Source organism: Synechococcus sp. KORDI-52 (assembly GCF_000737595.1).
Lineage (GTDB): Bacteria > Cyanobacteriota > Cyanobacteriia > PCC-6307 > Cyanobiaceae > Parasynechococcus.
Map to the genome: position 1 here is coordinate 393,390 of NZ_CP006271.1, position 56,081 is coordinate 449,470.

Here is a 56,081-nt window from a genome sequence, read left to right on the forward strand (position 1 = left end):
CGAAGGGCCCTACATAGCAGAATTTATTCACCACTACATTTACCAAGGATTTAGAAATCTTTTCATCGGACTGAACAACGACACCTCCGGACAAACAGGACCAATCATTGAATTAATTGCCAAGCAATATCCCCAGGTTCACCTGATCAATACAGACCAAGAGCATCAGCAAGGACAGCAGCGCAGTTCCTACTGCAAGCTCTATGACGAAGCATCCAAGATCAGTCAATCCTCCCATTGCATGGTGGTGGATGTGGATGAGTCCTGGGTCGCCTATCCCTTAACAACCACGATCAAGGAGTTCTTGGCTGCTCAACCAGAAGCTGATGTGATCTCCTCAAATTGGCTGCACTGCCATGGCGGCAATCTGTTCGACAACCCCTTGAATTTGTCGAACACCCGCCTCGAACTCACCAACAAATTCAAAAGCTTGTTCCGCTACGGCACCGCCGTGACTGACATCGGCGCACACGTGCCCTCGGTTCTGGCCGAACCCACAGTCCAACACACCAGCAGCGACGGGCAAAAGATCAACGCACTCACCATCGACAACGAGCCCCTTAACGGGCTGAGACGGTTGAGCAAAAGTGGTATTCAGGCCTGCATCGAGACAACAAACACCAGCTGGGTCATCCATCGCCACACCCGATCAGAACTGGAGTACTCAGCCAAATTGCTCCACCCGGATGTGAACGAGCTGGCAAACCCTTTCAAACCCAACCGCACTGGATATCTCCTGCGGGAGGAGGGCGTGGAGTCACGGCAGTTGGCAACCAACCTTCTCGGCCCCACCCACAGGCCGCCTCAGGCCTACCTGAATTCCCTTGAAGCCTTCATCGATCGCTGCGGTGTCAACGAACTGATTCATGAAGCCAGAGCAGAAAAAGCAAAAAAAGCAAACAAGGTCCTCAACACAAAAATTGCCGCAGCTGTTGCGAAGTCAAGGAGCAATCCAAAACGATCACGCATCATCAGCCAACTTCTGCGGAAGCCAGAGACACGTAAAACCTGCCGTATCTATGCCACAAAATTGCTCAAACTAAATCCGGACTCCAAAGATGCAATAGCCTCACTGATTTACACCTACGCCCATGAAGACTACAGCGGAAAAATCCGCACAGCACTGGACCTCGCACACCAAAACTGCCAAGGCAATGAAGACAATCTCAATAAGATTCTGCATAAAGTATTTAAATATCTAAACGAGAAGGAGGCTGGCAACTTTGAAGGAATTTTGCACCAATACAAGATCGAGAAAGCCGAAATCTCCCGGCGACTGGAGATCAATCTAAACGCCAGAACGCGCCTCTTGAATCGCGCCAGCATTGAAACCAACAGCTGCGATGTGATCACCGTTGCTTCCAACGAAGGGCCCTACATAGCAGAATTTATTCACCACTACATTTACCAAGGATTTAGAAATCTTTTCATCGGACTGAACAACGACACCTCCGGACAAACAGGACCAATCATTGAATTAATTGCCAAGCAATATCCCCAGGTTCACCTGATCAATACAGACCAAGAGCATCAGCAAGGACAGCAGCGCAGTTCCTACTGCAAGCTCTATGACGAAGCATCCAAGATCAGTCAATCCTCCCATTGCATGGTGGTGGATGTGGATGAGTCCTGGGTCGCCTATCCCTTAACAACCACGATCAAGGAGTTCTTGGCTGCTCAACCAGAAGCTGATGTGATCTCCTCAAATTGGCTGCACTGCCATGGCGGCAATCTGTTCGACAACCCCTTGAATTTGTCGAACACCCGCCTCGAACTCACCAACAAATTCAAAAGCTTGTTCCGCTACGGCACCGCCGTGACTGACATCGGCGCACACGTGCCCTCGGTTCTGGCCGAACCCACAGTCCAACACACCAGCAGCGACGGGCAAAAGATCAACGCACTCACCATCGACAACGAGCCCCTTAACGGGCTGAGACGGTTGAGCAAAAGTGGTATTCAGGCCTGCATCGAGACAACAAACACCAGCTGGGTCATCCATCGCCACACCCGATCAGAACTGGAGTACTCAGCCAAATTGCTCCACCCGGATGTGAACGAGCTGGCAAACCCTTTCAAACCCAACCGCACTGGATATCTCCTGCGGGAGGAGGGCGTGGAGTCACGGCAGTTGGCAACCAACCTTCTCGGCCCCACCCACAGGCCGCCTCAGGCCTACCTGAATTCCCTTGAAGCCTTCATCGATCGCTGCGGTGTCAACGAACTGATTCATGAAGCCAGAGCTCAAATTGACGAGGAGCAGATCAAGGAGACAATCAAAGCGATGAATCCCAAGATGATCAAAACTCATCAAACGGTCTGGCAACGCACGTTCAGGGGGACACGATTCCTGAAAATGCTCGAGCACCGCTGCTGTGAATGCGACGTTGAGCCGATTGCCTAGGGCAATGTCTTCATGAGGCTGCCCATCTCCAACGCCTCCAAGCCATAGCTCCAACCCAGGTTGCTCTTGATGCCCGCCCGCTCCAGCGCCTGCTGCATCGTGTCGGTCGTCAACACCCCGAAGATCACCGGCACAGCCGTGTCGCGGGCCACAGCCGCTATGCCCTTGCTGGCCTCCGCCACCACCACATCGAAGTGGGGAGTGTCTCCACGGATCACCGCCCCAAGGGTGATCAGCACCTGATACTGACCGGAACGGGCCATCTGCTGGGCCACGATCGGCAGTTCAAACGAACCCGGTACCCAGGCCACATCAAGCTGTGAACTCGTTTCCGACACATCCACCCCGTGTCGCTTGAGGCAGTCGAGACAACCGCTCAGCAGCTTGGCGGTGACCAGATCATTGAAGCGGGCCACAACGATGCCGACGCGCAGCCCTGCTGCGTCAGAAAAACGTCCTTCGAACGTGGCCATTGTGGAGGTGCCAACTGAATCTCAGCCATCGTGGCACCCCCCGTGTTCCCTCTGAAGGCTTCGCTCAGACGACGAAGAAGCTCACACCCCAGTTGAGGAGCACCAAGACCACCCACACAGCACTGCCCAGCAGGATGAGGCGGTTGGAACGGCCGCTGTCTTCGCTGGAGGCATACAGCACCGGCACCGCAACGATCAGAGCAAAGGACGCCACCACCAGGGCCAGGACGGTCAGCGTGTTGATGAACTGCATGGAACTGGAAGTCAGGGGTCGATTTTCACACGAGAGCTGTTGCTCCCGCGAGCGATCGGAGCACTCTTCACACCATGAAGGGGAAGAGGCCGCCGCTCAGCGCAGATTCTGGTTCAGACGCGGGTCGCGACAGCGCTGCCGATGGCATCACGCAGACCACGCACCACCGCCACCATCGCCAGCTCATCCCGAAGACGGTTCACCGCTGAACCGACGCCCACACCCGCCGCACCGGCGGCAATGGCCATTGGCAGCGTCACTGCCGAAAGACCAGACGCACACAAAACGGGCACATCGACGGCACGGCTGATGCTGTGGGCCGCCGCCAGGGTGGGGGCAGCCTTCTCGATCAAACCCAGGTGACCAGCACTGAAGGGCTTGGCACTGGTGCCGCCCTCGGTCTGGATCAGATCGGCACCGGCTGCCACCAGATCAATGGCCAGCTGCTCCTGTTCATCCATGGGCAGCACGTGGGGCACGGTGACGCTCAACACCACGTTGGGCAGCAATTGGCGGGTTCGGCGGGTGAGCTCCAGCACCTCAGCTGCATCAAAGATCCGGCCCTGGGGATAGAAGGCGTCGTAGTTGCCGATCTCCACCATCAGTGCACCGGCTTCCACCGCCGCGGGGAACTGCTCAGGCTCCACCGACGACACACACACGGGCACGCCACCGGAGGCCTCGATCGCCAGACGCACCAGGGCGGGGTCACAGGCCACGTCGATCAGATCTGCACCGCCACGCCCGGCGGCGCGGGCGACCCGCTCCACGCTGGCGGCATCGAAATTCATCAGGCCAGCGATCACCTTGAGCGCAGAGCGCTGCTCAAGACTGCACTGGAGAGAAATGGGCAGCTGCTGAAGACGGGTCATGGGGGACTGGACAGCGATGCCCTGATTCTCACACCGTGGGGGAAACGCACCCCTCCTTTTTGGGCTGGACGTCCTGGCATGACCGCCTGCACCGGCGCCTGCTGATGCAGCCGCAGCTGCTGCCCCAGGGCAGCTCTCTGCTGCTGGCGGTGTCTGGCGGGCAGGACTCCATGGCCCTGCTCGCGTTGCTGCATGACCTGGCGCCTTTGCATGACTGGAGCCTGAGCCTGTGGCACGGCGATCACAGCTGGCACGACGGCTCCAGCCGGATCGCCGCTGACCTGAGCAACTGGTGCCAGCAGCGGAAGCTCCCCCTGCAGGTGGACCAGGCAGCGCCAGGACAGGTGCCCAGCGAAGCCAAGGCCCGGCAGTGGCGTTACGAACAACTGGCAAAACGAGGCCGCCAAGCGGGCGCCGATGTGGTGACGGGCCACACCGCCAGCGACCGGGCCGAAACGATGCTGCTGCAGCTGGCCCGCGGCAGCGACCTGGCTGGCCTGGCGGCTTTGCCCAGCATCCGCCCGCTGAGCCCGGAAGGCCCTCGGCTGCGCCGGCCGCTGCTGTACCTGCAGCGCCACGACACCCTCCAGATCTGCCGAGAGCTAGCGCTGCCGATCTGGGAGGACCCCAGCAATCAATCCCCCGAGTTCGCCCGCAACCGGATCCGCCAGGAGGTGCTGCCGGTGCTGGAGGCGTTGCATCCAGGCAGCACGCAGCGGATGAGCGATCTGGCCGAACGGGTGTCCCAGGTGCGGGACGTTCAGACAGAACTCAGCCGGATGGCCCTGAAGCTTCTGCAAACCCCAGCTGGCATGGACCGCCGCGGCCTGGGAGCGTTGAGCTCAGCCAGCCGCCGCCTGCTGCTGGCGCAGTGGCTGCAGCAGCAGGGGGTGCCACCCCTGCCGGCCAGCCAGCTCGACGAGCTCAGCGGGCGACTGGACAACGGTGCCCCCGGCGGTGCGGCCGACCTTGCCGGAGGCTGGCAACTCAGCTGGAAAGGGGCGGAGCTTGTGCTGCAGCAACGCGCAACAGAGCATTAACCGCCGCGGCCACCAGACCCGCTCCACCCCTGCTGCCCTCCAAACGGATCTGGGCCAGGCCGCTGGCCGCCAGATGCTTCTTGCTTTCCGCCACCCCCACAAAACCCACCGGCATGCCGATCACCAGGCTGGGGGCTGGAGCGTCGGCGGCCACCTGCTGCAACAGCACCTCGAGGGCGGTCGGCGCACTGCCGATCAGCACCACCGGAGCCGGTGACGCCAGCGCGAGCGCACGCCAGGCCTGCACCATGCCCGCCGCGGTGCGCGTTGAACCCGCCGGCGCCGCCTCAGGTGCCCAGTCCAGCACCGTGTGCACCGTGCTTCCGAGGGTGCGTTGGGCCATCGGGGCCACCGCCGCTGCCGCCATCGCAGTGTCCGTCAGGATCGGCGCCCCCTGCTTCAGCGCTGCCAAACCCTGCTCACAGGCCCCCTCGCTGAACCGCAGCAGTGTTCCCAACGAGAGATCGCCGCTGCTGTGCACCAGCCGTTCCAGCACCTGCTGTTGCAGCGGCGGCAGGCCCGTGTCCCCCAGAGCCGCCCGGATCCGCCGGATGCTTTCGGTGAAGATCGGGTGGTCCTGGGCCATCCACGCCATCATCGACCCATGCCGATCCATCTGCTCTGGGGTGATGACGCCGCTGCGCGGGATCGGGCCATCGATGCCCTGATCGGCAAGGTTGTCGACCCCAGCTGGAGCAGCCTCAACCTCAGCCGCCTGGATGGGGCGGACGCTGGTCAGGCCCTGCAGGCCCTCGAGGAGGCCCGCACCCCTCCCTTCGCCACGGGCGAACGGCTGGTGCTGCTGCAGCGCAGTCCGTTCTGCAATGGCTGCCCCAGTGAACTGGCCGACCGGTTTGAGGCAGCCCTTGAGCTCATCCCCGACAGCAGCCACCTGGTGCTGGTGAACCCAGCCAAACCGGATGGTCGCCTGCGCACCACCAAAGCCCTGCAGAAACGGATCAGAGGTGGGCTCGATCAGGAGCAGAGCTTCCCGCTACCAGCGGCCTGGGATGGCAACGGCCAGCGCCAGCTGGTGCAACGCACGGCCGAAGCCCTGGGCCTCAAGGTGGAGCCGGATGCCATCGATGCCCTGGTGGAGGCCATCGGCACCGACAGCGCCCGGCTGGAATCGGAACTGCGCAAGCTGTCCCTGCAGGACACCAGCATTTCCGCTGCGCGGGTGCAGGAGCTGGTGGGAGGACGCTCCACCAACGCCCTGGCCGTGGGCGATGCCCTGCTGGAGGGCAACCCCGGCGAAGCGATCGCCCGCTGGGATGCCCTGATCGAAGCCGGGGAACCAGCCCTGCGCATCGTGGCCACCCTCACCGGTCAGATCCGCGGCTGGCTCTGGGTGAGCCTGCTGGAACAACAGGGGGAACGGGATGTGGCAGTGATCGCCAAGGCGGCTGGGATCGGCAACCCCAAACGCATCTACGTGATGCGCAAGCAGCTGCAGGGCCGCCCGCCCAAGCGCTTTCTCTCACTCCTGGGCCGTCTCCTCGAGGTGGAGGCCCGGCTGAAACGCGGCGCTCAACCGGGCGATGCCTTCCGCGACGGCCTGCTGGGCTGATCGCTGCCCGCCAGGTGAGAAAATCCAGCGTTGCTGAAGCCCGGTCCATGGCCCTCCTGGTGCAGAAATTCGGGGGCACCTCCGTCGGCAGCGTGGAACGCATCAAGGCGGTGGCTGATCGGATCGGACGTTGCCGTGAAGAGGGGCACGACGTGGTTGTGGTGGCCTCGGCCATGGGCCACACCACCGATGAATTGACGGGTCTGGCCAACGCCATCACCTCCGCCCCCACCCAGCGGGAGATGGACATGCTGCTGGCCAGTGGCGAACAGGTGTCGATCGCCTTGCTGGCGATGGCCTTGAACGCCCAGGGGGTCAGTGCAACGTCGATGACCGGTCCACAGGTGGGCATCGCCACGGAATCCACCCATGGCCGAGCCCGGATCCTCGGCATTCGCACCGACCGAATCCGCAACCGCCTCGCGGCTGGCCAAGTGGTGGTGGTCGCCGGTTTCCAGGGCACCAGCACCAGCAGCGATGGCCTCAACGAAATCACCACCCTCGGGCGCGGGGGCTCCGATACCTCTGCGGTCGCCCTAGCGGCGGCGCTGGGTGCCGATGCCTGCGAGATCTACACCGACGTTCCGGGTGTGCTCAGCACCGATCCGCGCAAGGTGCCGGATGCCCAGCTGATGAACACGATCAGCTGCGATGAAATGCTGGAACTCGCCAGCCTTGGGGCCTCCGTTCTGCATCCCAGGGCCGTTGAGATCGCCCGCAATTACGGCGTGAACCTTGTGGTGCGCTCCAGTTGGAGCGATGCCCCCGGCACCCGGATCACCAGCCGTTCAGCCCGTCCGATCAGCAGCAGCGGCCTGGAGCTCGGCAGTCCCGTGGATGGCATGGAAGAAGTGGATGGACAAGCCGTGCTCGCCCTCTCCCGTGTTCCGGATCAGCCCGGCATCGCTGCACGACTGTTCGAAAGCCTCTCTGAAGCGGAAATCAATGTGGACCTGATCATCCAGGCCACCCATGAAGGCAACAGCAATGACATCACCTTCACCGTGTCCGAAGCGGATCTGGAGCTGGCCCGCGATGTGAGCCAAAAGGTTCTGGACCAACTGGGCGGCGATCTGGCGGCAGACGGAGGGCTGACCAAGCTCAGCATCAGCGGGGCCGGCATCATGGGGCGCCCTGGCATTGCCGCCCGCTTGTTCAACTGCCTCTGTCATCAGGGCATCAACCTCCGCCTGATCGCTACAAGTGAGGTGAAGGTGAGCTGCGTGATCGGCTCCGGCGCCGGCAGCAAAGCGGTTCAAGCCGTGCAAGAGGCCTTCGACCTGGAGGACTCGCAAATCCGCATCAATCCCACCGACAACGGCAGTGGGGAACCGGAAGTACGCGGCGTCGCCCTCGACCGCGACCAGGTGCAACTGAGCGTTCGCCACGTGCCCGATCGACCCGGCACCGCAGCGGCACTGTGTTCAGCCCTGGCCGACAACAGCATCAGCCTCGATGCCATCGTTCAGTCGGAACGGCAACACGGCGACGGATCGCGGGACATCACCTTCATCCTGCGCAAGGACGACCGTGCCCGCGCCGATGTGGCCCTGGCACCCCTGCTGGCCCAGTGGCCCGGTGCCGCTCTGGAAGATGGTGAAGCCATTGCCCGGGTGAGTGCTGTCGGTGCCGGGATGCCGGCGACACCAGGAACAGCCGGTCGCATGTTTCGTGCTCTGGCTGAGGCAGGCATCAACATCGGCCTCATCGCCACCAGTGAAATCAGAACCAGCTGCGTCGTCGCAGAAGAAGACGGTGTTCAAGCTCTTCAGGTAGTGCACGCAGGTTTTGAGCTGGGAGGAGATGAGCAACACCTCGCCCAAGGGAGCCCTTCACCGCACGACAGCGAATAAGGCTCTACAACGGGTGTACAGAAAGCCCCAATGGTGGACAGCGATTTCGAGCAGCACTATCAAGCAGCGGAGAGGGCCTACGGCCTTGGGGACTTCACAGAGGCGCATGCCCTCGCCACTGGGTTGCGGGATCGACTGCTACAGGCACCAGACCAGGAACCCCGGGAGGTCGTCCTCGGATGGAGCGCTGTGGTGTCGTTGCTCCTGGGTCACATCCAGCTGCATGGGCTCCAGCAACCGGAGCAAGCCGCCATCTCCTACAAACGGGTCCTGGAGGGTGACGTGGACGCCACCATCGCAGCTCTGGCGGAACAGGGGCTCCAGCGCTGCCGATCAGAAGACACCGCCCGCGAAGCAACGACGAACGCAACCAACGATGTCGCCATCCCTGACCTGCTGAAGGATCCCTTCCTGGCCACGGATCCCAACCAAGCCAGGCCAGCACCGGCTGACGTGGTCACCGCGATGCCGTGGTTGTCCAGTGATGAAGAACCCCGGGCCATGCCGACTCCGGATCCCGCACCATTGTCAAAAACAACGGTCACTCCAGCAGGCAATTCAGACATCAAGGTGGCCGACCTGAAGATCGACCCCACAACAGAGGAATCACGCAAAGACAACCTCGAGACAATCAGCCCGAGACCAAATCCAACGCTCACTCTGGAAGCCAATACAGACGTCGAGGTCGAGATGGCGAACCAGGAACCGGCACTGAGCGAAGCAGAGCCACCACTCGACGCCGTCGAGCCCGAACCCCAGGAGCCTGCGGCCACCAAGCTTTTGGAGAACTCATGGCTCCGCGTTCAACTCCAGCCCGGCATCAAAAGCCCCACCGACTCCACAGAGCCGATGGGGCTGATCGACAGGATCAAAGGAGCCTTCTCCGGCTCAGCTGGCCGCTGAACGACGACGACGGGTGCGACCTGCAGGCATCTCAGGCTCGACAGACGTTTGCTGAGCTGCAACGTTCTCAGCCACCGCTGGAGGAGCCACTTTCTCCACCACAGCAGTTGCCGCCGCCGCACGCACAGGTGCCGGCGTTGAAGAAGCAGAGCGGCCATGACCATTGCCCTGGTTGGTGCGTACAGGTGCGGGAGTTCCACCACCCCCGCCGTTACGACGACCATAGGGAGAACCACCTCCCCGTCCGCCGCGACCGCGCGGCGCTGGACGGTCGTCAGGCTCAGCATCAGCGCGACCCTTGTACACCGGCGTACCGCCGGGAGCCGGCTGCACAAGGCACAGGATCAACGGTTCCACCTGGAGTTCACGGCGCATCCGGCGACCGAGGCCCACCTCCACTTCACGCTGCACACCCATCCAGTCCACTTCCGGCGCCTTGCCACCGGTGTTGCGGCAGAGCTGCTTCCAGCGGTTTTCGAGCACCCACTTGATTTCGCGCTCCACCCATAAGGACATCTTGCGGGCATCGGCTGTGGTGACAACACCGCGCAGGTTCACCCGCGGCGGAGCCACCATGGCGCCATCGGTGCTGATGGCGGCGAGGATCGTCACCACACCGTCTTCCGCCAACTGCTGGCGTTCCTTCAGCACCCGGGCATCGACGATGCCGTTGCGGGATTGATCCAGCAACTCGATGCCCGCCTTCACCGCACTGCCCTTGCGGATCGAATCCGGGGTGAGCTCCACCACATCACCGTTGTCGATGATCAGGGTGTTGTCGACCGGAACCCCCATGGAATGACCGGTGCGGGAGTGCTGCACCAGCATCCGGTGCTCACCATGCACCGGCACGAAGAACTTGGGCCGGGTGAGGGCCAGCATCAGTTTCTGGTCTTCCTGGAAGCCGTGGCCGGAGACGTGAATGCCTTCGCCTTTGCCGTAAACCACCTTGGCGCCCAGCATCATCAACTTATCGATGGTGTTGACCACGGAAATCGTGTTTCCGGGGATCGGGCTGGCCGAAAAAATGATCGTGTCGGTGGTCTTCACCTTCACCTGGGGATGTTCACCACGGGAGATGCGGCTCAGGGCAGCCAGCGGCTCGCCCTGGCTACCGGTCATCAGCAGCAGAGTTTCGCGATCGGGCACATCGTTGATCTGCTTGATCGGCACAAACAGTTCATCCGGCGCGCGCATATAGCCCAGTTCCCGCGCCTTGGCGATCACGTTGAGCATGGAGCGGCCCAACAGCCCCACCTTGCGGCCGTTCTTCAGGGCGAGCTCCAGAATCATCGACACGCGATGAATCGAGCTGGCGAAGGTGGTGACGATCACCCTCCCTTCGGCATTGGCGATGTGACGGTCGAGGTTGGGGAACACCGAGCGCTCCGGCGGGCAGAAGCCAGGAACCTCGGAGTTGGTGGAATCACTGAACAGGCACAGAACGCCCTTGTCACCATGGTGGGCAAGGCGAGCCATGTCGAAGTTTTCGCCATCGACCGGGGTGTGGTCGAACTTGAAATCTCCCGTGAAGATCACGGTTCCCACTGGTGTGGAAATGGCCAGCGAAAAGCTGTCGGCCATCGAGTGGGTGTTGCGGATGAACTCCACGGAGAAGTGCTGACCCACCTTCACCACATCGCGCGGAGCGACGGTCTGCAGGGTGGTTCGGTCGCGTACACCGGCCTCGTCCATCTTGCCGGTGAGCATCGAGAGGGCCAGCCGCGGCCCATAGATCACCGGAATGTTGAAGTGCTTGAGGTGGTGAGCGATGCCACCGATGTGGTCTTCATGACCGTGGGTGACAATCATGCCGCGGATCCGTTTCTGGTTCTCGCGCAGGAAGCTGGTGTCGGGCAGCACCACGTTCACCCCATGCATGCCATCGCTGGGGAAGGCCAGACCGGCATCCACCAGCATCAAGTCATCGCCGTACTCGAACACACAGGTGTTCTTGCCGATCTCGTGCAGACCACCCAGGGGGATCACCCGAAGGCAGGGCTCCTGCCCCTTGCTGGATCGCGCGTTGTTGACCATGGAAAACGATGTGTAAAAGAACGGGTTGCGTAAGCCGATAAGCCGGACCGGGCTAGGTCTGACGGAGGGCGGCCATGGCGTTGGAAAGCGAACGTTTCATGTCGTCAGATAAAGAGCACAGGGGCGGGCGGGGCGCTCCAACAGACCAGCCGTTGAGTTCCAGAGCAGCCTTGACGGGAATCGGATTGGTGGTGGCGAACAGGGCCTTGAACAGGGGAATCAACGCGTCATGCAGGGCGAGTGCGGAGGCACCATCGCCATTCAGATGGGCCTCGATCATGGCGCGGATCTCGGGGCCCGCCACATGGCTACCCACACTCACCACACCCACAGCACCCACCGCGAGCATCGGCAATGTGAGGCCATCGTCACCGCTGTAAATCGCCAACCGCGGCCCACAGGCCAAGCGCAGCGCCGTGACCTCTTCGGTGGTGCCGCTGGCGGCCTTGAAACTCACTACATTCGGGCAATCCATCAACCGGGCCACCGTGGCCGGAATGATGCTGCAGCCGGTACGGCCAGGAATGTTGTAGAGCATCAAGGGCAGCTCAGGAGCCGCCTCAGCAATGGCCCGGAAATGGGCTTCCAGCCCCTCCTGGGGAGGTTTGTTGTAGTAGGGCACCACCACGAGAGCCCCATCGGCACCGGCCGCCGCCGCTTCCTTGGTGGCCTCCACCGCCTCGGCCGTGGAATTGCTGCCGGTGCCCGCCAACACCTTGGCGTCGCTGCCCACGGCCTCGCGAACCGCCTGCAGCAAATGCAACTGCTCGTCCCAACTGAGGGTGGGGGATTCACCGGTGGTGCCACACACCAGCAGTCCATCGGAGCCCTGCTCCACCAGATGCCTCGCCAGCTTTCCGGCGACGCTGAGATCCACAGCACCGCTGGCGTCAAACGGGGTCACCATCGCGGTGACCACACGGCCGAAGGGGGTTGGGGAGAGGGTGGCGGCCTGGGTCATCACTTCTCGATCAACAATTCAGCGATCTGAACGGCGTTGAGCGCCGCTCCCTTGCGGATCTGATCGCCGCAGAGCCAAAGCTCCAGCGCATTGTCATCACTGATGTCCTGCCGGATCCGTCCGATCGCCACCGGGTCGCGACCGGTGACGTCCGTTGGCATCGGGAAACGGTTCGCCGCTGGATCGTCAATCAACTCAACACCGGGGGCCGCCGCCAACAGCTCGCGCGCTTCCTCCACCGGGAAGGGAGCCTCGAACTCGATGTTCACGGCTTCGGAATGGGCCCGCAGCACGGGCACCCGCACGCAGGTGGCGGTGAAGCGCAGATCCGGCAAACCCATGATCTTGCGGGTCTCGTTCACCATCTTCATCTCCTCTTCGCAGTAGCTGTTGGCCTGCAGGGGAGAGTTGTGCAGGAAGAGGTTGAACGCCAAGGAGTGAGGAAGCACCTCAGCCTTGGGGGTTCCGCCGTCGAGCACCGTCTGCGAAAGGTTTTTCAGCTCTTCCATGGCGCGGGCACCGGCGCCACTGGCGGATTGATACGTGCTCACCACCACCCGGCGCAGCGCCCGCTTCGCTGCCAGAGGCGCCAGGGCCAGGGTGAGCAGGATCGTGGTGCAATTCGGATTGGCAATCACGCCCTTGTGGGCGAAGGCGGCATCGGGATTGACCTCCGGCACCACCAGCGGCACACCCTCCTCCATCCGGAAGGCGCTGGAGTTATCCACCATCACCGCACCGGCAGCGGTGATCGCCTCACGCCACCGCTTGGAAACAGATCCACCGGCCGACGCCAGCACCAGGTCGACCCCTTCAAAGGTTTGGGCTGAGACCTCTTCCACCGTGAGGGTGCTGCCATTCCAGACCTGGGTCTGACCGGCCGAACGGGCCGACGCCAGTAGCTTCAGCTCACCAACGGGGAAACTGCGCTCCTCAAGCAGCAACAGGAGTTCGTGGCCAACAGCACCGCTGGCACCAAGAACAGCAACTTTGAGAGGACGGTCGGGAAGGGTCGAAGACAAGCGGTTGAGTGAACAATCTGAACGAGAACCTGTCGTTTCTCAAACCGGACATCACTACGTAGAGAAGGTGATGCCGAGCTAGCGACGCGCTCAGCTTACCGATTCAGCCTGAATTCACCCGTTGCATAAAGTGCGGGGCTGCCCTTTCCCTTCCCCCATGAGCGCTGCAGCCCTGAAGGTGACCACCGAAGCCCGCCCCAGCAGCCGCCTGGCGGTGACGGTCACCGTTCCTGGCGAGAGCTGCAAAACGAGTTACGACGACGCCATCACCAGCCTCAGCCGCAGCGTCAACCTGCCGGGCTTCCGCAAGGGCAAGGTGCCTCGCACGGTGTTGGTGCAGCAGCTGGGGGGGGTGCGGATCAAAGCCACGGCCCTGGAAAAACTTATCGACAATGCCTGGCGTGACGCCATCAAGCAGGAATCCCTGGAACCGATCAGCCAGCCTGATCTGAGCAGTGGTTTCGACGGCCTGCTGGAGAGCTTTGAACCCGGCAAGGAGCTCACCTTCACCCTGGAAGCCGACGTGGCTCCAACGCCAAAACTGAAGAGCACCAAGGGCCTGAAAGCGGAATTCGAAACCGTCGTCTACGACTCCTCCCGGGTCGACGCCATGCTCGAAGACTCCCGCAAGCAGATGGCCACGGTCGTTCCCGTGGAAGGTCGCGCCGCCCAGAACGGCGATATCGCGGTGCTGGGTTTCAAGGGCACCTACAGCGATGACGGCAGTGCGATCGAAGGCGGCAGTGCCGATTCGATGGATGTGGATCTGGAAAACGGCCGCATGATTCCCGGCTTCATCGAAGGGGTCATCGGCATGAAGGTCGGCGAGACCAAAACCGTGGACTGCCAGTTCCCCGAGGACTATTCCAAAGAGGACGCCCGCGGACGCAAGGCCGCCTTCGAGATCGAACTGAAGGACCTCAAGACCCGCGAACTGCCCGAGCTGGATGACGAATTCGCCAAGCAAGCCAGCGAACAGGAGACCCTGGCGGACCTGCGCAAGGACCTGGAGCAACGGCTCAAGGATGACGTCGAACGCCGTCAGACCAGCAACCGCCGCGATGCCCTCGTCGCCGCTCTGGTGGAGCAGCTGGAGGTGGACCTTCCGGAAGCCCTGATCCAACAGGAAAGCCGCAACCTGCTGGAGCAGACCGCAGCCCAGTTCGCCCAGCAGGGCATGGATGTGAAGTCGCTGTTTACTCCCGACCTGGTGCGCAACCTGATGCAGAACTCCCGCCCCGAGGCCGAGGAACGGCTGCGCCGCAGTTTTGCTCTAACAGCCCTGGCCGAAGCTGAGGACATCAAGCTCGACGACAAGGACGTGGACGCCAAGATCAAGGAGGTGAAGAAAGAGCTCTCCGCCGACGCCAAGATCGATCCCGAGCGCCTTCGTCAGGCCGTGATGGATGACCTGATGCAGGATCGTCTGATGGGCTGGCTCGAGGAAAACAGCACCCTCACCGAAAAGGCACCGGCAGCAGATGACGGCAAGGCTGAGGCCAAGACAAAGCCTGCCGCCAAGAAGACCGCGGCCAAAGCGAAGTCCAAAGCGGACGCCAAGGACTGAGCAACGCCCATAGATTGACCCAACTTCACCGCACACCGATCGCGTGATCGACGCCCGCAGTCACCACCCCATCCAGAACCGCTGGCGGGCCGCTATGCCCGTCTCAGCACCGGGGCCGCTGCCCACGGTTGTTGAACAGTCCGGTCGCGGCGACCGCGCCTTCGACATCTATTCCCGCCTGCTGCGGGAGCGGATCATCTTCCTCGGCACCGGTGTGGATGACGCGGTTGCCGATGCCCTGGTGGCTCAGATGCTGTTCCTCGAAGCCGAGGACCCAGAGAAGGACATTCAGATTTACATCAACTCGCCGGGGGGGTCCGTCACCGCTGGCCTAGCGATCTACGACACGATGCAGCAGGTCGCCCCAGACGTGGTGACCATCTGTTACGGGCTCGCTGCCAGCATGGGGGCCTTCCTGCTCTCCGGAGGCACCAAGGGCAAGCGTCTCGCCTTGCCCAATGCTCGGATCATGATCCACCAACCCCTCGGTGGTGCCCAGGGACAAGCGGTTGATATCGAGATCCAGGCCAAGGAAATCCTCTACCTCAAGGAAACCCTGAACGGGCTGATGGCTGACCACACCGGCCAGCCGCTCGACAAGATCTCGGAAGACACCGACCGCGACTACTTCCTTTCTCCGGCAGAAGCGGTTGAATACGGCCTGATCGATCGCGTGGTGGACAGTTCCGGGGACGGAGGAATCATTACGGAAGGCTGACAGACGCCCTTCCGTTCTCGATCCTGTGTGTTCAGGGAGACCCCATCGGTTGATTCCTGAGTTGTTCTCCTGTGTGGTGCCCAGCGTTCGATGGCCAAGTTCGACGCCCATCTGAAGTGTTCGTTCTGCGGGAAATCCCAGGACCAGGTGCGCAAGCTGATCGCCGGACCTGGCGTTTACATCTGCGACGAATGCATCGATCTCTGCAACGAGATCCTGGATGAAGAGCTGGTGGATGGTCAGGGCAACCCCCGCCACAGCCATGAGCCGAGCCGGAAGGCCACACCAGCCGCCCGCAAGAGCAGCAAACCGGCTCCGACCCTGGCCTCCATTCCCCGGCCTCAAGACATCAAGAGCTTCCTGGATCAACAGGTGGTCGGCCAGGACGCGGCCAAGAAAGTGATGTCTGTGGCGGTCTACAACCACTACAAACGTCTGGCCTGGCAGGGGGATGGCCAGGGCGAAACCGAGGAAACGGCAACCCGGCTGCACAAGAGCAACATCCTGCTGATCGGACCCACCGGCTGCGGCAAGACGCTGTTGGCCCAGACCCTGGCCGAAATGCTGGACGTGCCCTTCGCCGTGGCCGATGCCACCACCCTCACCGAAGCGGGCTACGTGGGTGAGGACGTGGAAAACATCCTGCTGCGGCTTCTGCAGAAGGCCGACATGGATGTGGACCAGGCCCAACGGGGGATCATCTACATCGATGAAATCGACAAGATCGCCCGCAAGAGCGAGAACCCCTCAATCACCCGCGATGTCTCCGGCGAAGGTGTGCAGCAGGCCCTGCTGAAGATGCTGGAGGGCACGGTGGCCAACGTGCCGCCCCAGGGCGGCCGCAAGCACCCTTATCAAGACTGCATCCAGATCGACACCAGCCAGATCCTGTTCATCTGCGGCGGTGCCTTTGTCGGCCTCGAGGACGTGGTGCAGAAACGGATGGGGCGCAATGCCATCGGCTTCATGCCCAGCGATGGCCGCGGACGCAGCCGCGCCAACCGCGACCTTCAGGCCGCCCAGGTGCTGCGGCACCTGGAGCCGGATGATCTGGTGCGCTATGGCCTCATCCCAGAGTTCATTGGCCGGATGCCGGTGAGTGCCGTGCTCGAGCCCCTGGATGAAAGCGCCTTGCAGTCGATCCTCACCGAGCCCCGCGATGCCCTGGTGAAGCAATTCCGCACCCTGCTGAGCATGGACAACGTGCAACTGCAGTTCGCCGATGACGCCATCGCTGCAATCGCCCAGGAAGCCCACAGACGCAAGACCGGTGCCCGCGCCCTGCGCGGCATCGTTGAGGAGCTGATGCTGGACCTGATGTACGACCTGCCATCGCAGACATCGGTGAAGGAGTTCACCGTCACCCGGGCGATGGTGGAGGAACACACGGGCGGCAAGGTGCTCCCACTGCCCGGCACGGAACAACAGAAGACCGCCTAAGTCTTGGCTGCCGCTGACCACCTTGAGGTGCCGCGTCAGCACGGCCTGTTCAACCACCACGGCATCGACCTCGGTGATGGCACCGTCGCCCACTATCTGGAAGGGCGTGAAATCCTGCGCAGCCCCTTGGAGGAGTTCAGCCAGGGGCAACAGCTGCGGGTGATCAACTACGTCGAGGCGTCTCCGCTGGGTGTGACCCTGCGCCGCGCCATGGGACGCCTGGGGGAACAGGACTACAACCTGCTGTTCAACAACTGCGAGCACTTCGCCACCTGGTGCAAAACCGGGCGTCATCGCAGTGGCCAGGTGGACTCCGTGCTGGAGCGGGCCCGTAACTGGAGCGGGCTGATGCCTTCGGCACTCATGCGGGGCCTGGAGCTCCTGGTGCAACGGGGCCTGCTCGATGACGACGCCCGCGCCATGGCCAAGCGAGGTGTGGAGAAGCTGGAACGCCTGCGCCTCTCGCTGCTGCGCAAGCTGGAGGGGCTCCTTGAAGGAGCGGGAAACGGAACAGATCGCCGGCTGTTGCTCACGGGCCAGAGCCTGGCCGATGAACTGGCCGCCGTCGAAGACCTGAAACAGCGGATTGATGCCCTGCTCCAGCAGCACCACGCCCTTCCAGGCTCCGAATCCTCTGAGTAATCTCCTGTCAACGCTCGCGGCGCATGAGTTCGGCCTACCAGCCGCTGCATCACAAATACCGGCCCCAGCGCTTTGATCAGCTGGTGGGACAGGAGGCGATTGCCGCAACCCTGGGCCATGCCCTCACCAGCAATCGCATTGCCCCGGCCTATCTGTTCAGTGGCCCCCGTGGCACCGGCAAAACCTCCAGCGCCCGCATCCTGGCCCGCTCGCTCAATTGCCTGAACAGCGAAGGGCCCACGCCTGAGCCCTGCGGCACCTGCGAGCTCTGCACCACGATCGCCGCAGGCACCGCCCTCGATGTGATCGAAATCGATGCCGCCTCCAACACCGGCGTCGACAACATCCGCGAGCTGATCGAACGCTCCCGCTTCGCACCGGTGCAGGCCCGCTGGAAGGTGTACGTGGTGGACGAGTGCCACATGCTCTCCACCGCAGCCTTCAACGCCCTGCTGAAAACCCTGGAGGAGCCCCCGCCGCAGGTGGTGTTCGTGCTCGCCACCACCGACCCGCAACGGGTGCTGCCGACGATCCTCAGCCGTTGTCAACGCTTTGATTTCCGGCGCATTCCTCTGGATGCCCTCAACAAGCATCTGAGCTGGATCGCCGAACAGGAAGCGATCGAGATCAATCCTGAGGCCATTCATGTGGTGGCCCAGCGGTCCCAGGGAGGCCTGCGGGATGCGGAAAGCCTGCTGGATCAGCTGAGCCTGCTGCCGCCACCGATCGAAGCCGCTGCGGTGTGGGATCTGCTGGGGGCCGTGCCCGAACAGGAGCTGTTGGAGCTGGTGGGGGCCATGAGCAGCGCCGAACCTGTGCAGCTGCTGGAGGCCACCCGCAACCTGCTGGACCGGGGCCGGGATCCCGGGGCGGTGCTGCAGGGTCTGGCCGGGATGCTGCGCGATCTGGTGCTTATGGCCGCCGCTCCAGAGCGACTGGAACTCACCAGCGTGTCGCCCCAGTTCCGCGAGCAGCTGCCCGCCCTCGCCAAGGCCATCGGCAGGGCCCGCTTGCTGCAATGGCAGGCGCAACTGCGCGGCACCGAGCAACAACTGCGCCAAAGCGTGCAGCCGCGCCTGTGGCTGGAAGTGCTGCTTTTGGGGTTGCTGGCGGAACCGGCGGCGGCTCAGAGCGAAGCCGCAGCTCCGGCCCCAAGACAACCAGCGACAACGCAACCGGCGGCAACAAGCCCACCGACAACGCCAGTCGCCCCTCCTGCTCCCACGCCTTCCGTCGCAGCCCCTGCAGCAACCCCTGCAATCGAGGCGCCTACCCCCAGCCCGAAACCTGCCCCTGCGCCATCACCGGAACTGCCGACTGTCTCCACCCCTGCAGCGGCAGCCAGCACCAACCTGCCCGAGCTTTGGCAACAGATCCTGGGCAGCCTCGAACTGCCCTCCACCCGGATGCTGCTGTCGCAGCAGGCCCAACTGGTGCGCCTGGACGCGAACCGCGCCGTTGTGCAGGTGGCAGGCAATTGGATGGGGATGGTGCAGAGCCGGGCATCCCTGCTGGAACAGGCCGTGGCCAAAGCGCTGGGCGGCTCGAGGCAGCTGGTGCTGGAGGCCAGCAACAGCGCCATGCCACCTCCGCTGGCAACAGCCCGGGTCACAACACCATCAATCACTCAACCGACCACACCCCCCCCGATCGCACCGGCCATCACAAACACTCCGGTCGCAACAGCCCCAGCAGCGGTCGAGCCCCCCGCGCCAACGCCGGCACCCACCGCTGCACCGATCCCGGCACCCGCAGCAACACCAAGCCCAGCACCAGCCGTTGCACGGGAACTGCCGCGCACCCAACCCGATCCGATCGAGCCGAAACCAACTCCCGCCACGGCGGAATCCAACCCTCAACCAAGCCCGCCTTCAGGCCTGGATCGTCAGGCCCGCAACCTGGCGGACTTCTTCAACGGTCAGGTGCTCGACGTCGATGACATCAGCTGAGATCAGAACGACGCATCAGGCTTGAACCGGTTGCTCCTGACCATGACTGGTTTTGGCCCAGACCAAGCGTTTGGGGAGCAGTGACATCCGCAGCGTCACCCAGGGAATCACCACAAACCAGTGGCCCAGATAAGCAATCGCCACCAAGAGATTGATCAGGCTCGCAGAGGGGATCGCTGGCCCCTCGCTTCCACCGCGACAGCCGCGCCAATAAGCCAGACCCGAAACGCTGAAGGCCACCACAGACAAGGGCCAGTAGACCGGCACGCTTCGGGTGATCAGAGCCGTGCTCAGATCAGCGAAGGACACCACCGGCAAGGCGTACTGAAGCAGAAAAAAGGCCGTCAGATCCCAGCGCTGGCGAAGACTCAACTGCGCTGAGGTGAGCACCGGCCAGTAATCGAAAAAGCGCTGCAATCCACCTTCCGCCCAGCGCTGCCGTTGTTTCCACAAGGCCTGAAGACCGGGCACAGCCTCTTCTTGGACCGGAGGGTCCCACAACAATCCCACCAAGGCGCCATGGGTCAAGAGGCGAAAGCTGAGATCCAGGTCATCGGTGACGGTGTATTCGTTAAAACCGCCGCTGGACTCCAGCACCGCGCGCTTGATCAGCTGTCCGTTCCCCCGCAGCTCCGCCACCCCTCCGTTCACCAGACGTCCTGACTGGATCACCGCATCCAGAGCCATCTCCATCGCCTGGGATCGGGTCAACCAATTTCGATCGGCATCAATCACGGCCTTGCGCAGCTGCACCGCCGACCAGCCACCCCCCAGGGCGTAGGGAACAAGGCGCTCGAGCAGGTCGTCCTGCAACTGGGCATCCGCATCAAGCACAAGCAGCCATTCACCTTTGAGGCGGCCCAAAGCAGTGTTGAGCGCACCCGACTTGCCCCCACCGGCATCGCGCTGGCGATGGATGACATTCAGTTCAGGGTGCTGCGTGGCCAGATCGTCCAGCAACTCAGAGGTCCGATCAAGACTGCCGTCGTCAATCACCCAGGTGGTGAGCTGCCCGGACGGATAACGCAGCGAAGTGAGCCGTTCCACCAAACGTGGCACCACCGCCTCTTCATCGCGGGCGGCCACCACCACATCAAGGCTGGGCAGATTGGCCGGATCCATCGCCGGCACAGACTGCGCTGACCCACGCGTCAGCTGCCCACGCATGACGGAACGGAGTCCATAGCCCCCAAGCATCAAGGCAAGGCTGATGGCGGGCCAGAGCGAACGAGCGGAGTCCAGCCAATGGGGAGCAGCACCAGCACATCCACAGGCGAACAGGAAAGCTGCCGATTTCACCCGACGGTGATCACCCGATGTGGCGTTCGCGCTCATCCAGCTCCCCAGGTGGAAGGGACTTTAAGGGGACTGCACCGGTGTTGAGAGTGAGCCGTAGACAGTCCCTGGGTAGTAATGGCTAAGGATCCGCTCCACGGACCAGCCCCGCCAGGCCAGATCAATGGCTCCAGCCTGCGACAAACCGGCCCCGTGGCCAAAGCCACCACCCACCACCCACCAGCGTTCAGCCCCCTGAGGCTCCAAGACGAACAGGGTGCTGGGCAGTGTGCGAAGGGTTCGACGAATGGCATCCAACTTGAGAATGACCGGAGCGGCGTCGCTGCTGCCTGAGATCTGCAAGGCCAGCACCCGACCGCTGGCGCCCCGCTCCAGAACCTTCAATTGCAAAGGAGAAACCAGCGGGTCTGCGGCAGCTCCGAGAGCCTGACGCAAGGTCGGGCCCGAGAGGGTTCGGCCCCAACGGAAGCGGGGATGCTGCTTTCCATAGGCGCCCGAACGGTCAGCCAGTAAGGCATGCACCGCCTGTCGCTTCTGCAGAGGCAAGGAATAACGGCTGCTCCAGCCCTCATCCCCATCCGGTTTCGGACGCAGGTAGGTGGTGGGCTGCATGGCCCAGGCTTCAGCGCCAGCGGCCATCACCCCGCCATTGGTGGCGTGATACACAGCGCTGATCGGTTTGCCGTTGAGGCTGAGCAACTTTCCCTGGGTGGCCTCAATCGCCTCACGTACAGCGGCTCCCGCATGGCGGGGATCGCTGTAGACCTGGCACTGGGTGTCACTGCACAAGTGATACCCATCGATGCTGAAGCGGTGGCTGTTGGCCAGAGCCCAGGTGCGCGCCAGAACCGTCTGGGCCTGCAACGCAGCCATCGGAGAACCGGCACCGATCTCATGGGGCACCACCCCCTCCAGATACCGCTCCACCGGCACTTGCTCCACAAGGGTCCAGCTGCCGTAGGCATCCCGTTGCAAGCGAAAGGGGCCCTGAAAACGTCCACCACCCCAAAGCAACCCATCCGAGGCCTCAATCGAGACAGGCCCCTGCAAGGTGCGCCCTCCCTCCGGCGTCTGCAACACCGGTTCGACGGTGCTGGTGACCGTACCTTGCCAATCGCGAACAGCCAGACCCTCGGGCACAGGCGAACCTTCCGGGGCCCAGACCTCCCATTCGTTGGGGTGGGCCACCTCGACCGCAACTCCCAGAGCCCGCCAACGGGTGGCGATGCGATCGGCCGACTCGAAACTGGCGTAAGGGCCTGCGATCCGACGTGCCAGGGGCAGCGGACGAGCCAAGGGGACGCTACGCCAGGTGATCACGAAGCTCGACCCACTGCGTTGCTCCCCCGTTGCATCTCGAAGGGTGAGCGATCCAGCAAAGGCACGCAAATTCAGCGGAGCGGCAGCCGCCGCGTCACCCAGATGGTCAGCCAAGGCAACCCACAGCACCGGTTTGAGGCCCGCCAAAGGCGGTGGATCCGCAACGGAACGATGCGTCAACCGTTGAGCCGGTTCCGGAGGAGAAGGCTCAGGGGACACGGCAGGCTCAACATTGCCGGTTTGCAGAGCCTCGACCTGCTGTCGGGCAGCGCAACCCAGACCCATGCAGACCAGCAACGTGATCGAAAGAAGCCGAATCATTCAACGGGGGCACGTCGGGACGTATTGTTGTCGTTTGTGCCCGAACGAGCAGACCAATGCCCAAGCTGAAGACCCGCAAAGCTGCCGCGAAGCGGTTCAAGGCAACCGGCACTGGCAAGTTTCTGCGTCGTCGCGCTTTCCGAAACCACCTGCTGGACCACAAAACCCCCAAGCAGAAGCGTCATCTGGCCACCAAGGCTGTGGTGGACCGCACCGATGAGGAGCGCGTGACCCTGATGATGCCCTACGCCTGAGCACAGCTGCTCAGACGAGACCGTTCGACAAGACCTGATTCAACCCTTCCAACCTCATGGCCCGCGTCAAGAGAGGCAACGTCGCCCGTAAACGCCGCAACAAAATTCTGCGGCTGGCCCGTGGCTTCCGTGGTGGCAACGGAACCCTGTTCCGCACAGCGAACCAGCGGGTAATGAAAGCCCTCTGCAATGCCTACCGCGATCGTCGCCGTCGCAAGCGCGATTTCCGGCGCCTCTGGATTGCCCGTATCAATGCCGCTGCTCGCCTGAATGGCGTGAGCTACAGCCGTCTGATGGGCGGCCTCAAGAAAGCCGATGTTCGCTTGAACCGCAAGATGCTTGCTCAACTCGCGGTTGTTGACCCAGGCAGCTTCACCAACGTCGTGGCTGCAGCAAAGAGCTGATTTCAAATCGTGAACCTGCTGCCCCAGACCTATCTGCTGGGCCTGGTCGGCCTGCTCTCCATCGTTGCGGTAGTGGTGGGCCGACAGTTTTTTCGTGTACGACGTGATGAAGCACGGCTGATCGAACTCGAAAAATCCGAAACGGCCTTGTCTCGACAGGCGTCAGATCTGTACGAGCTCGGATCAGTCCAATTGCGCAAACGGCTGTATCCACAAGCTGCCGCCACCCTCAAGCAGGCGCTCAAACGCCTGAGCGGTGAACCTGATGAAGCGCGGGCGCTGATCGAAAACGCCCTCGGATTTGCTTTGGCGGCACAAAAAGACTATTCCGCTGCGACCAAACACTACAAATTGGCACTGAAGGCTAAAGCTGACTATCCAGTCGCACTCAATAACTTGGCCTTTGCCCAGGAAAAATTGCTAAAAGACGCCGAAGCTTTTTCCCTCTACGAACAGACACTGAAGCTTGATCCAGACAATGCCACCGCGAAGAAAGGCTTGAAAAAGCTCAAACGTCGGATGAGCTAAGCGCTGAAGCAGTCACCACAACGGCTGAACTGGAAGTTCGTCCTGATAAACAGGTGGTTCTTCCTGACAGCGAATGGTCAATGCAAGACGTCCACCCACCCCTGTGCTGGGATTAGCCACATTCACCAGTCGAGGAGCCTGCCAACCGGTTGGGCTGAAATCCTGCAAGCCAAGGAAGACGCCTCCGGGCTCAAGACCAGCGATCAATGGATCGGCCAAGGGAATCAAATCAAGCTGATCCGACTTGGCATGGAGGTTGCCCTGCACCGGCGTCGTGACGGAGCCAAAGGTCATTGTTCCCCGGATATCCACCATCTGACCCATCGCCGTCAGCTGGCTGATGTCCAAGGTGACGTCCACTGTGGGATTGCCATCAAACGGCTCAAACGTGCCGCACCACTGCCGGGGCAAGGATTCTGCAAGCTCCGAGGCACGTGCCACAGGGTCAAAGCTCTCCACATCTCCTTGATCAACCTTGAGGGGAACCGCCAGCTGAATCGGATCAAGAGGAAGCTGAGGATTGGCGTCGAAGGGAACCTGGCTGCCAACCGGTAAATCCATGGCGAGCAGGAGCGGCATGGTTGACGATGGATGATGAAGGCACGGTAGGCCGTTTTGCTCAGAAGCGTCATGGATTCGTCCTCCCCCTCATCCGACCCCCTGACCATTGGCGGGCGTCAGTTCAAGAGCCGCCTGTTCACAGGCACCGGCAAATACCCATCACTGAGTTTGATGCAACAGAGCATCGAACGATCGGGCTGCGACATGGTGACGGTGGCTGTTCGACGCGTACAGACCATGGCCGCGGGCCATGAGGGCTTGATGGACGCCATCGATTGGAACAAGATCTGGATGCTGCCCAACACCGCGGGCTGCACCAATGCCGAGGAAGCGGTGCGCGTCGCAAGGCTTGGACGGGAGCTGGCCAAGCTGGCAGGGCAGGAGGACAACACCTTCGTGAAGCTGGAGGTGATTCCTGACGCTCGGCATCTTCTACCGGATCCGATCGGCACCTTGAACGCTGCAGAACAGCTGGTACGGGAAGGTTTCACGGTGCTCCCCTACATCAATGCGGATCCCCTGCTGGCCAAACGGCTGGAAGACGTCGGGTGCGCCACGGTGATGCCGCTGGGCTCTCCAATCGGATCGGGCCAGGGGCTCAACAATGCCGCCAACATCGGTTTAATCATCGAAAACGCCGGTGTTCCGGTGGTGGTGGATGCCGGCATTGGCGTGCCCAGCGAGGCGGCACAAGCCCTCGAAATGGGCGCCGATGCCGTCCTGGTCAACAGCGCCATCGCCCTGGCGGGCGACCCCGCAGCCATGGCCGCGGCCATGGGCCAGGCGGTGATGGCCGGGCGGACCGCCCACCGCTCCGGGCGCTTGCCGCGGAGGGATCAGGCCTCTGCCAGCTCACCAACCACGGGCCTGGTGCAGACACCCCGATGAAGTGAAGAGACATGAAGTGAGGTGAAGCCTGCTTCATAAAGGCAGGCAATGAGCATTTGGACTCATAAGGTCCGACCAGTCGCATTGGACCCATGTCGGTCACCACGGAAGACGGCGGTCGTCTCAACGCCTTCGCCAAGGAGCCACGCATGGAGGTGATGGACGTTGCCACCAGCCAGAGCCGCAAGCGCAGCTCAATGATGATGCTGGTGACCGGTGGATTGCTTGTGGCCGCCATGGTGGCGGTCACCGTCGCCATCAGCTGAGACGGTCCACGCTGAAAATCCCTGTAGTAGCTTGCCAAGACTGAGCATCACGCTCGTTCCAGCAGGAGTTTGGGGTGAAAGTTCTCGTTCTCGGCGGTGACGGCTTCTGCGGCTGGCCCTGTGCGGTGAACCTGGCGGATCAGGGCCACGACGTGCTGATCGTGGACAACCTCAGCCGTCGCAAGATCGATATCGACCTTGAAGTTGAGTCGCTGACGCCGATCGTGAGCATTGGCGAGCGGCTGAAAGCCTGGGAGCAGACCGGCGGCAAACCGATGCGGTTTGTCCACATGGACATCGCCCATGAGTACCAGAGGTTGCTGGATCTGCTTCAGGACGAGCGCCCGGATTCCGTCGTCCACTTCGCGGAACAGCGGGCCGCCCCCTACTCGATGAAGAGCAGCGCCACCAAGCGCTACACCGTCGATAACAACGTCAACGGCACCCACAACCTGCTGGCCGCGATCGTGGAAAGCGGGCAGGACATCCACGTGGTGCACCTGGGCACCATGGGCGTCTACGGCTACGGCTCCCACCGCGGCGCCACCATCCCTGAGGGCTACCTGAAGGTGGAAGTGCCCCAGCCCGATGGCAGCCGCTTTGAGGAGGAAATCCTCCACCCGGCCAGCCCCGGCAGCGTTTATCACATGACCAAGACGCTCGATCAGCTGGTCTTCCTCTACTACAACAAGAACGACAAGGTCCGGATCACTGACCTCCACCAGGGCATCGTCTGGGGGACCAACACCGACGCAACCGACCGGGACCCACGACTGACGAACCGCTTCGACTACGACGGTGACTACGGAACCGTGCTGAACCGCTTCCTGATGCAGGCGGCCATCGGCTACCCGCTCACCGTTCACGGCACCGGGGGCCAAACCCGCGCCTTCATCCACATCCGCGATTCCGTGCGCTGCGTGCAGCTGGCGCTGGAGAACCCCCCGGACCAAGGGGAGCGGGTGAAGATTTTCAACCAGATGACCGAGAGCCATCAGGTGGGCGAACTGGCCAAGAAAGTGGCTGCTCTCACTGGTGCTCAGGTGAACAACCTGCCCAATCCGCGCAACGAAGCCGTTGAAAACGATCTGATCGTGGACAACCGTTGTTTCATCGAACTGGGGCTCAATCCCACCACCCTCGATGACGGCCTGCTGAAGGAAGTGGTGGAGATCGCCACCCGCTACGCCGACCGGTGCGACCGCAACCGCATCCTCTGCACCTCCGCATGGACCAAAACCCAGGCCCAGGCCATCGGCACCGCATCCTGATCGAACGTCATCCTTGAAAGTCGCCTTTTTCACCGAAACCTTCCTGCCGAAGGTCGATGGCATCGTCACCCGCCTCACCAAGACGGTGAAGCATCTGGTGGACGCCGGCGATGAGGTGGTGGTCTTCTGTCCGGAAGGCTGCCCGGAGGAGTACATGGGAGCTCGGCTGATCGGCGTTCCAGCAATGCCGCTGCCGCTCTATCCGGAGCTGAAACTGGCCTTGCCTCGCCCAGCGGTGTCGGACGCGATCGATGCATTCCAACCCGACCTGATCCATGTGGTGAACCCGGCGGTGCTGGGTCTCGGCGGCATCTGGCTCGCGAAGAACAAAGGCATCCCCCTGGTCGCCAGCTATCACACCCACCTGCCCAAGTACCTCGAGCACTACGGATTGGGAATGCTGGAGCCGCTCCTGTGGGAAATGCTCAAGGCCGCGCACAACCAGGCCCTGCTGAATCTGTGCACCTCAACCGCCATGGTGAAGGAGCTCAGCGACAAGGGCATTCAACACACTGATCTGTGGCAGCGGGGCGTGGACACGGAGTTGTTCCGTCCTGAGCTGCGCAGCGCGGAACGGCGCCAGCGGCTTCTCGGGGGCCATGACGACCGCGGTGCCCTGCTGCTGTACGTCGGCCGCCTCTCCGCCGAGAAGCAGATTGAACGTATCCGCCCCGTGCTGGAAGCCCTTCCCGATGCACGGCTGGCCCTGGTTGGCGATGGTCCCCACCGCCAGCAACTGGAAAAACATTTCGAGGGAACCGCCACCACCTTCGTCGGTTATCTCGCAGGGGAAGACCTGGCAGGGGCCTACGCCAGCGGCGATGCCTTCCTGTTCCCCTCCAGCACAGAGACGCTGGGCCTGGTGCTGCTGGAAGCCATGGCAGCCGGGTGTCCCGTGGTCGGCGCCAACCGTGGCGGCATCCCCGACATCATCACCGACGGCATCAACGGCTGTCTCTATGAACCCGACGGCGCCGACGGAGGCGCCGCAAGCCTGATCGAAGCCACCCGCCGTCTGCTGGGCAACGACCTCGAACGCCAGGCTCTGCGCACTTCAGCCCGTGCCGAAGCCGAGCGCTGGGGCTGGGCGGGTGCCACCGAACAACTGCGGACCTACTACCGCACGGTGCTGTCCACACCTCAACTCACGGCCGCCTAGCGCTGCCGGGTCCTTTCCCACTCCGCCAGCACCTTTTTGGCCATCGGCAGAGCGTGAACGGATCCACCGCCTGGGGTGTTCTGGGCAAAGGCCACCACCACAATCTTGCCGTCGGGATAGGGGGCATAGCAGCCGAACCAGGCATGGTCAGGTCCTCCCGTGCTGTCCTCCGCCGTTCCGGTTTTGCCGGCCGCCGGTGGAATGCCAGGACCATTGAGGCCTGCACCGGTTCCGGCCTCCACCACTTTGCGCAACCCCTCCCGGATCGTCTGCAAGGTTGAAGGCTTGATCGCCACCTTGGTTCGGTGCTCTGGGCTCAGCCAATCGATGTCACCGGAGGCAAGGTGCGGCGTCACCAACCAACCACCATTGGCGAACACCGCATAGGCGCGGGCTAACTGAAGAGGGGTGATCTGCACCACGGACTGACCGATGGAGGCACTGGCCATGTCCTCAGGGATCCAGGGGCTCGTGCCGGGATCAGTCCAGCCGCGGCCGCGTGCTGCCCAGTCTTCATCCCCCACCAACCCGACACTCTCTTCCCAGCCGATCTCAATACCGGTCTTCTGCTGAAAGCCCAGCTGATCAGCCGCCTGTTTCAGCGCCTTGGAGCCGACTCCAACCCCCACTTGGTAGAAGAACGTGTTGCTGGAGAAGCGCAGAGCATCGGCATAGCCGATGTGACCGAAGCCAGCCCCGTTGTGATCAGGGAAACAGTGGCCGCCGTAGGTGATGCAGGCCTTGGTATGCAGCTTGGTATCGGGCGGGAATTTGCCCGACTCCATGCCGGCTATCGCTGTCACCGGCTTCCAGGTGCTGCCGGGGTCATAGGGATTCATGGCCCGAGACAGCAACGGTTTCTTCGGATTGGAGAAAAGGGCGTCGTACTCCCTCTGGGTGGTGATCAGCTTGGAGAAAAAGTTCGGATCAAAACTGGGGCGGCTGGCCAAGGCCAACACGGCACCTGTGGCCGCCTCCAACGCCACCACGGCGCCGCCAGGCTTGTCCGCCAGCGCTTGCTCCGCCACCCGCTGCAGATCCAGATCGAGGGTGAGCACCAGATCCTTTCCTGCTTCTGAGGGGCGATCACCCAGGTTGCGCTGTACCTCACCCATGGCATTCACCTCCAGCATCTGGCCGCCCCACTTGCCACGCAGATGGCTCTCGTAGGCGGCTTCAACCCCGGTGCGACCGATCCGATCGCGGATCTTGTAGCCCTTTTCCGCCAGAACGTCGTATTCGTTTTCCGTGATCGGCTGGGTGTAGCCGAGGGCGTGAGCCGCCAGGGTTCCGTTGGGATAGGACCGCAGAATGTCGACGTCCACCTGGGCACCCCGCAACACCAGGGCCTGTTCACGGAAGCGCAGCACCTGTTCCGGCTTGAGATCCAGGGCCAATGTGGTGCGATAACCATCCCGATCCAAACCCTTCTGACGGCGCTGATCCAGCAGATCAGGCTCCAGATTCAGCAGCCTGGCCAGGCGATCACGCAGATCAGGCCAGTCGTCATCGCTGACCAGACGCGGCTCGAGGTACAGCGAATAGGTGAGCTTGCTGGTGGCCAGCACCCGCCCTTTGCGATCAAGCAAGCGACCGCGGATCGGCGAGCGGGGTACAAGACGGATGCGGTTTTCATCCGCCAGTTCACGGAAGCGCGACCCCTCCAGCAGCTGCATCCAGACCAGGCGGCTGACCATGGCGCCGCAGAACATCAGCACCAACAGCAGCAGCACAAGGGGTTGCTGTCGCAGACCGGTCTGCCGCTGCTGTGCCAAACGGGTCATCCCTGTTGCACTGGCAAGCGACGGCGCAATTCCTCAAGCCGCTCTTCAATCCGCCGCAGGGTCGGCAGCAAGTCATCCGAGTCCTCCTGGGGTTGTTCAACCGTTCCTGGTTCCTCGACGGACACGGATACCGGCATCACCGGATTGCCCAGCCCAGGGCTCACGGCATCCAACTGCTCTCGAACATCACGCGCCACGGGCTCACCCTCCTGACGCAAATCAGCGATGGGGTCCTCCGACCCGGCGGTGAACACCTCAACCACTTTGCCTGGACCTCCCTGCCGGGCCCGTTCCAGCACGGCCAGCCCGACCGGGAGCACATCCTGCATCAGCGACAGACGCAACTGGTCAAGCGGGTTGTCGGAGTTGGATTCAGCGGCCATGGGGCCAGATCAACGAACCCCAGTCTGTCCCGAAGGAAGCGCCAATGTCGGACAGGCGGAACGATCAGCCGCCAGGGACCAACCCATCACCCCACTGAGCACCATGAGCATCACCACTGGCACCAGCGCTTTCTGGGTGGTGTCCAACAGAATCCACTCACGCCAGGCACGCCAGAAGCGGCTGCGCTCAAAGCGCCGATGTTCCCGGGTTTCATCCCGCTGACGCCGCCGGATCGCCTTGTCCACCCAACGCTCGAAAGCCCGCTTCTTGGTGATCGTCATCTTGCGTTCCACCTCGAGCATCTGCCCGGAACCCAGCTCGGGATGGAAGGTGCTGATCAGCTCGAGGCTCTTGAGGAACATCTCCACAGCGCCATCGTGAACAGCCGTGGCGTGATCATCCAGCTGACCCCAGTCGAGTTCGGGGTAAAAGCGGCTGCGGTTGGCCTTGATCTGATCTTCCGTCAGCTGACCGGGCTCCCGCAACCAGCGATCGGTGTTGCTGTCGAACCGCCGCCAGTAGAGGAAGGGGTTCAGATAGATCGTGCGGCCACCCAGCTGAATGCTGTCCTGCTGCAACCGACGCTGCAGCTGAACATCCTGCTGTTGTGTCGCCGTCATATCCCAAAGGCCGGTGGCCCAAGGTATCGATGATGTAGAGCCGTCGCCAGCCGTGAATCAGCTTGCGGCCTGCGCAGATCGCGCGCCGGCATGGGGCAACACCTTGCCGCGGATCCGGTAGCCCCGACGCCTGAGAAAACTGCAGAGGGCGGCCTGCTCCGACGGCACGCTGATGTTGAACGCGAAGAAATTGCTGCGTCCAGCGAAATAACGCTTCAGGTCGAGGTCATGGCGCTGCCAGGCCTCCTCCCAGTGCTGACGAAGGTCGTCGAGCGTCAACGAGGGATCGTCGTAGGCCCGACGCATCCGATCGAGGTAGGCACGGGCGTACTTGCCCTTGCGGTGATTCATGCGTGAGTCCACCCAGCGGCTCACATCACGCGTGTTGTAGATGAAGCAGGAGCCTGGGTACTGCAGGTCCAACAGGGGGAAGAGGCGGTAGGCGTAGAACTCACCGCAGAGTTCCATGTCCGTGTAGCCGCAATAGCCATCCACGCCATCCAGCAACGGCTTGGAAAAGGTGAAGTTGGCCTGGATCCGACGGGCCAGCCGTCCCTTGTCGTAGTGGATCGAGCTGTACCCGTTCTTCCGCAACAACTTGTGGAACGACCGCGTGCCGCACTTGTTGTGACCGATCAAAAAAATTCGGCCCGGTTTGGACCGGGGCCGCAACCAATCCCACACCATCACTCCCACTCAATCGTGCCGGGGGGTTTGCTGGTGATATCGAGCACCACCCGATTCACTCCCTTCACCTCATTCACGATCCGGTTAGAGATGGTCTCCATCAGGTCGTAGGGAAGCCGGGACCAATCGGCGGTCATTCCGTCTTCACTGGACACACAACGCAGCACGATCGGCCAGGCATAGGTGCGTTTGTCGCCCATCACGCCAACGGAACGCACAGGCAACAGCACCGCAAAGGCCTGCCAGATGTCGTGATACAGCCCAGCCTCCTTGATTTCCTGACGCACGATCAGGTCAGCATCACGCAAACAATCCAGCTTCTCGTCGGTGACTTCACCCAAGATGCGGATGGCCAGACCTGGCCCCGGGAAGGGATGGCGGCGCACGATCTCCTCGGGCAGGCCGAGGCTGCGGCCCACCTTGCGCACTTCGTCCTTGAACAGCTTGCGCAGGGGCTCCACCAACTTGAACTGAAGATCCTTGGGAAGACCGCCCACGTTGTGATGGCTCTTGATCTTCACAGCAACCCGCTCGCCGGTCTTGGGATCGACATTGGTGCCAGCGCTTTCGATCACATCGGGGTAAAGCGTGCCCTGGGCCAGGTAATCGAAGGGTCCAAGCCGCTTGCTCTCCTCTTCGAACACCCGAATGAACTCGGTGCCGATGATCTTGCGCTTCTCCTCCGGATCGGTGATGCCCTTCAGCTTGCTGATGAACCGCTGGCGCGCATTGATGTACTCCACATGGATGTTGAACTTCCGGTCGAAGAAGTCCATGAGGAACTCGGGCTCACCCTTCCGCATGAAGCCCTGGTCGATGAACATGCAGGTGAGCTGATCACCGATCGCTTTCTTCAGCAGAAAGGCGAGGGTGGATGAATCCACACCGCCGGAGAGGGCCAGCAAGACGCGCTTGTCGCCCACCTGCTCCCGCACCAGGCCAACGGCCTCGTCAATGAACGCCGCGGTGGTCCAATCCGGATCACAACCGCAAACGTGATAAACGAAATTGCGGATCAGGGCCATGCCGCAGGTGGAATGCACCACCTCGGGGTGGAACTGAACGCCGTAGAGCTTGCGCTGCAGGTGCGCCACCGCCGCCTCCGGTGTGTTGGCCGTGTGGGCCAGGCGCACGAAACCCTCGGGCAGCGCCTTCACCGAGTCGCCATGGCTCATCCACATCGTCGAACCGTTGTCGACATTGGTGAGCAGATCCGTGGGGTCATCAACCTCAAGGGGTGCTTTGCCGTATTCGGCCTTGCCGGTGGCGGCCTCCACCACACCACCCAGCTGCTGCACCATCAGCTGCATCCCGTAGCAAACCCCCAGCACGGGGATGCCCAGATCCCAGATGCCGGGATCGCACAGGGGCGCATGTTCTGCGTACACCGAACTGGGGCCACCGCTGAGGATGATTCCCTTCGGGGCCATGCGCCGCAGCTCTTCCGCCGACGTGCTGTAACCGAGCACCACCGAAAACACCTCGGTCTCCCGCACACGGCGGGCGATCAGCTCGGAATACTGCGAGCCGAAATCAAGGATGACGATGGCCGGCTGACGCTGACCGTCGGAGGAGTACTGGGACATCAATCCGGAAATGTGTCGCCTTGCGACAACCGTCAATCCATCAGCGTAAAGAAGCGCTTCACCGCCACCGGTCCTAGCCAGCGCAGGCTGCGGCTCCGATCGAACAGCGCCGCACCGATCCGCATCGTCCAGTCGCCGTAGCGGGCCACATAGACCTGACTGCGCCGCTCCACCGTCGCGGCCAGATGCTGGCCGAGGGCGCTGGACTGATCAGCCTCCAACGCCTGGAAGGCCTCCTCAACGGATGCTGCACCACGAAGCTGCAGCAACTGGGCCGCCGGCAGGCCGGCATCCAGCCCCAGTGCCACCAGCACCTCCAAACGGCCATCGGCCAGGTGGTGATGGGTATGAAAAATGCCGCCGGCCAGCTTGATCAATTTGCCGTGGTAACCGATCAGCAGCAGATCGCGAACACTGGCCTCCGCCGCGGCCACCAGCACCGGCCCGACCCAGTTCCCCACCTTGAGCACGGGCCCCAGACCCTGCTGACGGGCCAGATCCAATCCGTTCTCTCCAATCACCAGCACGAGGCGTCCCTGAAAGGCCGGTTCTCCAGCGAGTGCCTGCAGCTCTGCAAGCACCTGCTGCAATTGATCCGGTGCCGCGCTGCGCTGCACCTCCGCCTGGGTGCCGATCAAGGCGAGACCATCCACAACGCCGAAGGCAGCATTGCTGGTGCGTTGGGCCAAACTGCGCCCCAACGGAAGAATCGGTTGCACCAGCAGGCCCCGGCCCGGCGTCAACAGAGGCAGCAGATTGCGCTCCAACAGCTCACGGGCGAAGCCGGAGAGGCAAATGTCTCCCTCAGGGCCAAACCGACCCACCCCTTCTCCGGCCTGCAGCTCGAGCACCGGCTGGGATGAGGCGATCCAGGCCACCCGCACCCAGATTTCGAGATCCCGCGTCAGATCCAGGCCAGGCCCTGGATCACAACGGCTGATTCCCAGGGCCTGGCCATCCGCCAAGGGAGCTGCCGAACAAACCGGCACCTGCAGCAAGGGTTGATCCGACCCCTGGTTCAACTGCTGCTCAGCGTTAAACGGTTCACCAAGCAACACCTGCAAGGCAGCCTTGGCCGCCGCCGCCACCCACACCGGCAGGGTCAATCCGGGGCTGGAGAGGGCGATGGGACCAGACAAGCTGTTTTCTAGAGTCGCCGATTGGCATCCCCCGCGCCATGCAGGACAAGCTCACCCTGATGATTCCGGGCCCCACCCCGGTGCCGGAAACGGTGCTGAAGGCCATGGGTCGTCACCCCATCGGCCATCGCAGCGGGGAGTTCCAGGCCATCGTGCGACGCACCACCGAACAGCTCAAGTGGCTGCACCAGACGACGAGCGACGTGCTGGTGATCACCGGAAGCGGAACAGCTGCCATGGAGGCGGGAATCATCAACACCCTCAGCCGCGGCGACAAGGTGCTCTGCGGCGACAACGGCAAGTTCGGCGAACGCTGGGTCAAGGTCGCCCGCGCCTACGGACTTGACGTCGAGGTGATCAAAGCGGAGTGGGGCCAACCTCTCGATCCGGAAGCCTTCCGCTCGGCGTTGGAAGCCGACAGCGCTAAAGCGATCAAAGCCGTGATCCTCACCCACTCGGAAACCTCAACAGGGGTGATCAATGACCTGGAGAGCATTGCCCGTCACGTGAAGGCCCACGGAACGGCCCTAACCCTGGCGGACTGCGTCACCAGCCTGGGTGCCACCAACGTGCCCATGGACGCCTGGGGACTGGATGTGGTGGCTTCAGGCGCACAAAAGGGCTACATGCTTCCCCCGGGCCTCAGTTTTGTGGCCATGAGCGCACGGGCCTGGGAAGCCTACGAGCGCTCCGATCTGCCCAAGTTTTATCTGGATCTGGGCCCCTACCGGAAAACAGCGGCGAAGGACAGCAACCCCTTCACCCCCGCGGTGAACCTCTACTTCGGCCTGGAAGCTGCTCTGGACATGATGCAGAAGGAAGGCCTGGAGGCGATTTTTGCCCGTCACGCCCGCCATCGCGCTGCCGCCCAGGCAGGCATGAAGGCGATTGGCCTGCCCCTGTTTGCCGCCGAGGGTTGCGGCAGCCCAGCCATCACAGCAGTGGCCCCCGAAAGCATCGATGCCGAACAGTTGCGCAAAGCCGTAAAGGAAAAATTCGACATTCTTCTCGCTGGTGGACAAGATCATCTCAAAGGTCAGGTGTTCCGCATCGGCCATCTCGGCTATGTCTGCGACCGGGATGTATTGACCGCCGTCGCTGCGATTGAAGCCACCCTTCAATCCCTTGGCCTGCACAAAGGCAGCATGGGTGCGGGGGTCGCTGCAGCATCAGCGGCGCTTGGCTAGAACACAGGTGGTGAGAGCGATCTCGCCCCGCTGCGGGTGTAATTCAGTGGTAGAATGTCAGCTTCCCAAGCTGAACGTCGCCGGTTCGAGTCCGGTCACCCGCTTGAAGAAACTTCGGATCAACCTCAGGAGCGAGGTTTGATCAATTGAAGAACCTGAGGTCCGGTACATCCAGCGCGACGTTCCTGTCCCAAAGCCTGCAATATCAAAGAAGCCGCTTCATTGATCCGACCATCCTCTGCACATTGACGAGCACTTGCAAACAAGGCTTTAGATGCTGATTCGTGGTCCTGACGTTGTTGAGCAGCCGTCTCTGATAGTTTTGTTGTCGTAAGCATCAGGGCCAACGTTCGAATCCCCTTATCAACAACATAGTAGCCCTAGTTGATATTTAGACCATCTCAGAAGCCAAATTCGGAGTTGCTGAACAACAACCGTTCGATGGCTTGAATTCAGGTCAGGTCCCCGGCTCTTCAGCGTTGCCCCCCAGATCCGCAATCCGGTCGCGCAGCTGAGAACATCGACGTTGATCGCCCTTGGCTTCAGCGAGCGCGAGCGCAAACTCCAACTTCTCGAGCTGATGTCCACCTTCGAGAAAGCCTGACCGGGTCCAGATGGTCATGCCATGCAAGGTGCGAGAAGCACAAGCATTGGAGGCAGGGATGGTGGTCGCCATGGTTGCCTTTCTTTTTATTTTGGCACCGTGCACCACCCCTACGCGACATCGCAGCTCAGCTCTGTTTCGTCCTCCTGACCCCAGGACTCGTTCTGAGCAGGCTCATCAGGCAGACCAGCCTCTGACGTCGGAGCCGTGATGTCCAAAAGCTCACGCGTTTCGCGCAACAGGGCTTCAACACCCTCCAGGGTGGAGATCTCTTCATCCGGCACAGCATTCAGATCCTTTTGCTGCTGGCGCAGTTGAAGTTCAAGCGCTTGCTGACGCTGTTCCAGTTTCACCAAACGCTGCGATAGAGCTGTGATGGTTTGAGCGAGATCTTCCGCAGTGCGGGTGATCCGAAAGGACACGGAGGATGTCATCACCGAAAACCTGGTGGTTGCGCTGATGACAACACAGGAGCGCCGTTGTCTCAAGATCAAGCTGACCTGACGCGATCGAGACTGATGCCTTCAATGGTGACGCTGGGGCTGTACCTGCTGGCTGGAACTGCCATCGGACTGCTGGCTTTACTCAGCGGCATTCCCGCTGCTCCTCTGGCGGGGGCCTTGCTGGGTGCTGGCATCGTCAGCATGAGCGGTCAACTGGAAGCAGCCACATGGCCACCGGGAACACGCACGGTTCTTCAAATCGGCATCGGCACCGTGATCGGAACCGGCCTAACTCGCACCTCTTTGGAGCAATTGCAAGTTTTGTGGAAACCAGCGGTTCTGATCACCCTGGCACTGGTGCTGACGGGACTGGTCGTCGGACTGTGGAGCAGCCGTTTGCTCGGCATTGATCCCATCGTGGCCTTGCTGGGAGCAGCGCCAGGAGGCATCAGTGGTATGAGCCTGGTGGGTGCGGAATTCGGCGTGGGCGCTGCGGTGGCGGCCCTCCACGCTGTTCGGCTGATCACGGTGCTGCTGGTGCTGCCGTTGGTGGTGCGGCTGATCGTGCCCTCGACAGCTGGGAGCTGATCGATACCTTGGAATTACTTACTAACACTGTTATGGGTCCCATCAGGTCATCGCTGGTTCTCTCCGCCGCGGCCCTGATCGGTGCTTTGGGCAGTGTCAGTCCCACCGTCAACGCGGCTGAAGCCACCGAGGAGAAGGGCGCCAAGATCTACTGCTTCATGCGTTCCAGCGGCAACGACCACACGGTCAGCTGGAATGCCGCATACGCCGTGATCAAACGCCAGGGCAGTGGCATGTTCAAAACATCTCCCGAGCATGCCTCGGTGATGATTACAGAAGCCGTCGTCAAAGACCCCGGCAATTTCCCCGACTGTGGCCAGTTCCTTGGTGATCTGTTCGGCGGGAACACCCAACCAGCCAACGCCGCCACCCTTGGACAGTCCTCATCCATCCCCAGCAGCACCGACGACACAACGCGCTACAGCTACTGATCACTCAGGGCTTCTGGGTCTGACCCTTCTGGCTGCCGTGTTGCTGGCAGGCTGCCAAACCGAACAGCCCTCAAAACCACCTTCCAACACACCGACAGCACTCGTCACCAGTTGCCTGGGGGACTTCCGGATCGAAGACCTCAAGCTCATGGTCGAACGCTGCGATGAGGCCATTGGTCAGTCACCGGATCAAGCCGAACTGCGTCGGGACCGCGCTCTTATCTTGACTCTGCTTGGCGATCAATCCAAAGCCTGCAATGACGTCGACGCAGCACTATCGCTGCTGACGCAATCAAACCAGCCGATCGATCCGATGCTGCAGCACGAACTCCAAGTGCGTCAGGCCGCCTGCAAACAATCCCGCACCATGGCGGGCAAGGATTGGCGCTCCAATGTCAATCGCCGAGGCCCCATCAACACCTCGATCCGTTCCGCCTTGCTGGCCAACAATCCATCCACCAACTGATCTGCGGCGCCGAGCTGCAGCCAGTGGCAGGTCAGGCCACCGCCCATCCCAAGACGATGACAGCGGTCTTCAGCTTGGTCGAGGTCGCCGGGCGTCCACGGGCGTTCCAGCAACACCACATGTCGAGCCCTGTGAAGGGTGAAGCCGAGGGAACCAGTGCCGAAGGTGGCCAGCAGACAATCGTTCTGACCCTGCTGAAAACGATCCACACACTGCTGACGTTCAGCGGGGCTCTGGCGACCGGTCAACAATTCCCCACCGAGGGTTTGCTGCAAAAGCTGCAACGGAGCCACGAAGCCACTGAACAACACCACCGCTTCCCCTTCTCGACGCAATGACTCGACCAGTTGCTGAGCCGCAGGCAATTTGAATTCAGCTGCGATCTGGCGCATGGAGGTCAGCAAGGCCAGGTGCTCAGCATCCCGTCGCACCTCTCCACGACGGGCTCGACGCCTGTAGTCATCCAGCACCAGCCCAACACGATGATCAAAACCCGTGCTCTCAGCCTCCGAAAGAGCCAAAGGGTGTAGACGCCGCCGCTTGGGTGGAAGGTCCACCACCTGCTGTTTGCGACGATGCAGTATTAAGGGGCGGCTCAACCGCCGCAGCTCTTCCAATTGACTCGCGCCTGTCGCCTGCCACCGTTTACCGGATCGGCTCTCCCGCCAGTGGCCTTGGCAATAACGCTCCTCGAACTGGCGTTGATCCCGCGCAATCGGATGATCCATAGCCGCAAGCAGGGGATACAGCTGAGAGGGGCGACCGTTCTTCATTGGAGTTCCCGTCAGCATCCAGATCGCGCGCAGACGGGGATGACGGGCCAGTCGTAACAAAGCCGCCGTGCGCTGCGCCTTAAGTGACTGGGCGTAATGCGCTTCATCCACCACCAAGAGGGTTCCTGCCGGCGGCAGGTTGTCGGGGAGCCGGGCCCAACTCACCAACTCAAGCTCAACACCAACGGCCTCTGATTCCCGGCGCCAGTGGGGATGCAGGCCGACGGGGGCCACCACAAGCAGACGCACCTCAGCACAACGCATCAGGGCACGGGCCGCCAACAGAGCTGTAAGGGTCTTCCCCAGCCCCATCTCATCCGCCAGAACGGCGCCGCGACGGGCCAGGAGCCAGCGGACCCCGGAGCGTTGATGGCGCAAGGGATGACGACCATCCTGCAGGGCTGTGTCGAGATCCGCCGCAGCCACAAGGGTCCGATGCGATGGCAGCGGTGGCAGGGGGTACTCGCACCAATCAAGCCATTCCTGCAAAGCGGAAGTGATGGGGAAACGCTGTCCCAGGGCCTGTTGAAGCGGATCGGCTGCCGCCAAGGGAAAGTCCCAGCCATGGCTTGGACCGTTCCAGCGTCCCCGAGGCCTGATCCGACGCAACTGGGCCTGGGTCACCGCATCGAAGGGACTGACCACACGAATCAACCCAGCTGGAGAGAGATCCAGACAACAGGTCGTTGTGGGTTTTGGCGGCGTCAACAAGCCCCCACAAACGATCACTTTAAGAAACTCGGTTCAGCGTGCAGGCTTTGAGATCAAGATTCACATCACAGGCGAAGAAACCTTCCAAAATGCAGCGTTCGACACATTGACTGACTTTTCATTCACGGCAGAATCAATCCAACCGATGCATTCGGATGCACAACAGGGACGCGGTTTTTCTCGACGAACTCTGTCCCAAATTACGTGTCCGAAGATGGCGACAGTCAATTCATACATTTACAGGACAAAGTTGTATTTATTGCGGCAAACCTTCGGAGTCAATTGATCACATTCACCCCCGAGCAAGAGGGGGCTTGAGTGTGACCGAAAACTGTGTTCCGGCGTGCTTGGCCTGCAATGGCCGCAAATCTGACGCGGATGTTTTCGACTGGTATCGGCGGCAGCGTTTTTACGATCCACGGCGCGCCATGGCGATTCGCGCCTGGATGGATGGCGACCTCCGGCTCGCCCTTCGATTGCTGCAATGGGCCCAGCCGGATCAACCCATCAGCGAACCGGAAGATTTCCCCGTCGCCGCCCAAGCCGCCTGATCTCTACCAGACTCGGCACACGTCTGGCGAGTGATGCCGCTGGCAAATGGAGGCCTGAACACCGGGGTCTTCAGGGGCCAAGACCACAGCACTGGCGAACAGTGCAGCCGTCAAGATGGCCCGGAGGACAAGAACCCCGGAGCGAGAATGCTGGAGAGACGACGACGTCAAAGCAGTACATTTGATCTAATACAGGTGTACTGATGCTGATCGATCTTGTCAAGCGATCGAGGCCCCTGGCGTCTGACGCCAAGCTGCTGGTGCTGGGGGGTGGATACAGCGGACGTTGTTTGGCCAGTCTGGCCCGCGCCATGGGAACTCCGGTGCTTTGCACCCGGCGCTCCCTCGACGCCACCCACGCTGATCTGCTCTTCGACAGCAACGGTCAGGACCGGCTCGACCCGGGCGCTCTGGAGGGCGTAACCCATCTGCTGTGCACCATCCCCCCGGATCGGGATGGAAACGATCCGGTGTTGTCGAAGCTGCTTGTCACACTCAGAAACCTGCCGCTGCGTTGGGCGGGCTATCTCTCCACGACAGGGGTCTATGGCGATCGTCAGGGCAGCTGGGTGTCCGAGCAGGACGAACCATCGCCGATGCTGGACCGCAGCATCCGCCGCCTGAATTGCGAAAAAGCTTGGCTGCACTCCGGTCTACCGATCCAGATTCTGCGCCTGCCTGGCATCTATGGCCCAGGACGGTCGGTGCTTAACGCCTTGCACCAAGGGCGCGCACGCTTGATCGACAAACCTGGCCAGGTGTTCTGCCGTATCCATGTGGAAGACATCGCAGGGGCCTGCTGGCACCTCATGCATCGCACCGAGCAGGGAACTCCACCGACCATGGATCAAGGGAACCTGGTGAACGTGGTAGATGACCTCCCGGCTCCCACAGCGGAACTGATGCGGCATGCGGCATCCCTGTTGGGTTGTGCCCTACCGCCGCTGGAGCCGTTCGATCAAATCGTGGACAGCTTGAGCCCCATGGCTCAGACGTTCTGGAGCGAGAACCGCCGCGTCAGCAATCACAAGCTCTGCCACGACCTCGGTTACACGCTGCTGCATCCGGACTACTTCAACGGGCTTCAGGATTGTTTGAACCAGGACAGACTCAATCCGCCTGACCTCCACTCCCCCCCTCGATCAACCAACGGTTGAAATCGATACCCTTTCCCTCCTCAGGCACGGGAACACCAACATCTTTGAGGAAGCGAGAGGGATGCAGTTCAATCCAGCCGTAGCGCAGGCCTGAGGCCAATCCCACCAACAGACACCCCAGCAACAGCAAACGCAGCACAGCAATGGGCCCACGTGATTCCATAAACCCTAGGCATGAGCTGGTGATTGCTCTCGGCGATCCCGCTGGGATCGGTATGGAAGTGGTGCTCAAAGCCCTAGCCTCAGCCGAGCTCCCCCACGAGCTCCAACCGCTGCTGGTGGGTTGCAGGCGCAGTCTGCTCCGCACCCACGCGCGACTGCAGCAGCAATCAAACCTCCCCCTGGCTGACCCCGCAGCGCTCAGAATCGACGACCAACCCCTGAAGGCCAACGTTCAACCAGGGCAACCCAGCACCAGCGGAGCCGAGGCTGGATTTCGCTGGCTCACCCGTGCCGTTGAACTGCTTCAGTCACGGGGATCCCGAGCCCTGGTGACCGCCCCCATCGCCAAACATCTCTGGCACGCGGCCGGCCATTGCTATCCCGGGCAGACGGAACGTCTGGCAGAGCTGGCGGGTTGCCAACGCTCCTCCATGTTGTTCACTGCTGTCTCTCCCACCAGCGGTTGGCGCCTGAACACCTTGCTGGCCACCACCCACATCCCCCTCAGCCAGATCCCTGGGGCGCTGACCCCAGACCTGGTGCACCACAAACTGGACGTGCTGCTGGGGTTCTGCCAACGCTTCACGACCACACCACATCTGCGCATCGCCGGCCTCAATCCCCATGCCGGCGAAGCCGGTCAGCTGGGCCACGAGGAAGCCGACTGGCTGCTGCCACTGCTGGATCAATGGCGAAAAGACCATCCTCAGGTGCGTCTGGAAGGTCCCATTCCCCCCGACACCTGCTGGATCAGCGCCGCCCATGCCTGGCAGACCCCGAATCAGCCTGGGCCTGACGGGATCCTGGCCTTGTATCACGACCAAGGGCTGATTCCGGTGAAGTTATTGGCCTTCGATGCGGCGGTGAACACCACCTTGGAACTGCCGTTTCTGCGCACCTCCCCCGACCACGGCACCGCCTTCGACATCGCAGCGCAAGGCATCGCGAGCCCTGAGAGCACGGCAGCAGCCATCAAGGCCGCCTGGGACCTGAGCTGAACTCAGGCCGGCTTGACCCGCATCAGCACCTGACCGAATTCCACCGGCGTGCCGTTGTCCACCAGGATCTCCACCACTTCACCGCCAACCTCCGACTCCAGCTCGTTCATCAGCTTCATCGCTTCAAGGATGCAGACGGTCTGGCCGACATTGATCCGACTGCCCACCTCAACAAAGGCAGGTTCGCCAGGCGCGGGAGCGCGGTAAAAGGTGCCCACCATGGGAGCCGTGACTTCGAGCAGGTCACTGCGGGTTGCGGTGGATGCAGGCGGCGCAGCTGCAGGCTCGACGGGTGCAACGGACGCTGGAGCAGTGGCGGCAACGGGAGCGGGCATGACCGGGGCCATCACAGCCTGGGCCGGCAGGTTGCGACGGATTTCCAGGCGGAAGTCATCCCCTTCCAACCGGAACTCCTGAATGTCGCTCTCGCCGAGCGCCTCCAGCAAGCGGTGCAGTTGTTCGTGATCCAGCTGCATGGTCATCCGTTTTCGCGCCCGAGGTAACTGTCGTTGCGGGTATCCACTTTGATCTTTTCTCCCACAGAAAGGAAGAGCGGAACCATCACCTGGGCGCCGGTCTCCAGAATGGCGGGCTTGGTGCCACCTGTGGCGGTGTCGCCTTTGACGCCAGGATCGGTCTCCTTGATCTCAAGAACCACGGAGTTGGGCAGTTCAACCTCAAGGGGGGTGTCATTCCAGGACACCACGTTCACCTCCATACCTTCCTTGAGGTATTTACGGCTCTCTCCAATCTGGTCGGCGCTGAGGCGAGTCTCCTCATAGGTGGCCATGTCCATGAAGACATAGTCCTCACCTTCCATGTAGGTGTGCTGAAGAGAGGATTTCTCCAGCATCGCCTGGGGAAGCATTTCCCCGGCGCGGAAGGTTTTCTCCACCACGTTGCCGGACTTCACCGCCTTGAGCTTGGTGCGCACGAAGGCAGATCCCTTGCCGGGCTTGACGTGCAAGAACTCGACCACGCGCCAGACGGCCCCATCGATCTCGATCGTGGTGCCGGTGCGGAAGTCGTTACTGGAGATCATTCCCACCGAACGGTTCCTCGGACTATACGGCTGTGCCAAAGTCCCGTCAGCACTGGGGTTCCCCCTTGGTCCATCAGCGTTTGAACGCCGTCCTTGCTGCCCTGATCAGCTTTGCTCTGATCACAACGGCTGCCCCTGCCTGGGCCGGCTTGCCCCAGGGCAATGCTGTGAAAGACCCTGCCGCAATCCTCCGGGACGCGCTGCCGTTTGATCAGGACGACATCCGCGAACTTCAGCATCGGCTGGAGCTCACCAGTGACGATCTGCGGGCCAAACGCTGGACAGCCCTCGGCAAGACGGTGTCCCGCAGTGAAGCGCTGCTCAACACCCGCCGCGACACCATCCTGAGTTCGATCCCAGCGGCCAAGCGCGATACGGCTGAAACGCTGTTGCAGAGGGTGGATCAGGGGCTGGAAGATCTCAAAGAGAAGGTCAAAGCCACCGATAAGCCAGGTTTCATCGCCGATCGACGCAACACGCTGCGCTCCATCGGTGATGTGGAGGCCCTGCTGGTGCCCGACGGCTTTGAACGGGAGATCCCCGCAGAATTCGATGCCCTCCCCAGGCTGAAGGGAAGGGCCACCCTGAGCGTGAGCACCACCCAGGGGGAGCTAACCACCGTGGTGGATGGTTACAACGCCCCCCTTACCGCAGGTGCCTTCGTCGATCTCGCCCTCAAGGGCTTCTACGACGGCCTGCCCTTCATCCGGGCCGAGGACTTCTACGTGCTCCAGAGCGGGGATCCTGAGGGGCCGGAGATCGGCTACGTGGATCCGAAGACCAAGCAGGAGCGCCACGTGCCCCTGGAGATCCGAGTGCCGGGCGAAGACGACACGATCTACAACGAAACCTTTGAGGATGTGGGCCTGTTCAAGGCCACACCGACACTTCCGTTCGCAACCCTGGGCACCCTCGGCTGGGCCCATTCGGACCAGGCCCTCGATGACGGGTCCTCCCAGTTCTTCATGTTTCTCTACGAAGCAGAACTCACCCCTGCTGGCCTGAACCTCGTGGATGGCCGCAATGCAGCCTTCGGTTATGTGGTGGAGGGCTTCGATGTTCTGGAGGAATTGGGCGTTGATGACCGGATCACTGCCGTGAAGGTGATCGAGGGAGCGGAGCAGCTCAAAGCCCACGCATGAGCCCAACCCTGGCGGAGCTGAGTGAAGAGGAGCTGCTGAGGCGGCTAGCCCACTTCGCTCCGCCCGATCAGCTCAGTGACGACACCGCGGCTCTGGCCGCCGACCCCCGCCCCCTGCTGATCAACACCGACGTTCTCGTGGACGGCATCCATTTCAGCGATGGAACGACCACAGCCATGGATGTGGGCTGGCGTGCCGTTGCCGCCAACCTGTCCGACCTGGCCGCCAGCGGTGCCGTCGAGATCGAGGGGATCACCGTGGGCCTGGTCGCCCCAGGACGCACCAGCTGGGACTGGGTGGAGGGGGTGTATCAAGGCATCAGTGCCGTCTTAGACCAGTACGGCGGCATCCTGCTGGGGGGTGACTGCTCCAGAGGAGAGCAGCGACTGCTCTCCATCACAGCCCTTGGCCGTCAAGGACCCCTGCGTCTGCATCGCAACGCAGCCCGCCCCGGCGATGTGCTCGTCACAAGTGGAGCCCATGGTCTCAGCCGGCTGGGGCTCGCCCTGCTGCAAAACGACCCCAACGTCCGTGACATCGCTCTGAGCTTGGCCTTGCGGAACCAAGCGATCGCACGACATCAACGACCGACACCTCGGCTGAAGGACGTCCAGCTGCTGCTGGCCTGCAAGCCGGAGCATCTGCCATGGCGGGCCGGGGGCACCGACAGCAGCGACGGACTTCTCGCGGCCGTCGCAGGACTCTGCAACTCCAGCCGTTGTGGAGCAGTGCTGCGGAACAACCTGCTTCCCGTGAGCGAAGGCTGGCCTGAGGGACCTCCATGGACGGATTGGTGCCTCGCCGGAGGAGAGGACTTTGAGCTGGTGCTGAGCCTTCCCGAAGCCTGGGCCGATGCCTGGCAGCAATGCGTCCCCGAAAGCCAGCGCATCGGCCAGATCAATCCTGAAGCAGGCATCATCCGCTGGGCCCACAACCACGCAAAGGTGGACATGAGCAGCTTTGATCACTTCCGCCAGCCATAGGCGACGGCGCCTAAACAAAAAAATCCCCCCCTGGATGGGAGGGATCAAGAGGGCGATCAGCTGACGATCACTTCCAGTTCTTGGCCACCACTTCGGCCAGATCAACAACACGCTGGCTGTAGCCCCACTCGTTGTCGTACCAGGCCAGGATCTTCACGGCCTTGTCACCCATGGCGTAGGTGAGGTCGGCGTCAAAGATGGTGGATTCGTTGGTGCCGGCGTAGTCGGTGGAAACCAAAGGCAGGTCGCTGTATTTGATGATCCCCTTCATGCCGTTCTCAGAAGCCGACTTGATCGCGGCCTTGATGTCGTCGACGCTGGCGGCGCGGGAGGGACCGAAGGTGAGGTCAACAGCGGAGACGTTCGGAGTGGGAACGCGCATGGCGAAGCCAGTGAGCTTGCCCTTCACTTCGGGGTAGACCAGAGCCACGGCCTTGGCCGCACCGGTGGTGGTGGGGACCATGTTCAGTGCCGCAGCACGGGCGCGGCGCAGGTCACGGTGGCTGTTGTCCAGGATCCGCTGGTCGCCGGTGTAACTGTGGATGGTGGTCATCAGACCCCAGTCAAGGCCGAAGTTCTGATCCAGAACCTTGACGATCGGAGCCAGACAGTTGGTGGTGCAGCTGGCGTTGCTGAGGATGTCCCAATCTTCATGGCGGTACTGGTCGTCGTTGACGCCCACCACGAAAGTGCCGACGCGATCACCCTTGCCGGGGGCGGTGAGGATGACCTTCTTCGCGCCAGCCTGGATGTGCATGCTGGCCTTCTCATCGGTGTTGAACACACCGGTGGACTCGATCACCAGATCAACACCCCACTCCTTCCAGGGGCAGTTGAGGGGATTGCGGTCGGCGAAGAACTTGATCTCCTTGCCGTTGACGAACATCGAGCTGTCCGTGGTCTTGATGTCCACGGAAGGATCCAAACGACCAAGGATGGAGTCGTAGGTCAGCAGATGTGCACTGGTGGCAGGGTCGGACGTGGAGTTCATCCCCACGATTTCCAGACCGGTGTCAGCACCACGGCTGATCCAACCCCGCAGAACATTGCGACCGATCCGGCCGAATCCATTGATCGCAACGCGCAGGGTCATGGCAGAAGCGGCAAAGCCGCGCAAGGGTTTTGGCCGCCGATCATACAGAAATCAGCAGAAATACCTTGTTCAGGCCCATTGAGATTGACGCTATCCCTGTCTCAGATCAGCAGACAAGCGGCGATAGCTGGCCTATCTTTCCCCAGTCCGAATCCTTCCGTTGCCGCGCCTGCTCGACCGTCAGACACCAGTCCACTTCATCGGTGTCGGGGGAATTGGCATGTCGGCCCTGGCCCGGATTCTGGTCGACCGCGGACACCCGGTCAGCGGCTCGGACCCCCGTGACAATGCGACAACACAACAACTGATGACCCTGGGGGTCAAGGTCTACCGCCAGCAGAATGAAAGCTGCATTGACGCCGTCACGGGACCGACCAATGCCTGTTCACCGGTGGTGGTGATCAGCACTGCCATTCCCGAGAGCAATCCGGAACTGCAACGGGCCCGGCAGCAGGGTCTCGAGATCTGGCATCGATCCGATCTTCTAGCGGCTCTGATCGAGCAGCAACCCTCCATTGCGGTGGCCGGCAGCCATGGCAAGACAACCACCAGCACCTTGATCACCACGTTGCTGCTGGAGGCCGATCAAGATCCGACCGCTGTCATCGGCGGCATCGTTCCCCGGTTGGGCAGCAATGGTCATTCCGGCCAGGGGAAATTGCTCGTAGCCGAAGCGGATGAATCCGATGGATCCCTGGTGAAATTCAGCCCCAGTCTGGGCGTGATCACCAACCTGGAGCTGGATCACACCGATCACTATTCCAGCCTCGACGATCTGATTTCCACCTTGCAACGCTTCGCGGGCGGTTGCGATCGCGTGTTGGCCAACCACGACTGCCCGATCCTGCAGGAACACTTCCAGCCGACGGCCTGGTGGTCCAACGAAAGTGCCGAAACGGTTGACTTCGCCGCCCTGCCCCTGAGCCTCGAGGGCGATCGCTGCATCGCCCGCTTCTATGAAGCGGGGCGAGCTGTCGGCGACTTCACCCTGCCGATGGCCGGGCTGCACAACCTGAGCAATGCAACAGCCGCTTTGGCCGCCTGCCGGATGGAAGGTCTTCCCTTCGACCAACTCGTGGAAGGTCTCGCGGGACTGAAAGCACCAGGACGCCGGTTTGATCTTCGGGGCACCTGGAAAGGCCGTCACATCGTTGACGACTACGCCCACCATCCCAGTGAGGTGAAGGCAACCCTGAAGATGGCACGCCTGATGGTGAGCAGTGGCCGCAGTCCGCTACCCACAGCGCCGCAACGTCTGCTGGCAGTGTTCCAGCCCCACCGCTACAGCCGCACCCAGCAGTTCCTCGATGGTTTTGCCCAAGCCCTGCAGAACTGTGATCTGCTGCTGCTGGCTCCTGTCTATCCCGCAGGAGAGCAACCGCTGCAGGGCATCTGCAGCAAGGCCCTGGCGGATCGGGTCCACAGCCTGAAACCCGATCTGAAAATCGCCGTTGCCGACAACCTCGACGAACTCACCGACCTGGTGAAGCAGCACAGCCGCGAACAGGATCTCGTCCTGGCCATGGGCGCTGGCGATGTGAATGGACTGTGGGCAAGGCTGACGTCATGACTCCATGCGATGCCCGCCGGCCCCAGGCCGGAGCCAGCCTTGCGGAATTCACCACGTGGCGGGTGGGAGGAAACGCCGAATGGCTGGCGGAACCCACCAGTCTTGAAGAAACACAAGGCTGGGTTCAATGGGCCGCTCAACAGGGCATGCCCTGCCGCGTCATCGGTGCTGGATCGAATCTGCTGATTCACGATGACGGCCTGCCCGGGCTCTCGCTCTGCCTGCGCAAACTTCAAGGGATGCAGATCGATGCACTCAGTGGAACCATTGAGGTGCTCGCCGGCGAACCGATCCCGTCGATGGCACGACGGGCTGCACGCGCTGGGCTGCATGGCCTGGAGTGGGCGGTTGGCATCCCTGGAACCGCAGGCGGTGCCGCTGTGATGAATGCAGGCGCCCAAGGAGGCTGCACAGCGGAATGGTTGGAGTCAGTGCGGGTCATGCCGCTGAAGGGAGGCGACTGCTTTGAGCTTCAGCGGGATCAACTGAACTTCGCTTACCGCCACAGCCGACTGCAAGACAACGACCTCGTGCTGTTGTCCGCACGGTTCCGCTTGGAGCCCGGTCGCGATCCGGACGAACTCAAACGGGTCACCAGTGCGAATCTCAGCCACCGCACCACCACGCAGCCCTATCAACAACCCAGCTGCGGCAGTGTCTTCCGCAATCCCGAACCGCTCAAGGCCGGACGGCTGATCGAAGAGCAGGGGCTGAAGGGAACCCGGATCGGCGGCGCCGAGATCTCAACCGTGCATGCCAATTTCATCGTCAACACCGGTGTTGCCCAGGCGAAGGACATCGCCCAGCTGATCCACCTGGTGCAGGACCGCATCGAAGCCGAGCACGGAATTCGTCTGCACCCCGAAGTGAAGCGGCTGGGATTCGCTTCGGCGGCTTAACCTTCCGGCTCCCACAGGATCGCCATGGCAGGGTTCGGACTCCCCAATTTCGGCCAGCTCACCGAAGCCTTCAAGAAGGCCCAGGAGATTCAGCAGAACGCTCAGGCCCTGCAGGACGAACTGGACGGGATGGAGATCGAAGGCCAGAGCAGCGATGGCCGTGCCAGCGTTTGGCTGTCGGGCAACCAGCAACCCCTGCGGGTGCGGCTGGACCCAGCCCTGCTGCAGGAGGGACAACAGGCCAGCGAAACGGCCACCCTGGAAGCCCTGCAGGCGGCCTATGAGCAGTCCACCACCACGATGAAGGGCCGCATGGAAGAACTCACAGGTGGCTTGAACCTCAACCTCCCCGGGATGGGCGGCTGAGGCTGCACTGCTCCACCAGCGCGGCCTTGTAAAGCGGATAACGCTCCCAGTCCTTGGACACGCCGCAACCGGGCTCGCCGCGATGCAGGCAGTCCCTGAACCGGCAGGGCCAGGGATCCAGTTGCTGCCGGAGCTCCGGGAACAGAATTCCCAGTTCCTGGGGATCATCCGGCAGGTCAGGACGGTTGAACCCAGGGGTGTCAGCCACCCTCGAGCTGGGTCCCAGAGGAAACAGCTCCACATGCCGGGTGGTGTGGCGACCGCGCTGCAGCCGTCCGGACACCGCTGCAGTCCGCAGTTGAAGAGCAGGGCACAGCTGGTTCAGCAGGCTGCTCTTACCGACACCAGAAGGCCCGCACAGCACCGACAATTGGGCAGCAGCCAAGCGTTGCCGTAGGGCATCCATGCCCGTTCCAGCGACGCTGGAAAGCGCCAGAGGGTTATATCCCCAACCCTTCAACCGGGTCATGAGCCGATCAAGAGCTGGAGGTGAAAGGAGGTCTGTTTTGGTGAGCAGAAGGATCACCTCCAGCCCCGTCCGTTCCGCTGTCAACAGGAAGCGACTCGCCTGATCAGGGTCGAACCTGGGCTGCTCGACCGCCAACACCACTGCCACCAAGGAGGCATTGGCCACCGGGGGCCGTGAAAGAAATCTGTCGCGCGGCTCCACATCAACCACAACAGCGCGTGCCTGACCTGGATCGATCGCCTCAACCACGACCCGGTCACCCACGTAGACCGCTGCTCCCCGATGGCTCAATCGGGTGCGTCGAGTGCAGAGCAGTCGGCCTGGACATCCGACAGGTGCGGCATCCAGCTCAACCTCCAGATAGTTGGCCTGAAGCGCCACCACCATCCCGGATGCCACCGGACTGCCGGTATCAGGCACCGCGGATCACCTCGATGGTGATGGCATCCGTCGTTTGATCAATGCACTCCACACGATGGCCTGCATCCCTCAAGCCTGGAAGAACCATGGCCTCCGGCTCACCCCGATCGAGGCACACCATCAGGCAGTCACCGGAGCTCATTTGCTCAAGGGTCAGCTTGCAGCGAATGAAGTTCACAGGACAGGGCGTTCCCCGCAGGTCCAGGGAACGCCTCATCATCCCTTCTGACCGAACAAACGAGCGAACAGACCGCTGTTGTGATGGTGGTGCTGCTTGCCGCGAGCGGAATGATGACCCGCCAGCTGTTCAAGGAGATCCCGCTCGGTATCACTGAGCCGCTTCGGTAGGTCAACGGTGACCGTTACACGCTGATCACCTCGCGCCACCGGATTCCCAAGTTTGGGGATGCCCTGGTTCGGCAACGTAAGCAACGTAGCGGGCTGGGTGCCGGAGGGGATGTTCAACTCCTTGGTTCCATCCACGGTTTCCACTTCGATGGTGTCGCCAAGAATCGCCTGGAGGTAACTGACCTTCACCTCGGAGAGGATGTTGAGGCCATCCCGCTTCAGGCGTGGGTGATTGCGAACGGTGAGAAAAACATAAAGGTCACCGGACGGGCCTCCACGGGGTCCCGCATTGCCTTCACCCGAGACCCGCAGACGGGTTCCAGTGTCCACCCCGGCGGGAATGTTGATCCGCAACTTCTTGCGCACCTGCTTGACGCCCTGGCCCCCACAGGAGGCGCAGGGATCGGCAATCACCTGGCCACTCCCACCGCAGGTGGGACATTCGGCAACCTGGGTAAAGCTGCCGAAGGGAGTCCGCGTGGCACGGCGCACCTGACCAGCACCGCCGCAGGTACCGCAGGTGGTAGGACCACTGCCCGCCTTGGCACCACTGCCACCGCAAGTGTCACAGGTCTCCAGATGCGGGATCTTGATCTCCTGCTCCTGGCCGAACACCGCCTGATCGAAATCAATCGTCAGGTCGTAACGAAGATCATCCCCCTGCTGGGGTCCCTGACGCCGCGGCCGACCACCACCTCCGGGTCCACCAAAGCCCTGAAAAAAGGTCTCGAACAGATCCGCAAATCCGCCCATGTCCCCCATATCCGGGGCACCGGCCGCGCCTCCGAGGCCGGCTTCACCGAACTGGTCGTAACGGGCGCGGGTCTGGGGATCACTCAGCACCTCGTAAGCGCGACCAATTTCCTTGAAACGATCTTCAGCGCCGGGATCTTTATTGATATCGGGGTGGTACTGACGCGCCATACGCCGATAAGCCCGCTTGAGACTGTCGGGATCCACATCCCGACTGACACCCAGCAGGTCGTAAAAGTCGGCCATCAGGCCTCCTCCTCCATCTGATCCGGTGTGGCTGCAGCTGACGTTGGGTCGGAAGGGCCGGGCCCCATCGACACCTTCACCATCGCGTGACGCAGCACACGCCCGTCGCGGTGGTAGCCACGCTGGAGCTCCTCACACACCACATCCTCAGCAAACTCAACGCTTTCCTCCCTCAGCACCGCCTCATGAAGGTTCGGGTCGAAGTCCTGACCAACCACCTCCATCCGTGCCACCCCCTGCTGCTTCAACACATCCACCAGTTGCTTGTAGAGACCCTGATAACTGCGATGCAACGCCTGAGCTTCTTCACCTTCGGGATTGAGCTGCTGACGGGCTCGCTCGAAATTGTCAACGACCGGAAGGATCTCGGTGAGGGTCGAACAGACCAACTGCTGACGCATGTCGTCCTGATCGCGGCTCTGGCGCTTACGGAAATTATCGAAATCCGCAGCAATTCGGACGTACTGGCTGTTGAGCGTCTCATGCTCCTGCTTCAGCGTGTTGAGCTCCTGTTCAAGCTGCTGCATCCGCGCCGCGGGATCCAAGACTCCGGCTTCCTGGTCGCAAGTGGGTTCTGGAGTATCCGGAGCTGCCTCCGGAGTAGCAGGGGCATCACCGGACACGACGGTCTGATCCTGCTCTGGAATGGAGGCGTCGCCGCTCATGCTGACCGCTCAGTGTTTGCTGCCTATACATGTTGAAGGTCAACGCTCACCTCCCACAAGCTGCGGAAGCCCGCACCTCGATCTCAACCCATGACCCTGACGCTGCCAACGCCTGATGCCGACGACACGGCGCGGCAACGTTTTGCCCTTGAACTGCTGCTGCAACAGCCTGTGCCGGGGCCGGAACAGCTGCTTAACAGTCGACACCTGCTGCAAGACGCCCTTCAGGACGTGCGTCCAGATCAATGGCGGATGCTCCAGGCCATGCCGATCTCGATTGGTGCTGATCACCTCGACATCGCCGTCCCCAGTCAGTGGCGCAATCAGGAATGGCAACGCCTGATTGATCAACTGCCGGAACAACAACGCACGATCCGACTTCATCCAGCAATCGAAGCGGATCTCCAGCAGGTTTTGCACACCGAAGCCACAAAAGCTGACGAGCCCAAAACAGATCAAACCACGCAATCATCAAGCGATTCCATCAGCTCTCCTTTAGAAGACGTTGACGAACCTGAAACCACATTTCAGCCATTCTCCGAATCCTTCCTACAGGATTTCAGTCCTTTTGAAGCACTTGGAGAAACTGTTGAAGATGCTCAACTGACTCAGGACGCCATTGACCTGGAGACCAGTCTCAAGGATGCAGAAGCATCTCCGGTGGTGATGCTGGTGGACCGAATTCTGCTGCAAGCGATGTCCGTCAATGCAAGCGATATCCACGTGGAACCTCAACAAAAAGGGCTGCGTCTGCGATTTCGTCAGGACGGCGTACTCCAGCAGTACATCGAACCACTGCCGAGTCGTCTTGTTCCGGCAGTGACATCTCGATTCAAGATTCTTGCGGACTTAGACATCGCTGAGCGTCGTCAAGCCCAAGACGGCCGTATTCGACGCAGGTTCCGCGACAGGGTGATTGACTTCCGCGTCAACACGCTCCCCAGTCGCTTTGGTGAGAAAGTCTGTTTGCGACTGCTTGACAGTGGCGCGACCCAATTGGGCCTGGACAAATTGGTCAGCGAAGCCGAAGCCTTGTCGCTCGTCAGGGATCTGGGTTCGAAACCCTTCGGAATGATTTTGGTCACCGGGCCGACGGGCTCAGGCAAATCCACCACCCTTTACTCCTTGCTTGCCGAACGCAACGACCCCGGCGTCAATATCTCCACAGTGGAAGACCCGATTGAATACACCCTTCCCGGCATCACCCAATGCCAGGTCAATCGGGACAAGGGCTTCGACTTTCCAACAGCACTAAGGGCCTTCATGCGCCAGGACCCTGACGTTCTTCTGGTGGGAGAAACCCGTGACCTGGAAACCGCGAAAACGGCCATCGAGGCAGCCCTCACAGGTCATCTGGTGCTCAGCACCCTGCACGCCAATGATGCGCCCAGCACCATTGCCCGCCTCGACGAAATGGGCGTGGAGCCGTTCATGGTGGCGGCATCTCTCATCGGAATCATTTCCCAACGGCTGGTACGCAGGGTCTGCTCCCACTGCCGCGAGCCCTACAAGCCGGATGAACGGGAACTGGGCCGCTTCGGTCTGATGGCAAGTCGGGAGGCGGATATCACGTTCTACCGAGCGCATCGCGCGCGCCAAGACGAATCAGTGTGCACCCATTGCCAAGGAAGTGGTTACAAAGGTCGTGTCGGCATCTACGAGGTGCTGCGGATCACCGATGAGATATCTGCAGCCATTTCCAAGCGAGCCAGCACCGATGAAATCCGACAGCTCGCACTGCAATCGGGAATGATGACGCTCCTGGGATACAGCCTGGAACTCGTGCGTCAAGGCGAAACGACCCTCGAAGAAGTGGGGCGCATGGTCTTAACAGATTCCGGACTGGAGTCCGAGCGCAGAGCGCGTTCCCTTAGCACAATGACCTGTAAAGGGTGCGGAGCCGGTCTCCATGAGACCTGGCTTGAGTGTCCTTACTGCCTGACGCCACGACACTGAGGAGCCGGTCATGGACCTGATGATCGAAGACCTGATGGAACAACTGGTGAAGGGTGGCGGAAGCGATCTGCATCTGGCAACCGGACACGCACCCTACGGCCGCTTCAGCGGGGAACTGAAACCGATGCTTGAGAAGAAGCTCGATCCGGAGACGTGCAACAAATTAATCTTCTCTTTGTTGAACAACAGCCAACGAAAAACTCTTGAACAGACCTGGGAGCTGGACTGCGCCTATGGACTCAAAGGAGTAGCACGTTTCCGCATCAATGTGTATCGCCAGAGAGGAACTTATGCAGCATGCTTGCGCGCCCTGGGCAACAATATACCGACGATTCAACAACTTAATCTACCAGAAGTTGCCATTAAGATCAGCAACAAACCGCGTGGACTGGTTCTGATCACAGGACCGACAGGCTCAGGCAAGACAACAACATTAGCAGCACTGATTAATCACATCAATCACACCCGCAATGAACACATTCTAACCATTGAAGACCCAATCGAATTTACATACAGAAACGAGAAAAATCTGATTCACCAACGCCAGGTCAACGACGACACCCGCAGTTTCGCCAATGCATTGCGAGCTGCTTTACGGGAGGATCCAGATGTCATTCTCGTGGGGGAAATGCGGGATCTGGAAACGATTCAATTGGCCGTCAGCGCTGCCGAGACGGGACACCTCGTCTTCGGAACCTTGCACACCAGCTCAGCCGCCCAGACTGTAGATCGAATGGTTGATGCCTTTCCACCGGACCAACAGTCGCAGATCCGGGTGCAGCTCTCCGGCAGTTTGACAGCTGTCTTCTCCCAAACCCTCTGCAAACGTCAGAACCCAAGGGAGGACCAGTTCGGTCGTGTGATGGCGCAGGAAATCATGATCAACACGCCTGCCACCGCCAATCTGATTCGGGAAGGAAAAACAGCACAACTGTATTCATGCATTCAGACGGGCGCAGAGCAGGGCATGCAGACACTGGAGAGAGCCTTGGCCAACTTGGTGTTGAGCGGAGATGTGTCCGATGCCGAGGCCGTCGCCAAGGCCAGCAAACCGGAAGAATTGCAAAGGCTTCTGACAGTTTCTTAAGCCAAGGCCGGCGCTAAGAGTTAAAAACAACCATGGCTGATTTCCTAGCGACCTATCCCAGTCCCGCAGGACAGGTGCGAACGGTAACCATCAAGGCAGCCAACCTTACGGAAGCCAGAAAACTGCTACGCAGGCGGGGCATTCGGGCTGAAAACCTTCGTCCAGTCGCCCCTGGAAACACCAAGAACGCCACAACGGATCGATCTGCAAAACGTGGTTTCGGTGCAATTGAGATCAAACTTTTTGAGAGAGCACCGGGCGTCAAAGAAAAGGCGGTTTTTGCCAACAAACTGGCGGCTCTGATCAATGCAGGCGTCCCGATCGTGCGCAGCCTGGATCTGATGGCGAGGCAGCAAAAACTGCCTATGTTCAAACGCGCACTCAACAAAGTGAGCCTCGACGTCAATGAGGGTATTGCGTTGGGGACAGCCCTGCGTCAGTGGCCAAAAGTTTTTGACAATCTAAGCGTTGCCATGGTGGAAGCCGGAGAAGCCGGTGGCGTTCTGGATGAGACCCTTGGACGGTTAGCCAAACTGCTCGAGGACAATGCCAAACTTAAAAATCAAATCAAAGGAGCACTTGCCTACCCAGTAATTGTGCTTGTCATTGCCATCCTTGTTTTTTTTGGGATGACCATTTTTTTGATCCCTGTTTTTGCTGAAATCTTCGAAGATTTGGGGGCTGAGCTACCAGTTTTTACACAAATTCTCATTGATTTAAGTTCACTTTTGCGAAGCAGCTTTTCGCTATACGCGATAGCAATAATTATATTATCGTTATGGATGCTAAAACGCTTTTA

59 protein-coding genes and 1 tRNA gene (2 of these 60 cut by a window edge) are annotated in these 56,081 nt (G+C 61.4%); 32 read left to right on the forward strand and 28 right to left on the reverse strand.

Going from position 1 to position 56,081, the window contains the following annotated elements; translation table 11 throughout:
* Nucleotides 1-2,404 carry the 3' portion of a glycosyltransferase family 2 protein gene (locus tag KR52_RS02015; RefSeq protein ID WP_156957557.1) on the forward strand. 476 nt of this gene lie to the left of the window's left edge, so only the last 2,404 of its 2,880 coding nucleotides appear in the window; its start codon lies off the left edge, out of view; the stop codon is at nt 2,402-2,404.
* Here the strand turns inward: KR52_RS02015 and ribH are convergent.
* From ribH to KR52_RS02030, 3 genes are all read right to left on the reverse strand, one after another.
* Nucleotides 2,401-2,877 carry a 6,7-dimethyl-8-ribityllumazine synthase gene (gene ribH / locus KR52_RS02020; RefSeq protein ID WP_038551801.1) on the reverse strand — a complete coding sequence of 159 codons (477 nt, stop codon included), beginning with the start codon at nt 2,875-2,877 and terminating at the stop codon, nt 2,401-2,403. The genes KR52_RS02015 and ribH overlap by 4 nt on opposite strands.
* A 64-nt stretch (nt 2,878-2,941) precedes the next feature.
* The gene (gene psbZ, locus KR52_RS02025) at nt 2,942-3,130 is read right to left on the reverse strand and encodes a photosystem II reaction center protein PsbZ (RefSeq protein WP_038551804.1); all 189 of its coding nucleotides are present in this window, start codon (nt 3,128-3,130) and stop codon (nt 2,942-2,944) included.
* Between the two features lie 113 nt (nt 3,131-3,243).
* Entirely contained in the window at nt 3,244-4,002 is a 759-nt protein-coding gene (locus KR52_RS02030) for a DUF561 domain-containing protein (protein WP_038551806.1), read from the reverse strand.
* A gap of 35 nt (nt 4,003-4,037) precedes the next feature.
* On the opposite strand from KR52_RS02030, the gene tilS reads away from it, so the two are divergent.
* Nucleotides 4,038-5,042: a tRNA lysidine(34) synthetase TilS gene (tilS, locus tag KR52_RS02035; protein ID WP_038551809.1), complete on the forward strand. Its 1,005-nt coding sequence runs from the start codon at nt 4,038-4,040 to the stop codon at nt 5,040-5,042.
* Here the strand turns inward: tilS and KR52_RS02040 are convergent.
* Nucleotides 4,990-5,637 (reverse strand): precorrin-8X methylmutase, encoded by a 648-nt coding sequence (locus KR52_RS02040; protein WP_038556727.1) that lies wholly within the window; start codon nt 5,635-5,637, stop codon nt 4,990-4,992. The genes tilS and KR52_RS02040 overlap by 53 nt on opposite strands.
* 9 nt (nt 5,638-5,646) lie before the next feature.
* Between KR52_RS02040 and holA the strand changes: the two genes are divergently transcribed.
* From holA to KR52_RS13240, 3 genes are read left to right on the forward strand one after another with little or no spacing between them, the layout of a single operon-like run.
* A complete protein-coding gene (holA, locus tag KR52_RS02045; protein ID WP_038551811.1) occupies nt 5,647-6,612 on the forward strand; it encodes a DNA polymerase III subunit delta in 966 nt (321 codons plus the stop codon).
* A 47-nt stretch (nt 6,613-6,659) separates the two neighbouring features.
* Complete coding sequence (locus KR52_RS02050; protein ID WP_038551814.1) at nt 6,660-8,465, forward strand: aspartate kinase; 1,806 nt, start codon at nt 6,660-6,662, stop codon at nt 8,463-8,465.
* 33 nt (nt 8,466-8,498) lie between these two features.
* Nucleotides 8,499-9,368 carry a hypothetical protein gene (locus KR52_RS13240; RefSeq protein ID WP_156957558.1) on the forward strand — a complete coding sequence of 290 codons (870 nt, stop codon included), beginning with the start codon at nt 8,499-8,501 and terminating at the stop codon, nt 9,366-9,368.
* Here the strand turns inward: KR52_RS13240 and KR52_RS02060 are convergent.
* From KR52_RS02060 to KR52_RS02070, 3 genes are read right to left on the reverse strand one after another with little or no spacing between them, the layout of a single operon-like run.
* Complete coding sequence (locus KR52_RS02060) at nt 9,354-11,405, reverse strand: ribonuclease J (RefSeq protein WP_038551815.1); 2,052 nt, start codon at nt 11,403-11,405, stop codon at nt 9,354-9,356. The two genes, KR52_RS13240 and KR52_RS02060, sit on opposite strands and share 15 nt — an antisense overlap.
* Nucleotides 11,406-11,457: 52 nt before the next feature.
* Entirely contained in the window at nt 11,458-12,366 is a 909-nt protein-coding gene (gene dapA / locus KR52_RS02065; RefSeq protein WP_038551818.1) for a 4-hydroxy-tetrahydrodipicolinate synthase, read from the reverse strand.
* Entirely contained in the window at nt 12,366-13,388 is a 1,023-nt protein-coding gene (locus tag KR52_RS02070) for an aspartate-semialdehyde dehydrogenase (RefSeq protein WP_038551820.1), read from the reverse strand. Before KR52_RS02070 ends, dapA begins: the two co-directional genes overlap by 1 nt.
* A gap of 157 nt (nt 13,389-13,545) precedes the next feature.
* Between KR52_RS02070 and tig the strand changes: the two genes are divergently transcribed.
* The 5 genes from tig to KR52_RS02095 all read left to right on the forward strand — a co-directional run bounded on the left by tig (nt 13,546) and on the right by KR52_RS02095 (nt 19,704).
* Entirely contained in the window at nt 13,546-14,955 is a 1,410-nt protein-coding gene (gene tig / locus KR52_RS02075; protein ID WP_038551823.1) for a trigger factor, read from the forward strand.
* 43 nt (nt 14,956-14,998) lie between these two features.
* On the forward strand, nt 14,999-15,673 hold the full coding sequence (gene clpP / locus KR52_RS02080) for an ATP-dependent Clp endopeptidase proteolytic subunit ClpP (RefSeq protein WP_038551825.1): 675 nt from the start codon (nt 14,999-15,001) through the stop codon (nt 15,671-15,673).
* Between the two features lie 90 nt (nt 15,674-15,763).
* Nucleotides 15,764-17,113, forward strand: a complete 1,350-nt coding sequence (gene clpX / locus KR52_RS02085) for an ATP-dependent protease ATP-binding subunit ClpX (protein WP_038551828.1) — start codon at nt 15,764-15,766, stop codon at nt 17,111-17,113.
* Nucleotides 17,114-17,116: 3 nt separating this feature from the next.
* Nucleotides 17,117-17,755 (forward strand): lecithin retinol acyltransferase family protein, encoded by a 639-nt coding sequence (locus tag KR52_RS02090; protein WP_038551831.1) that lies wholly within the window; start codon nt 17,117-17,119, stop codon nt 17,753-17,755.
* A gap of 23 nt (nt 17,756-17,778) precedes the next feature.
* Nucleotides 17,779-19,704: a DNA polymerase III subunit gamma/tau gene (locus KR52_RS02095; RefSeq protein WP_038551834.1), complete on the forward strand. Its 1,926-nt coding sequence runs from the start codon at nt 17,779-17,781 to the stop codon at nt 19,702-19,704.
* A 15-nt stretch (nt 19,705-19,719) separates the two neighbouring features.
* Here the strand turns inward: KR52_RS02095 and KR52_RS02100 are convergent, their stop codons facing one another.
* Together KR52_RS02100 and KR52_RS02105 are read right to left on the reverse strand one after the other, a co-directional pair.
* A complete protein-coding gene (locus KR52_RS02100) occupies nt 19,720-21,039 on the reverse strand; it encodes a glycosyltransferase family 2 protein (protein WP_038551837.1) in 1,320 nt (439 codons plus the stop codon).
* 24 nt (nt 21,040-21,063) lie between these two features.
* A complete protein-coding gene (locus KR52_RS02105; RefSeq protein WP_038551840.1) occupies nt 21,064-22,641 on the reverse strand; it encodes a SpoIID/LytB domain-containing protein in 1,578 nt (525 codons plus the stop codon).
* Between the two features lie 56 nt (nt 22,642-22,697).
* Between KR52_RS02105 and rpmI the strand changes: the two genes are divergently transcribed.
* From rpmI to KR52_RS02120, 3 genes are read left to right on the forward strand one after another with little or no spacing between them, the layout of a single operon-like run.
* Nucleotides 22,698-22,895 (forward strand): 50S ribosomal protein L35, encoded by a 198-nt coding sequence (gene rpmI, locus KR52_RS02110; RefSeq protein ID WP_006852081.1) that lies wholly within the window; start codon nt 22,698-22,700, stop codon nt 22,893-22,895.
* 56 nt (nt 22,896-22,951) lie between these two features.
* Nucleotides 22,952-23,299, forward strand: coding sequence for a 50S ribosomal protein L20 (gene rplT, locus KR52_RS02115; protein ID WP_011363098.1), 348 nt, complete (start codon nt 22,952-22,954; stop codon nt 23,297-23,299).
* A 9-nt stretch (nt 23,300-23,308) separates the two neighbouring features.
* Entirely contained in the window at nt 23,309-23,827 is a 519-nt protein-coding gene (locus KR52_RS02120; RefSeq protein ID WP_038551846.1) for a hypothetical protein, read from the forward strand.
* A gap of 12 nt (nt 23,828-23,839) precedes the next feature.
* Here the strand turns inward: KR52_RS02120 and KR52_RS02125 are convergent, their stop codons facing one another.
* On the reverse strand, nt 23,840-24,406 hold the full coding sequence (locus tag KR52_RS02125; RefSeq protein ID WP_038551850.1) for a hypothetical protein: 567 nt from the start codon (nt 24,404-24,406) through the stop codon (nt 23,840-23,842).
* 51 nt (nt 24,407-24,457) lie between these two features.
* On the opposite strand from KR52_RS02125, the gene KR52_RS02130 reads away from it, so the two are divergent.
* The 4 genes from KR52_RS02130 (at nt 24,458) to KR52_RS02145 (ending at nt 27,972) form a co-directional block, all read left to right on the forward strand.
* Complete coding sequence (locus KR52_RS02130; RefSeq protein WP_038551853.1) at nt 24,458-25,276, forward strand: thiazole synthase; 819 nt, start codon at nt 24,458-24,460, stop codon at nt 25,274-25,276.
* A gap of 92 nt (nt 25,277-25,368) precedes the next feature.
* The gene (gene psb34, locus KR52_RS02135) at nt 25,369-25,542 is read left to right on the forward strand and encodes a photosystem II assembly protein Psb34 (protein WP_038551856.1); all 174 of its coding nucleotides are present in this window, start codon (nt 25,369-25,371) and stop codon (nt 25,540-25,542) included.
* Nucleotides 25,543-25,616: 74 nt separating this feature from the next.
* On the forward strand, nt 25,617-26,813 hold the full coding sequence (locus KR52_RS02140) for an NAD-dependent epimerase/dehydratase family protein (protein WP_038551859.1): 1,197 nt from the start codon (nt 25,617-25,619) through the stop codon (nt 26,811-26,813).
* A gap of 13 nt (nt 26,814-26,826) precedes the next feature.
* Nucleotides 26,827-27,972: a glycosyltransferase family 1 protein gene (locus tag KR52_RS02145; RefSeq protein ID WP_038551862.1), complete on the forward strand. Its 1,146-nt coding sequence runs from the start codon at nt 26,827-26,829 to the stop codon at nt 27,970-27,972.
* On the opposite strand, the gene mrdA is transcribed toward KR52_RS02145, so the two are convergent.
* Genes mrdA through cbiD form a run of 6 tightly spaced genes read right to left on the reverse strand, consistent with a single transcriptional unit; the run spans nt 27,969 to nt 34,172 of the window.
* Nucleotides 27,969-29,756 carry a penicillin-binding protein 2 gene (mrdA, locus tag KR52_RS02150; RefSeq protein ID WP_038551865.1) on the reverse strand — a complete coding sequence of 596 codons (1,788 nt, stop codon included), beginning with the start codon at nt 29,754-29,756 and terminating at the stop codon, nt 27,969-27,971. The two genes, KR52_RS02145 and mrdA, sit on opposite strands and share 4 nt — an antisense overlap.
* Nucleotides 29,753-30,139, reverse strand: a complete 387-nt coding sequence (locus tag KR52_RS02155) for a hypothetical protein (RefSeq protein ID WP_038551868.1) — start codon at nt 30,137-30,139, stop codon at nt 29,753-29,755. The genes mrdA and KR52_RS02155 overlap by 4 nt, the downstream gene beginning before the upstream one ends.
* Before the next feature lie 9 nt (nt 30,140-30,148).
* A complete protein-coding gene (locus KR52_RS02160; RefSeq protein ID WP_038551871.1) occupies nt 30,149-30,760 on the reverse strand; it encodes a hypothetical protein in 612 nt (203 codons plus the stop codon).
* Nucleotides 30,761-30,817: 57 nt separating this feature from the next.
* Nucleotides 30,818-31,432: a sulfotransferase gene (locus KR52_RS02165; RefSeq protein ID WP_156957559.1), complete on the reverse strand. Its 615-nt coding sequence runs from the start codon at nt 31,430-31,432 to the stop codon at nt 30,818-30,820.
* 14 nt (nt 31,433-31,446) lie between these two features.
* A complete protein-coding gene (gene guaA, locus KR52_RS02170; RefSeq protein WP_038551877.1) occupies nt 31,447-33,033 on the reverse strand; it encodes a glutamine-hydrolyzing GMP synthase in 1,587 nt (528 codons plus the stop codon).
* A gap of 32 nt (nt 33,034-33,065) precedes the next feature.
* The gene (gene cbiD / locus KR52_RS02175; RefSeq protein WP_038551880.1) at nt 33,066-34,172 is read right to left on the reverse strand and encodes a cobalt-precorrin-5B (C(1))-methyltransferase CbiD; all 1,107 of its coding nucleotides are present in this window, start codon (nt 34,170-34,172) and stop codon (nt 33,066-33,068) included.
* Between the two features lie 38 nt (nt 34,173-34,210).
* On the opposite strand from cbiD, the gene KR52_RS02180 reads away from it, so the two are divergent.
* Complete coding sequence (locus KR52_RS02180; RefSeq protein WP_038551883.1) at nt 34,211-35,359, forward strand: alanine--glyoxylate aminotransferase family protein; 1,149 nt, start codon at nt 34,211-34,213, stop codon at nt 35,357-35,359.
* A gap of 32 nt (nt 35,360-35,391) precedes the next feature.
* Nucleotides 35,392-35,463 (forward strand) — tRNA-Gly (locus tag KR52_RS02185).
* A 21-nt stretch (nt 35,464-35,484) separates the two neighbouring features.
* Here KR52_RS02185 and KR52_RS15045 read toward each other — a convergent pair.
* The 3 genes from KR52_RS15045 to KR52_RS02195 all read right to left on the reverse strand — a co-directional run bounded on the left by KR52_RS15045 (nt 35,485) and on the right by KR52_RS02195 (nt 36,397).
* Nucleotides 35,485-35,697, reverse strand: a complete 213-nt coding sequence (locus tag KR52_RS15045; protein WP_071840262.1) for a hypothetical protein — start codon at nt 35,695-35,697, stop codon at nt 35,485-35,487.
* 119 nt (nt 35,698-35,816) lie between these two features.
* On the reverse strand, nt 35,817-36,035 hold the full coding sequence (locus KR52_RS02190; protein WP_038551887.1) for a hypothetical protein: 219 nt from the start codon (nt 36,033-36,035) through the stop codon (nt 35,817-35,819).
* 38 nt (nt 36,036-36,073) lie between these two features.
* Entirely contained in the window at nt 36,074-36,397 is a 324-nt protein-coding gene (locus KR52_RS02195) for a hypothetical protein (protein ID WP_038551890.1), read from the reverse strand.
* A 66-nt stretch (nt 36,398-36,463) separates the two neighbouring features.
* On the opposite strand from KR52_RS02195, the gene KR52_RS02200 reads away from it, so the two are divergent.
* A complete protein-coding gene (locus KR52_RS02200) occupies nt 36,464-36,994 on the forward strand; it encodes an AbrB family transcriptional regulator (protein ID WP_256382200.1) in 531 nt (176 codons plus the stop codon).
* A gap of 32 nt (nt 36,995-37,026) precedes the next feature.
* Nucleotides 37,027-37,425: a DUF6554 family protein gene (locus KR52_RS02205; protein WP_038551896.1), complete on the forward strand. Its 399-nt coding sequence runs from the start codon at nt 37,027-37,029 to the stop codon at nt 37,423-37,425.
* Nucleotides 37,426-37,764: 339 nt separating this feature from the next.
* Here the strand turns inward: KR52_RS02205 and KR52_RS02210 are convergent, their stop codons facing one another.
* Entirely contained in the window at nt 37,765-39,375 is a 1,611-nt protein-coding gene (locus KR52_RS02210; protein WP_173402183.1) for a DEAD/DEAH box helicase, read from the reverse strand.
* 155 nt (nt 39,376-39,530) lie between these two features.
* On the opposite strand from KR52_RS02210, the gene KR52_RS02215 reads away from it, so the two are divergent.
* A complete protein-coding gene (locus tag KR52_RS02215) occupies nt 39,531-39,926 on the forward strand; it encodes an HNH endonuclease (protein ID WP_038551900.1) in 396 nt (131 codons plus the stop codon).
* A gap of 203 nt (nt 39,927-40,129) precedes the next feature.
* The gene (locus tag KR52_RS02220) at nt 40,130-41,083 is read left to right on the forward strand and encodes an SDR family oxidoreductase (protein ID WP_038551903.1); all 954 of its coding nucleotides are present in this window, start codon (nt 40,130-40,132) and stop codon (nt 41,081-41,083) included.
* Here KR52_RS02220 and KR52_RS02225 read toward each other — a convergent pair.
* Nucleotides 41,037-41,246 (reverse strand): hypothetical protein, encoded by a 210-nt coding sequence (locus KR52_RS02225; RefSeq protein ID WP_253912432.1) that lies wholly within the window; start codon nt 41,244-41,246, stop codon nt 41,037-41,039. The two genes, KR52_RS02220 and KR52_RS02225, sit on opposite strands and share 47 nt — an antisense overlap.
* Between KR52_RS02225 and pdxA the strand changes: the two genes are divergently transcribed.
* A complete protein-coding gene (pdxA, locus tag KR52_RS02230; RefSeq protein ID WP_038551909.1) occupies nt 41,227-42,243 on the forward strand; it encodes a 4-hydroxythreonine-4-phosphate dehydrogenase PdxA in 1,017 nt (338 codons plus the stop codon). The two genes, KR52_RS02225 and pdxA, sit on opposite strands and share 20 nt — an antisense overlap.
* A gap of 2 nt (nt 42,244-42,245) precedes the next feature.
* Here pdxA and accB read toward each other — a convergent pair whose 3' ends face one another.
* Together accB and efp are read right to left on the reverse strand one after the other, a co-directional pair.
* A complete protein-coding gene (accB, locus tag KR52_RS02235) occupies nt 42,246-42,725 on the reverse strand; it encodes an acetyl-CoA carboxylase biotin carboxyl carrier protein (protein WP_038551911.1) in 480 nt (159 codons plus the stop codon).
* Nucleotides 42,722-43,285: an elongation factor P gene (efp, locus tag KR52_RS02240; protein ID WP_011363074.1), complete on the reverse strand. Its 564-nt coding sequence runs from the start codon at nt 43,283-43,285 to the stop codon at nt 42,722-42,724. Before efp ends, accB begins: the two co-directional genes overlap by 4 nt.
* A gap of 65 nt (nt 43,286-43,350) precedes the next feature.
* Between efp and KR52_RS02245 the strand changes: the two genes are divergently transcribed.
* On the forward strand, nt 43,351-44,427 hold the full coding sequence (locus tag KR52_RS02245; RefSeq protein WP_038551914.1) for a peptidylprolyl isomerase: 1,077 nt from the start codon (nt 43,351-43,353) through the stop codon (nt 44,425-44,427).
* The gene (thiL, locus tag KR52_RS02250; protein ID WP_038551917.1) at nt 44,424-45,410 is read left to right on the forward strand and encodes a thiamine-phosphate kinase; all 987 of its coding nucleotides are present in this window, start codon (nt 44,424-44,426) and stop codon (nt 45,408-45,410) included. The genes KR52_RS02245 and thiL overlap by 4 nt, the downstream gene beginning before the upstream one ends.
* 67 nt (nt 45,411-45,477) lie before the next feature.
* Here thiL and gap read toward each other — a convergent pair whose 3' ends face one another.
* Complete coding sequence (gap, locus tag KR52_RS02255; RefSeq protein WP_038556735.1) at nt 45,478-46,503, reverse strand: type I glyceraldehyde-3-phosphate dehydrogenase; 1,026 nt, start codon at nt 46,501-46,503, stop codon at nt 45,478-45,480.
* Nucleotides 46,504-46,663: 160 nt separating this feature from the next.
* Between gap and murC the strand changes: the two genes are divergently transcribed.
* Genes murC through KR52_RS02270 form a run of 3 tightly spaced genes read left to right on the forward strand, consistent with a single transcriptional unit; the run spans nt 46,664 to nt 49,338 of the window.
* Entirely contained in the window at nt 46,664-48,073 is a 1,410-nt protein-coding gene (murC, locus tag KR52_RS02260; RefSeq protein ID WP_038551921.1) for a UDP-N-acetylmuramate--L-alanine ligase, read from the forward strand.
* On the forward strand, nt 48,070-48,972 hold the full coding sequence (murB, locus tag KR52_RS02265) for a UDP-N-acetylmuramate dehydrogenase (protein WP_038556738.1): 903 nt from the start codon (nt 48,070-48,072) through the stop codon (nt 48,970-48,972). The genes murC and murB overlap by 4 nt, the downstream gene beginning before the upstream one ends.
* A gap of 24 nt (nt 48,973-48,996) precedes the next feature.
* Nucleotides 48,997-49,338 (forward strand): YbaB/EbfC family nucleoid-associated protein, encoded by a 342-nt coding sequence (locus KR52_RS02270; protein WP_038551924.1) that lies wholly within the window; start codon nt 48,997-48,999, stop codon nt 49,336-49,338.
* Here the strand turns inward: KR52_RS02270 and rsgA are convergent.
* The 4 genes from rsgA to grpE are packed head-to-tail and all read right to left on the reverse strand — an operon-like array spanning nt 49,313 to nt 52,239.
* Nucleotides 49,313-50,194, reverse strand: a complete 882-nt coding sequence (gene rsgA, locus KR52_RS02275) for a ribosome small subunit-dependent GTPase A (RefSeq protein ID WP_038556740.1) — start codon at nt 50,192-50,194, stop codon at nt 49,313-49,315. The two genes, KR52_RS02270 and rsgA, sit on opposite strands and share 26 nt — an antisense overlap.
* 25 nt (nt 50,195-50,219) lie before the next feature.
* Nucleotides 50,220-50,447, reverse strand: a complete 228-nt coding sequence (locus KR52_RS02280) for a sulfurtransferase TusA family protein (RefSeq protein WP_038551928.1) — start codon at nt 50,445-50,447, stop codon at nt 50,220-50,222.
* Entirely contained in the window at nt 50,444-51,574 is a 1,131-nt protein-coding gene (dnaJ, locus tag KR52_RS02285) for a molecular chaperone DnaJ (protein ID WP_038551930.1), read from the reverse strand. Before dnaJ ends, KR52_RS02280 begins: the two co-directional genes overlap by 4 nt.
* Entirely contained in the window at nt 51,574-52,239 is a 666-nt protein-coding gene (gene grpE, locus KR52_RS02290; RefSeq protein WP_038551933.1) for a nucleotide exchange factor GrpE, read from the reverse strand. The genes dnaJ and grpE overlap by 1 nt, the downstream gene beginning before the upstream one ends.
* A 90-nt stretch (nt 52,240-52,329) precedes the next feature.
* On the opposite strand from grpE, the gene KR52_RS02295 reads away from it, so the two are divergent.
* The 3 genes in view from KR52_RS02295 to KR52_RS02305 are tightly spaced (at most 32 nt apart) and all read left to right on the forward strand, a layout consistent with a single transcriptional unit that may run on beyond the window.
* Nucleotides 52,330-54,195 (forward strand): GspE/PulE family protein, encoded by a 1,866-nt coding sequence (locus KR52_RS02295; protein WP_038551937.1) that lies wholly within the window; start codon nt 52,330-52,332, stop codon nt 54,193-54,195.
* A 10-nt stretch (nt 54,196-54,205) separates the two neighbouring features.
* Nucleotides 54,206-55,282: a type IV pilus twitching motility protein PilT gene (locus KR52_RS02300; RefSeq protein ID WP_038551940.1), complete on the forward strand. Its 1,077-nt coding sequence runs from the start codon at nt 54,206-54,208 to the stop codon at nt 55,280-55,282.
* Nucleotides 55,283-55,314: 32 nt separating this feature from the next.
* Nucleotides 55,315-56,081 carry the 5' portion of a type II secretion system F family protein gene (locus KR52_RS02305; RefSeq protein ID WP_038551943.1) on the forward strand. 490 nt of this gene lie beyond the right edge of the window, so 767 of the gene's 1,257 nt are visible here — the first part of the coding sequence; its start codon is at nt 55,315-55,317; its stop codon lies beyond the right edge, outside the window.

Coding starts and splice junctions, on each gene's coding strand:
- KR52_RS02205 (WP_038551896.1), top strand. CDS start 37,027: ATGGGTCCCATCAGGTCATCGCTGGTTCTCTCCGCCGCGGCCCTGATC.
- rplT (WP_011363098.1), top strand. CDS start 22,952: ATGGCCCGCGTCAAGAGAGGCAACGTCGCCCGTAAACGCCGCAACAAA.
- KR52_RS02105 (WP_038551840.1), bottom strand. CDS start 22,641: ATGATTCGGCTTCTTTCGATCACGTTGCTGGTCTGCATGGGTCTGGGT.
- ribH (WP_038551801.1), bottom strand. CDS start 2,877: ATGGCCACGTTCGAAGGACGTTTTTCTGACGCAGCAGGGCTGCGCGTC.
- KR52_RS02095 (WP_038551834.1), top strand. CDS start 17,779: ATGAGTTCGGCCTACCAGCCGCTGCATCACAAATACCGGCCCCAGCGC.
- KR52_RS02270 (WP_038551924.1), top strand. CDS start 48,997: ATGGCAGGGTTCGGACTCCCCAATTTCGGCCAGCTCACCGAAGCCTTC.
- KR52_RS02190 (WP_038551887.1), bottom strand. CDS start 36,035: ATGGCGACCACCATCCCTGCCTCCAATGCTTGTGCTTCTCGCACCTTG.
- grpE (WP_038551933.1), bottom strand. CDS start 52,239: ATGAGCGGCGACGCCTCCATTCCAGAGCAGGATCAGACCGTCGTGTCC.
- KR52_RS15045 (WP_071840262.1), bottom strand. CDS start 35,697: ATGCTTACGACAACAAAACTATCAGAGACGGCTGCTCAACAACGTCAG.
- KR52_RS02040 (WP_038556727.1), bottom strand. CDS start 5,637: ATGGCGTGGATGGCCCAGGACCACCCGATCTTCACCGAAAGCATCCGG.
- pdxA (WP_038551909.1), top strand. CDS start 41,227: ATGGGCCCACGTGATTCCATAAACCCTAGGCATGAGCTGGTGATTGCT.
- KR52_RS02060 (WP_038551815.1), bottom strand. CDS start 11,405: ATGGTCAACAACGCGCGATCCAGCAAGGGGCAGGAGCCCTGCCTTCGG.
- KR52_RS02100 (WP_038551837.1), bottom strand. CDS start 21,039: ATGAGCGCGAACGCCACATCGGGTGATCACCGTCGGGTGAAATCGGCA.
- KR52_RS02050 (WP_038551814.1), top strand. CDS start 6,660: ATGGCCCTCCTGGTGCAGAAATTCGGGGGCACCTCCGTCGGCAGCGTG.
- rsgA (WP_038556740.1), bottom strand. CDS start 50,194: ATGGTGGTGGCGCTTCAGGCCAACTATCTGGAGGTTGAGCTGGATGCC.
- guaA (WP_038551877.1), bottom strand. CDS start 33,033: ATGTCCCAGTACTCCTCCGACGGTCAGCGTCAGCCGGCCATCGTCATC.
- psb34 (WP_038551856.1), top strand. CDS start 25,369: ATGTCGGTCACCACGGAAGACGGCGGTCGTCTCAACGCCTTCGCCAAG.
- KR52_RS02220 (WP_038551903.1), top strand. CDS start 40,130: ATGCTGATCGATCTTGTCAAGCGATCGAGGCCCCTGGCGTCTGACGCC.
- thiL (WP_038551917.1), top strand. CDS start 44,424: ATGAGCCCAACCCTGGCGGAGCTGAGTGAAGAGGAGCTGCTGAGGCGG.
- dapA (WP_038551818.1), bottom strand. CDS start 12,366: ATGACCCAGGCCGCCACCCTCTCCCCAACCCCCTTCGGCCGTGTGGTC.
- KR52_RS02295 (WP_038551937.1), top strand. CDS start 52,330: ATGACCCTGACGCTGCCAACGCCTGATGCCGACGACACGGCGCGGCAA.
- mrdA (WP_038551865.1), bottom strand. CDS start 29,756: ATGACCCGTTTGGCACAGCAGCGGCAGACCGGTCTGCGACAGCAACCC.
- psbZ (WP_038551804.1), bottom strand. CDS start 3,130: ATGCAGTTCATCAACACGCTGACCGTCCTGGCCCTGGTGGTGGCGTCC.
- KR52_RS02030 (WP_038551806.1), bottom strand. CDS start 4,002: ATGACCCGTCTTCAGCAGCTGCCCATTTCTCTCCAGTGCAGTCTTGAG.
- murB (WP_038556738.1), top strand. CDS start 48,070: ATGACTCCATGCGATGCCCGCCGGCCCCAGGCCGGAGCCAGCCTTGCG.
- clpX (WP_038551828.1), top strand. CDS start 15,764: ATGGCCAAGTTCGACGCCCATCTGAAGTGTTCGTTCTGCGGGAAATCC.
- KR52_RS02130 (WP_038551853.1), top strand. CDS start 24,458: ATGGATTCGTCCTCCCCCTCATCCGACCCCCTGACCATTGGCGGGCGT.
- KR52_RS02195 (WP_038551890.1), bottom strand. CDS start 36,397: ATGACATCCTCCGTGTCCTTTCGGATCACCCGCACTGCGGAAGATCTC.
- KR52_RS02300 (WP_038551940.1), top strand. CDS start 54,206: ATGGACCTGATGATCGAAGACCTGATGGAACAACTGGTGAAGGGTGGC.
- tig (WP_038551823.1), top strand. CDS start 13,546: ATGAGCGCTGCAGCCCTGAAGGTGACCACCGAAGCCCGCCCCAGCAGC.
- holA (WP_038551811.1), top strand. CDS start 5,647: ATGCCGATCCATCTGCTCTGGGGTGATGACGCCGCTGCGCGGGATCGG.
- gap (WP_038556735.1), bottom strand. CDS start 46,503: ATGACCCTGCGCGTTGCGATCAATGGATTCGGCCGGATCGGTCGCAAT.
- KR52_RS02155 (WP_038551868.1), bottom strand. CDS start 30,139: ATGGCCGCTGAATCCAACTCCGACAACCCGCTTGACCAGTTGCGTCTG.
- KR52_RS02280 (WP_038551928.1), bottom strand. CDS start 50,447: ATGATGAGGCGTTCCCTGGACCTGCGGGGAACGCCCTGTCCTGTGAAC.
- KR52_RS02125 (WP_038551850.1), bottom strand. CDS start 24,406: ATGCCGCTCCTGCTCGCCATGGATTTACCGGTTGGCAGCCAGGTTCCC.
- KR52_RS02160 (WP_038551871.1), bottom strand. CDS start 30,760: ATGACGGCGACACAACAGCAGGATGTTCAGCTGCAGCGTCGGTTGCAG.
- KR52_RS02225 (WP_253912432.1), bottom strand. CDS start 41,246: ATGGAATCACGTGGGCCCATTGCTGTGCTGCGTTTGCTGTTGCTGGGG.
- accB (WP_038551911.1), bottom strand. CDS start 42,725: ATGACCATGCAGCTGGATCACGAACAACTGCACCGCTTGCTGGAGGCG.
- efp (WP_011363074.1), bottom strand. CDS start 43,285: ATGATCTCCAGTAACGACTTCCGCACCGGCACCACGATCGAGATCGAT.
- KR52_RS02215 (WP_038551900.1), top strand. CDS start 39,531: ATGCACAACAGGGACGCGGTTTTTCTCGACGAACTCTGTCCCAAATTA.
- KR52_RS02180 (WP_038551883.1), top strand. CDS start 34,211: ATGCAGGACAAGCTCACCCTGATGATTCCGGGCCCCACCCCGGTGCCG.
- rpmI (WP_006852081.1), top strand. CDS start 22,698: ATGCCCAAGCTGAAGACCCGCAAAGCTGCCGCGAAGCGGTTCAAGGCA.
- dnaJ (WP_038551930.1), bottom strand. CDS start 51,574: ATGGCCGACTTTTACGACCTGCTGGGTGTCAGTCGGGATGTGGATCCC.